The organism is Mesorhizobium sp. P3_A2 (assembly GCF_056403115.1).
On record NZ_JBFUGC010000003.1, the window covers coordinates 441,889 to 499,559 of the forward strand.

Here is a 57,671-nt window from a genome sequence, read left to right on the forward strand (position 1 = left end):
TCCGGCTGGCAGGTGCTATGGAACGTCGTCATCCCGCTGGCCAAGCCCGGCATGGCGATCGGCACCATCTTCGTCGTCACGCTGGTGATGGCCGATTTCTCCACCGTGCAGGTGATGTCGGGCGGCCAGAGCGCATCGGTCGCACTGATGATGAAGAACCAGATGTCGCTGCTGCAGTATCCCGCAGCCGCCGCCAATGCCGTGGTGTTGCTGGTGTTGGTGCTGTTGATGGTCGCCGGCATCCTGCGCATCGTCGACATCCGCAAGGAGCTTTGAGGTGAGCCACGAAAAACGCACCCTCGAATTCTATGTGCTTGCGGCGTTCTTCACTCTGTTCGTCCTGTTCCTCTATGGCCCGCTGTCGGCGATCCTGATCCTTTCTTTCCAGGGCGAGACCGGGGGGCTCACCTTCCCGCTCAATGGCGTGTCGCTGCACTGGTTCGCCAATCTGTTCGAGCGCCAGGCGGTCGGCGATTTCGGCGGCAGCTTCAAGCGCTCGCTCGTGCTCGGTCTGATGGTGATGATCGTCACCGTCGTCGTGTCGCTGCTGGCAGGGCTCGCCTTCCGGCAAAAATTTCGTGGCGCCACCGCGCTGTTCTACCTGGCGGTCGCCAGCCTCGTCGTGCCCTCGATCATCATTTCGTTGGGCATCGGCGTCGTCTTCCAGCAGGTCGGCTTCCGTCCGGCCTGGTACACATCGGCCTTCGGCGCGCACCTGACCTGGACCTTGCCCTTCGGCGTGCTCATCATGTTCGCCGTCTTCAACCGGTTTTCGCCGGCCTATGAGGAAGCCGCGCGCGACCTCGGCGCCTCGTCCTGGCAGACCTTTGCCCATGTCGTGCTGCCGATGATCGCGCCGAGCCTGATCGGCGTCGGCCTGTTCGGCTTCACGCTGTCCTATGACGAGTTCGCCCGCACGCTGATGACGTCGGGCACTTTCAACACGCTGCCGCTCGAGATCTACGGCATGACCACCAATGTCACGACGCCGGTGCTCTACGCGCTTGGCACGGTGACCACCGTGTTCTCCTTCCTGGTGATCCTGGCGACGCTGGGCGCTATCCTCTATGTCGGCCGCCGCCGGGCGAGAACGTGATCGTGCAGATACTGGTGGTGAACCCCAACACGACGGCGAGCATGACCGAGACGATCGCGGCAGCGGCGCGAGCCGTCGCCTGCGCCTGGACAGAGGTGGTGGCCGTCACCTCCTCCATGGGCCCGGTGTCGATCGAGGGCTACTACGACGAGGCGCTCGCCGTGCCTGGCCTGCTGATGGAAATCGCTGCCGGTGAGCGTGCCGGCGCGCAGGCCGCCATCATTGCCTGTTTCGACGATACGGGCCTGGACGCTGCGCGCGCCATGGCTGCCATCCCCGTTATCGGCATTTGCGAAGCCGCACTCAGCGTCGCGTCGTTCATCGCCCAGCGTTTCACCGTGGTAACGACCACCGAACGCTCGCGTGTCCCTGTCGAGGGACTGGTGCAGCGCTACGGCATGGCCGGGCGTGCCCGCGTGCGCGCCGCTGACATTCCCGTGCTTTCCCTTGAAGACGCTACATCCGGCGCCGTCGAGAAACTGCGCGGCGAGATTGCCCGTGCCATCGAGGAGGACCGGGCGGAGGCCATCGTGCTCGGCTGCGCCGGCATGGCCGACCTGGCCCACCAATTGCAGGACGAGTTCGACCTGCCGGTCATCGACGGCGTCGGCGCGGCGGTCAAGCAGGCGGAGGCGCTGATCGCATTGGGGCTGTCGACCTCGAAGCGCGGTGCCTATGCCAGCCCGCTGGCCAAGTCCTATCGCGGCGTGCTGAAATCCTTCTCGCCCGGAACTATCGCCGCGGAGTGAGCCATGAAGCCGACCATCCGCGCGCTGTCGCTGCAAGAACTGGCCGTTCTTATCGACTGGGCGGCCGCCGAAGGCTGGAACCCTGGCCTTGACGATGCTGCCGCGTTTCAGCCAACCGACCCTGAAGGCTTCATCGGCGCCTTTGTCGGCAACGAGTTGGTGGCCGCCATCTCGGCTGTCGCGTATGGCGGCAATTTCGGTTTCATCGGTCTCTACATCTGCCGACCGGACATGCGCGGCCAAGGCCACGGCAAAGCGGTCTGGAGCGCCGGCATGGCCAGGCTGGCCGGCCGAACAGTTGGCCTCGACGGCGTCGCAGCACAGTTGGCCAACTATCGGCGCAAGGGATTCAGGCCAGCTTACGAAACCATCCGCTTCAGCGGCCGTACCGCGATACCGTCCGTCCGAAGCGATGGGGTGCGCGCGATACGCACGCAACTCGTGCCCGACATCATCGCCTATGACGCCCGCTGTTTCCCCGCACCTCGGCGGGCCTTCCTGCACCGCTGGTCGCAACCACCGCATTTCGGGTTCGCCGCGATCAGTTCGCTCGGCACCATAGGCTACGCCGTGGCTCGTCCCTGCCGTTCGGGTTACAAGGTCGGCCCGCTGTTTGCCGACGACACCGAGACAGCGATGCAACTGTTGGGCAGTCTAGCTGGTGCATGCGAAGGCGGCGACCTGCATATCGACGTTCCAGCCGACAGTATCGATTTCACTGCGGCGCTTGCAGCGATTGGTTTCAGGCCGACCTTCACTACCACCCGCATGTACAAAGGCCCGCCTCCGAAGGTCGACTCGCGCCGAATATTTGGCGTGACGACCCTGGAGTTAGGGTAGATCCAGGCGCAGCCTGACAGGCTTGGCGAGGCGCAGCTGACGGCTTTGGTTTTTGGGAACCGACGCGCGATGGACGATCCGATCTGTGGAAGCGCCGCCTAAGTAGAAGTGTCTGATGTCTCAGGCGGCGCTACGTCGTCCCGGCACGGGGTTTCCCGGCGTCTCATGGCCTACCGGCGTCACCAGAGTGAGGTCGGGATAGCCGCTCTCGATCAGTTTGACGGCGGCCTGCGCCACCTCATCGTCCGCTTGCAGCATGGAGAGGAAGACCTCGGTGCTGTCGCCGACCAGTCGGCTGATGGAGTGCGCGTCGGCCGGTCCGCATTCGACAATGACCAGATCATAGGCGGTGGTCAGCGACTGCATGATGATCGGCAGCCGATCGGCGGCGCGCATGGCGCGGACCGGGTCGGCGGTGCCGACGGGGATGACATGGCAGTCGGAATAAAGGTCGGCGTGGATGACATCGCTGAACTGCGCTTCCGAAGCCAGCAGATTGGTGATGCCCGGGAAAAGTCCGCTGTCCAGCATCGGCCGCGAGGCCGCGCCCGATGCGGTCAGGTCGAGCAGCAGCACGCGCAGACCGGCGTCGGAGACTTCGCGCGCCACTAGCACCGCCGAGGCCGCGGCCTCGTCGCCTTCGGGCGAGACGAAGATAGCGCGCGCAGCACCGGTGGCGATCAGCTTTTCCGCCGCTTTCTCGACGTCGATCTCGCCGAGGCTGGAGCGTACCGGTTCGGGCTCCGCGTCTGCGTCTGCGGCCGCTGCTTCTTCCAGCGCTGCGCGGGCCGACTCGGGAACCGCCTTCGGCTCCAGTTCATGCTCCATGTCCGCCGGCCGGTCTTCCGCCTCCTCGGTCTTGGCTGCCACCGGTTCCGGCTCGACGACCGGCGCCGACGCGACTGGCATTGCGACCTGTTCGATGCGCTCGAATCGGGCGCCGGGGGCCGGACGCATGGCGCGACCCGAAAACAGCTCCTGCAGAAGCGTGATGATCGACATCAGCAGCAGCGAGCCGACGAAAGCGGCACCGACGATTGGGACGAGTTTGGGGAAATAGGGTTCCGAAGGCACCGAGGCCTTTGAGGCTATCCGAGCGTCAACCGGCAGATACTTGCGATCCTGGCGCGAAGCCGCCTCACGGTAGTTGGTCAGGTACAGTTCAAGTTGCTGACGTTTAGCGGCTGCATCGCGCTGCAGCGCGTCGAGTTCGACCTGCTCCTTCCCGGCGCGCGCCGATGCGGCCTTCAGCGTATTGAGATCTGATATGAGCTGGTTTTCGCGAGCCTGCGCGGTCTGCGCCTGCGTCAGAAGCCCCTTCATGATTTTTTGCGCTTCGTTGCGGATCTGGCCGTCGAGATCGGCGAGCTGCGATTTCAGCGCACGGATGCGCGGATGATTGTCGAGCAAGGTGGTGGAGAGGTCGGCGATGTTGGTCCTCAACTCGACCTGGCGCTCGCGCAGGCGCTGGATCAGATCGGACGATAGCACCTCCGGCACCGCATCCAGCGAGCCGCCGCCCTGCAATGCCTTGCGCACGCTGTCGGCGGTCGCTTGCGCCGAAGCGCGGTTGGCGCGCACGCGCATCAGTTCACTCGACAGTTCGGACAGCTGTTGCGTCGCCAGCACCGAATTGTTGCCGCCCATCAGAAGATCGGACTGGGCGCGGTAGTCAGCGACCTTGTCCTCGGCAACCCTGACCTGCTGTTGCAGGTCTGCGATCTCCGGTGCCAGAAAATCGGCAGCGGCGTTGTTCGACTCGCGTTTGGCCGCCCCTTGCCCAGCGATGTAGGCGGCGGCAATGGCATCTGGTATGTCGGCCGCGAGCTTGCGGTTTTCCGATGAGAACTCAATGGCAATGATGCGCGTCTTCTCGACACCATAGACGTTGAGCTTCTCGTGCATTTTCTTGAGGACACGCTCTTCCGCCGGAATTTCCATTGGGTCGCTTTTCAAGCCGAAGAGGACCAGAGCCCGACTCAACGGCGACATGTCGAGCGCATCGTCGAACTCGGGGAGTTTTTCCAGACCAAGCTTTTCAGCGACCTGCTTCAGGATCTCGTTGGAGGAAATAATCTGGACCTGAGTGGCGACGCCTTGTTCATCGAGAATTGGCTTGTCGGTGTCGTTGTTGCTGGGCGGCCGCGTATAAACGGATTCACGCGGAACGATCTCCACCTGTGTCTGGGCCTTGTAGTGCCGGGTTGCCAGCGAGGCAAAGGCGAACGCCAGCCCTGTCACCACCAGCGTGACCACAAGGATGCGCAGCCAGTTCCTCGCCAGGCTGGCGAAGAGCTGTCTCAGGTCGACATCGACATCTGCGGCCGCGGACTGAACGGACATGCATTCCTGCTCCGGAACATGAGTCTAGATGTTACCGTAAACAACTATGGTAACTCAGCCGTTAAGATAGCGGTAAGCACCGGTTAGGGTTTGCTGACAGCGGGCAAACAAAGGCCGCAAAACTACTCGACTTTTGTCGATTGTCTGCCAAATCGGCCGCATCCCTTTACCGGCCATTAACCCTAACAGGATGATAACAAACCCAGATCCTTAAGGTTTGCCGCCGCATCATGGCGGCCACAGCGACGAAGGTGTGTATCCGATCATGAAAAGCGCTGCTGGTCTGTTTCGCGCTCTGCTGGCCGTGTCGATGCTCGCCGGCTGCTCCAGCTACCGGCCGACGCCAGCGGCCTTCCACGAAGTGCTCGATCAGCCCTACCGGCTCGGCGCCGGCGACCGTGTCCGCGTCACCGTGTTCGAGCAGGACGGACTGACCAACACCTACAGCGTCGACCAGTCCGGCTACATGTCCTTCCCGCTCGTTGGCGCCGTGCCGGCACGTGGCCACACGGCCCAGCAGTTGGAAAAAGAGATCGCCGACAAACTCCGCCAAGGCTATCTGCGCGACCCCGATGTGTCGGTCGAGATCGACCGATACCGGCCGATCTTCGTCATGGGCGAAGTGGGTGCTGCCGGCCAGTATTCCTATGTGCCGGGGCTTACCGTGCAGAAGGCGATTGCGATTGCAGGCGGCTTCTCGCCGCGCGCCAACCAGGAAAGCGTCGACATCACCCGCGACATCAACGGCAAGGTGATGACCGGCAGGGTGGTCACCTCCGACCCCTTGCTGCCTGGCGATACCGTCTACGTTCGCGAACGCCTGTTCTGACATCAACGTGGCGGACCAGCTCAGGATCGTCCACTGCTTTCGCTCACCCGTCGGCGGGATCTTTCGGCATGTGCGCGATCTGACGGAGGCACAACTCGCCGCCGGGCACGTTGTCGGCATCGTCTGTGATTCGACCACAGGCGGCGAATACGAGGAGCGCCTGTTCGACCAGATGAAGGACAGCCTGGCGCTGGGTATCCACCGCACACCAATGCAGCGCCATGTCGGACCGGGCGACCTCGCCTCGGCCTGGCGTACCTATCGAATCATCAAGGAATTGCGGCCGGACGTGTTGCACGGGCACGGCGCCAAAGGTGGCGCCTATGCCCGTCTGTTCGGCTCATTGTTGCGGGTATCAAGGTCTCGCGTAGCCCGCCTTTATTCGCCGCATGGTGGCTCCCTCCACTATGACGAAACGACAACGACCGGAAAGCTGTTCTTCGCGCTGGAGCGCTTCATGGCGCGCTTCACCGACTGCCTGCTGTTCGTCTCCGATTATGAGCGGCGCACCTACCGGCGGAAGGTCGGCGAGCCGCCGATCCCGAACACACTGGTCTACAACGGCCTGCGCGCCGCCGAGTTCGAGCCGGTGGTGACCGCGCCTGACGCCGCTGACCTGCTCTACATCGGCATGATGCGTGACCTCAAAGGCCCGGACATCTTCATCGATGCGCTGGCGTTGGCCGGCACGCAGATCGAGCGTCGCTTGACCGCTGTCATGGTCGGCGACGGCGACGACCTGCCACGCTACCACACGCAGGTGAAACGGCTGGGGCTCGAAAAACAGGTTCGCTTCCTGCCGCCAATGCCGGCCAGGGACGCCTTTGCGCTGGCCGACCTCGTGGTCGTGCCGTCGCGCGCGGAAGCCATGCCCTATATCGTACTCGAGACGCTGGCCGCCGGCAGGCCGATGATCGCCACCGCGGTCGGCGGCATACCCGAAATCTTTGGCGAAGGCTCCCCTGCCCTGATCCGTCCCGATTCGCGCGACCTCGGCGACAAGATGGGCGAGGCGCTAGGCGATCTCGACGCCTATCGGCGCGCCATGCCCGACACCGCCAGCCTGAAAGAGCGATTCGGCTCCAATGTGATGGCCGCCGAAATCGAAAAGGCCTATTTCGCCGCGCTCAGCAAATAGGCTACCTCCCAAAACTACAGGTTGTCTCAAGGTTTTTTTAGCTCTCTTCTGCTATGGTCATGGCGGAAGCTTGTGGGAAACCCGATGAACGAGACCGACCCCACGCGCCGCTTTTCGGCCGATGCGGTGCGCAAATTCGACGGTCCTGCCGAGAGCCCCACGCCCGGCGGCATGAACAGTGTTGCCCGCCAGGTTGCCTCGCAATACCGGCGCGATACGATGTCGCCGGTCATGGTCAGCGGCGTGCTGCGCATCGTCGAATTCGCCTTGCTGTTCCTGTCGGGGCTCGTGCTCTACTTTCATTTTGTCGGCTTCTTCAATTACCTCGCCTGGCAATATCCGCTGACCATCGCCGCGGCCTCGTTCCTGGCCGTCGTGTTGCTCGACGTCAGCGATTGCTACCAGATCTCCGCCTTGATGCGGCCGATCTCCAACCTCGGCCGCGTGCTGGCGGTCTGGGCCGGCACCTTCGCGCTGATGGCGCTGACGGCCTTCATCATGAAGATGTCGGAGGATTATTCGCGCCTGCTGTTCGGCACCTGGTTCGTCATCGGCCTGCTTCTGCTGTTTGTCCTGCGCCTGGTGATGTCGAAGCTGATCCGGCGCTGGGCGCGCGACGGCCGCATGGAACGCCGCGCCGTCATCGTCGGCGGCGGTAAGGCGGCCGAGATGCTGATCCGCTCGGTCGAAAAGCAGCCCTACAACGACATCCGCATCTGCGGCATCTTCGACGATCGCGGCGACAAGCGCTCGCCACCGATCGTGGCAGGCTACCCCAAGCTCGGTACCATTTCGGAGCTGATGGAATTCGCCCGCATCGCGCGCATCGACATGCTCATCGTGTCACTGCCACTGACTGCCGAAACGCGGGTGCTGCAGCTGTTGAAAAAACTCTGGGTGCTGCCGGTCGACATCCGGCTCTCGGCGCATTCGAACGCGCTGCAGTTTCGCCCGCGTGCCTATTCCTACATCGGCTCGGTGCCGATGCTCGATATCTTCGACAGGCCGATCAACGACTGGGATTCGGTCGCCAAGCGCGCTTTCGATATCGTCTTTTCGCTGATCGGCATCATTCTGTTTTCACCGGTGATGCTGGTGACGGCCCTCGCCATCAAGCTCGACAGCAAGGGGCCGGTGCTGTTCAAGCAGAAGCGGCACGGCTTCAACAACGAGATCGTCGAGGTCTATAAATTCCGCTCCATGTACACCGACCGCTCGGACCCGAGCGCCAAGCAGACGGTGACCAAGAACGATCCGCGCGTCACCCGCGTCGGCCGCTTCATCCGCAAGAGCTCGATCGACGAACTGCCGCAGTTCTTCAACTCGCTGTCCGGCTCGCTGTCGCTGGTCGGTCCGCGTCCGCATGCGATCGCCGCGCAGTCGCACAACCTGCTCTACAACGAGGTGGTCGACGGCTATTTCGCCCGCCACAAGGTCAAGCCAGGCGTCACCGGCTGGGCACAGATCAATGGCTGGCGCGGCGAGATGGACACCAATGAGAAGATCCGCATGCGCACGGAGTACGACCTTTACTACATCGAAAACTGGTCGATGCTGTTTGACTTGCGCATCCTGTTCCTGACGCCGCTGCGGCTGCTCAATACGGAAAACGCCTATTGAGCGCGATTTCCCATGAGGTGCCGCAGGCGGCGGTCAACACGTTGCCGCCTTCGGCGGTCAACGCAAAGCTGATCGCGCTGATATCCTCAGGCGCGGTGTTTTTTGGCGTCTTCCTCTCGGGCTTCGTCATCGACGAACCGGCGCCTTACGATCTCTTCATGGTCGGGCTGATAGGGGTGTGGGCGCTGTTTGGCCTGCGCATATCGCGCGTTGCCGCGCCGCTGCTGGTGCTGCTGATCACGATGAACATCGGCGGCATGATCGCCATGACGCAGATGGCCGATCTCGCCAACACGCCGCTCTATCTCGCCGTCTCGCTGTTCCTCGCCTTCACCGCGGTGTTCTTCTCTTCGGTGACGGCAGTACAACCCGGCCTCTACCGGCTGATCTTCATCGCCTATGTCTTCTCCGCCGTGGCGACAGCGCTGCTTGGTATTGCCGGCTATTTTCACGTCTTCCCCGGCGCCGAGATCTTCACCAGATACGACCGCGCCCAGGGCGCCTTCCAGGACCCGAATGTGTTCGGACCGTTCCTGGTGCTGCCCGGCATCTACCTGCTCTACCTTATGCTGACCGGGTCGATCGCGCGCATGCCGCTTTTGGCGGTGCCGCTTTTGATCATCACCGCCGGCATCTTCTTTTCGTTTTCGCGCGGCGCCTGGGGCATGTTCGCCGTTTCGGCGATCCTGCTCACCGGCGCCCTGTTCCTGCAGAGCAACAGCGGCAAGTTCCGGCTGCGCGTCGTCATCATGACCATTGCCGCCGTCACACTGCTGGTGGTCGCCATGATCGTCATCCTGCAACTGCCGGGCGTCAGCGAGATGTTTTCCAGCCGCGCCCAGCTGGAACAGAGCTACGACACGGCGCGGCTTGGCCGTTTCGCCCGCTATACGATCGGCTTCCAGATGGCGCTCGAGCATCCACTCGGCATCGGACCGCTGGTGTTCGGCACCATTTTTGGCGAAGACACGCACGACATCTGGCTGAAGACGCTGATGGACTATGGCTGGCTCGGCTTCGTCTCGTTCCTGACGCTGACGCTGTGGACGATCGCGGCCGGTTTCCGTATCCTTTTGCGCGACCGGCCGTGGCAACCCTATCTGCTTTGCGCCTACGTCGCCTTCATCGGCAATATCGGGCTCGGCACCTTCATCGACATCGACCACTGGCGCCATGTCTACCTGCTGCTCGGCCTGATCTGGGGCGCGATTGCGCTGGAATACAGGCATCAGCGGGGATTGAGGGCAGAGACAATCCGAATCGGTGGGACAGCCGCCGAGTTCGGATGACTCCGCCCTGCTGACGGACTGCAGAGATTTTACCTATCTCGCGATGCCGGCGACCCGTTCGGGGTATTGCACGGCCAGCATCGAATTGTCGGCGTGGCTGGCAAAGATTGCACTGACCTTTTCCGCGTCGAACCTCGCCCTGCGTTTGCGCTTCTCGTCGTTCAGCAAAATGCCGCTGATGGCGTCGAACTTGCGTCCGAGGTTCTTCAATATGCCTCGCTTGATCGGCCAGCTGCGGCTGAAGCGCCCGGCCCAGGGCGTGCCTTTCGCCAGATCGCGGTAGATCGCCATGGCGTCGACCTCGACACCGACCGGGCGAGGCTCCCAAGGTTTGCCCCAGGCGAAGTGACGGGCGTAGGACCTGCTGAACGGGATCTGGCTGGAGTAGTTGGTCATCACGTTCCAGAACGGATGCATCGTCTGCCACCGGCCTTCGAAGGCCACGTTCAACGCGCCTTGATCCATTCCGTAGACATGTTCCGACGCCAGCTGACGCGTACGCTCCAGGAGCCCCTCTGCCCTGAGCAGCGGCATATTGAAGAGAAGAACGCCAGCATTGAATTTCGGCGCACCGGGCTGCATCGGCAGATGTCGCCTGTACTTCGTGTCGAAGTAGGTCTGCTCGTCGTGAGCGGCCAGCAACGGCGCGTTGAGAGGTGTGTTGCAGAGATCGGCTATCGATCGGTTGAAGAGCACGTCGGCGTCGGAATAGGCGATGCGGTCGTATGGCTCGAATTCAGGCAATTTGTCCGCGAACAGCCTGATGTAGGTCGCAAGGGTGGGATGCGTTCCACGATTGAAGTTCGTCGCCTCCATGAACTTCGTTACGTCGATGATGCTGATCCTCCCACCAAGCAAACGCTCGCCGGCAGACCGGTCTTCGCTGGGAATGATGCCGGTGTGCAAAATAAAGCCGTCGACTGGGCCGGATAGATCCAACACACGGCGCGCTGCCAAGCAGGTGTACGGAAAATACCTTTGATCGGCGGCGAAAAAGAAGCATGACGTTTGCGACACAGTCTAATTCTCCTGCCCTACGCCTTACGGATTGAAGTCGCGGATATCTCAAGCGAAACCGCCGAGTACTTCGGGAAATTGCACGGCCATCGCACAGGCTAGGGCATGCTCGGCATACATCTTATGGACCTTGCTGCCGTCATACCGTGCGCGCCGCCGATACCGATCCTTGTTCGGCAGCATCCCCATGATGCCGTCGAACCTGCGGGCGAAGCGCCTCATGACGCCCCGCTCGAAGGGAATGCGCTGCATAAAGGGCTGGAGCCAGGGCGTATCCCTTGCCAGACCGCGCCAGACGGCAAGCGCCTCGGGCTCCACGTCGACCTGGCTCCCCCACGGCTTGCCGCCGGCGAAATGCCGCGCATAGGCTTGGGCGAACCGAAATTCCTTCGTATCGTTGGACATCAAATTCCAGTTCGGATGCATCGTCTGCCACTTGCCCTCGAAGACGATGTTCAGCGCGTTCTGGTCGTTCATCTGCCCGGCAACGGCCACGTCCCTGGCGCGGTGCAAGAGGCCCTGTTCACGCACCAACGGCATGTTGAAGACGATGATACCGGCATTGAAGTATGGTGCTCCCGGCTGCATCGACAACTTCTGCCGGTAGCCCGGGCGGAAATACATATAGTCGTCATGGGCGGCCAACAACGGCGCATTCAAAGTCTGGCCCACCAGGTCACCGATATCCCGATTGAACAGAACATCGCAATCGACATGGGCGATGCGGTCATAGTCCGCGAACTGAGGCAATTGGTCGGCGAAAAGCCGCACAAAAGTGCCGACATTGCTTGGCCGGAAAGTATGGCCGGCCTGCGCAAACAACGCCGAGACGTCCATTACGCGAAGGCGATTCTTCAGCAGGCGATCAGCAACACGCATATCGGCATCGCGTGCACCGACATGCAGGATGAAGCCTGGCGTTGCGTCTCCCGAAACATCCAGAATTCGGCGAGCCGCCAAGCATGCATACGGGAAATAGTTGGCGTCAGCCGCTAGAAAAAAACAGGAATTCGCCACGCGCAATCCTTCCAATCGATATGGGCGAGCCATATCGCCTTGGAGTTTCGTCGACAAGGCCGGATGCCGGGCGACTTTTCCGGTCCAACGCGCCGTTTTAGCGCTTGCACCATAACCCTCGAAAATATATGGCTTTGCGCGGTCCGGAGTGTAGCGCAGCCCGGTAGCGCACTTGACTGGGGGTCAAGGTTGCTCAGGCCAATTTCTTTTTATCTTTCAATACTTTAGACGCCTGCTTCTCAGTTCCGGTGTGACTTCCGGTGTGATTTGCTGCTTCCATGGCAACGCGCATGTCCTCGATCATCGCATGGGCGTATTTCGCCGTGGTGGTGATGTCCTCGTGGCCCAGCATTCTCTGCACGATCTTCATGTTGCCAGTGCGCAGGGTTCTCGTCGCCGCTGTATGGCGCGTGTCGTGGAACCGGAAGTTCTCCACTCCTGATTTGTCTCTGTAGCGACGCCAAGCTGTCTTGAAGCCTTCCATCGTGATCGGGTAGCGGGTCTCTCTAACGAGGTTGAGACGTTTGTTTGTTCTCCGGGCAATGTAGGTGAAGACAGACGTCGAATGGTGGTCCTTCAGCACCCACAAGAGGGCATGGACCGCGTCTGTCATCGGCAGGACCCTAGTCTTATCGCCCTTGCCAGTGACCGTGATCATCCTGCCGAAAAAATCAATACGGGACCACGTAAGCTCCACGATCTCCATGCGACGGCAACCGGTTAGGAGAGCAAACCGCACAGCGGGAGCGTAGTCGCCGCGCATCGCATTCAGCAGGCGCTTCTCTTCGTCTAGGCTGGCTTCACGAACGCGTTCCTTCGGCTCTTTGAGCATATGCCTACTCCAGTCGATATCACCGACCGGGACCTTCCAGGTCTTCTTCGCTCGGGTCATGATACCGCGGAGAGGAACTGTAGCGGTGCGATTGACCGTGGCGTTGCTGACGCCGTCGCTGCGCCTCTGCGATACCATCGCAGCGACCAAGGAGTCCGAGATCCGATCCAACGTGACATGCTTGCCAAAATGATCGAGGAGCCACCCGAGAAAGCGGTAGTAGTTGCCGGAATTGGCCAGGTGTTGCCCCACCTCCAGCCAATAGCGGGAAGCAGCTATCTCGAGTGTCATTGGTCCTTCGGCAGTGAAGCTTGCAGCCGTCTTAAGCTTGCTCCGCGCTTCCTGCCGCTTGAGTTCTAGGACGCGTTCCGCCTGGCGCTTGTTGCTCGTGCCCGTGGGGCCGGAAAATCGACGACCGTGAAACTGGAAGTCATAGGTATATTCTGGTTTGCCGTGCTTTCGATATACCGGCATGCTCTTTGGCTCCGCTTTACAATGAACTCGGCGAGGTCGTCTTGTTTATACCGACGGGTGGGCCTCTTGCCCTCAAGACCAATGTTCACCCAGCACAAAGCGCCTTCGTTCGTCAGCTCGAGCAGGTGCTTCGGAGTGACGGCGAGGAATTCAGCAGCTTGGGCGGGAGTGAGCAACCTCAACATCTTTGAGGTTATAGCGATAAGTCGACCGGCTACTTTCACGAATTGTTACAGCGCGCTCAACCATGCAGTTCCGCTAATCATGCGCAATTCCAATTAGCCCCAGTGAAGGCGGCAAATGCCAATCTAGGCGATCGGTCAAGACGAGAAAGCGTATCAGACGGAAGGTATAGCCGACGGTCTTCTGGCATAGGTGTTGCTCGCTGGCGTCTCTGCCCTTCCCGCGTTGTCTGTCAGCGGGATAGCAGCGCGACCTGCCCAAAGCCTACTCTGCGAAGACGATGTCAGCAGCGCCACCGCGGTCTGCTTTGACAGCGGCATGACATCTTTTCAATTTGTCGGAAGCGCCGCTTCCGGAGTGAGCCCTTTGGATATAACCCAAGGCGCCTCTGGCTGTGTCGCCTTCGCCAACGAAAACAAACTCCTCTCGGCTTGTGCGGACTGTAATGCGTCCATACTTCTTGTTCAGCGGGGGACCCGGGTCACTACGCAGCGTGACGTCCCCCCGCAGCAACACCTTCATCTCGTTTGGCATTTGTTGTAACCTCATTGGCTACATAAGCTGATCCTAATTTTTCTAGTAGATCAAGGACAAGCCTCTACTTTTCCTCAAGGCCCAGCGATAGCAGTAATGCCATAGGGGGGAGAGGTGTGGGAAAGCCGAGCTACGCAGACGCGTTGGCGAAAAGCTACAGCGGCCGGTTGGTTGAAGGCAAAGCGATGGGACAGACTGTGACAATAACAGCTTTGGGTTTCAAGACACCTGCAATTCCACAGTCGGTGCGCAAAATATACCATGCACGTTACAGGAACATTTTCTCTTTCGGCTTGGGCAACAAGAACCTCTGGGGAACGGAGACGTTGCTCGGCGATTGGGACGGGGAACACCTCTTGATCGCCAAGGACTTTTACCCTGCGCAATACATTGAAGAGCGCTTGGACGCCGGTGATACGAACCCCTACAGCCACAACCCCAAGGCCCCGACGAACAAGAATTTGCTCAAGACGCTTCGTCATTTTGGCCAGCTCGAGGATGGTTTTTTTCAGAACACATCTTGCAACTTCCTGTATATTTCCGCCTGCTTTCTCCTCCGCAACGACGGTCTGAAGCGAGGTGATTTGCCGGACGCACAGCATGCGTTTGCGATCTCCGCGCCAGTCGTTCGATTCACAATGAAACATATGCCGAGGCTACGAAAAGTTGTAGCAATGGGAGGCGACGCCTCGCGCGCTCTCAGTGCATCCGGGCTCTTCGACGAGATCAAATCGAGGAGCCTGTCCTACTTTGAAGTCAGCCAACCCTTCTCGTGCGCTGTCGAACATCAATCGCTATGCTGAATGGTTACCTGTCTTCGAAACGAGGTCTGCAACCCCACGTTGATTACCATCGAATTGAGATCATTGAGATCGCAGACTCCGCTGGCGGCCGTGTCCCTGACTAATGCTATTTCGATGGGCGGGATTTCGCGACGAGAGCTAGTTGGCTAGCTGTGGCCGAGGCGGCTCAGAATGACGCTGGAAAACTTCTGAACTCATGCAGGGAAATGCTTGATGGCCGTGACAAGCCTGTGCTTGAGGAGTCCCGTGCCGACGCGTGTTTTGCTCGGGGCCGACAAATTCTTGGCCTTGAATGAGCACAGCAAACGCTATCTGGCCGGAATTGGCGGGTTACTCCATGTCCGGAACATCACCATTGGTGAACAACACCGTCGGCGGCCCATAGTCGCCGAGCGCCGGGTCGGCATCGCGGCTCCAAGCGATCACTCCGACATGGTTCGAGGCCAGCGCTTTGGCGGTGCGGATCGCGCGTTCCTCGGTCTGCTGATCTGTTGGGCCGTAGGCCGTGAACAGTTCGCCTTCGTCGCCACGGTCGAACGCCACAACTACGATCAGCTTGGGTTTCTTCTGGGTGGGCAGAATGTTGTCTGACATTGGCTATGCACTTCCGTCCGTGGCCCTCTCGTCGTCGAGAGCATAAGGCACCGGCACATACGCGTTCGCGATCAGCCAGTCTCCAAGGATGGTCTTGATAAGCTCGGGCTTCGAAATGCTCATTTCCGCAGCGATGCCATTAATCGACTCGTCGGCTGCGGGATCGAGCGTGACACCCGTGATATTGCGGAGCACGAGCGCGGCCCTCCGAAGCATGATCCGAAGATCGGCGCGAGAGATATCGGCGATCCGACCCGCAGCGCTCTCGAGCTCCGCTGCAACGCTTAAACGGGGCATTGTTGTTTCCTCCTCACAGAAAGCGCTCACCTTCAGCGCGGTGTTCGAAGCAGAACCAATGCGGCGCCTGCCGGGGCTTGGCGAAGCCCCAACCGGCATCCCTGACGCATCCGGCGTGCTCGCAGACGTGGTGCTGGATTCCCGGCGGTGTGACGTGTTCCGGCATGGGAAGTCTGATTTCGTCGCTCATAGGCAGGCTCCCGTCAATGTCGTGGCGCAAGATGTCTTTCAGGTCTCCGGCCGGCGTCTTGGGATCGAGCCAGGCGTCGTAGAAAGCGGAATCCAGAATGAGCGGCTGGCGGTCGTGGATCTGATTAACCGGCGCCGCTGATGCCTCGGTGATGATCGTGCAACTCGTGATTTCAAGGTTCGAATTGTAGGCCCATAGGCCAGCGAATGAGAACGGCGCATGGCCGGACTGGAAGATGTGCCATGGATCTTTCTTTCCGTCTGCCGGCGATATCGTCCACTCGTAGTAGCCGTCGGCTGGGATCAGACAGCGCTTCGATTTGAACGCGTCTCGAAAGGCCGGTGTCGTGTCGACACCTTCTATCCGAGCATTGAACATCGCCGCCTTGGGCATTTCCTTCGCCCCCTCAAAGACGGTCTGAGCCGCTTCGATACCGCGCGCGATCTCTAAGGGCGTGGCACCCTCGATGTCCAAGCGAAGCTCCATGACTTCCTCCTGTGGCTATCCTGCCAACAGTGAACAAAAAGAGAACACAAGAGTCAAGATCATCTTGACTGGCGAGGAATATGTTCCTTATTTCCATCCTCGATCTAGGCAAAAAAGGGACCATGGCGAGGCGTCACCGCGCTGGCCGGCGAAGCTATGGGAAAAACGGCAGAGGACAATTTTCGGATCGAAGTTTGGGATCGGGACGAGACCCAGCTCGTCGAGACGCTATGCCGGTCACCGGATTTCTTTATCAGCCAAACCGCCTGGCACGTCGCGATCCGAAGACGCCCGGGAATGCTGCTAATCCACTACAACGCACGGCATGTGATGGAGAAGATGCTGACACCTGGCGACGTCAAGATTGACCCGCAGACGATCGTAGACGGCAGCGTGCACGCCGGCCTCGACGTCGCGCTCGGCGACCTCCGCGAATGGCACACCCTGCGGGCCTGGTGCAAGAACTGCTCTCACTATGCGGAAGTGAAGCCCGCCGGCCTTATCCGGCGATACGGCAAAGGCGCGCTTTTCAGTTCGGTCGAGGGGGCACTTTTCTGCACCAGCTGCGACCGTGGTGGACCGGTTAGGCTTGAGATTCACAAGTTGCCGAGAAACTGAAGGCCAAGAGGAAAATTTCGATGGCGACGCTCACTGATGTAACACCAGACAAGCGCGCTATTATGGATCTTCGGCTTGCATTCTGCTGCCGTGAGCGCGGCCTTCGCGCGTCTTCCGTGAGATAGTCCTCGCGCGGTCGAAACGACTCGCTTTTTCTCCCTTTCTCGGCTTCACTGAAGAGGGATTGGGGGAAAACAGATGGCAACAGTAATACAGCGTCCTCTGTGCACGGTATTTTCTGTATTCATCTTCTGTGCTGCATTGTTGATTTCGGGGTGCACGACCCCTTACGTCCCCCCGAAGATTCAAGAACCTGGCCTAACCAACGCATCCAGCTTTGGCGGCATTATGAGCTTTGCCAAGCAAGAAGACCTACGGGTCGTCTGGGTGCACGGGATGTGCACTCACGAAGAAGACTGGGCAGATAACCGTCATGCCCTACTCCAACAGGCAATCCCAATTGGGTCGTCTAGGCGAAACACTGTGTATGGCCCAGGGCGCGCCGCGCGCGTCACGTTCAATCACAGTGTGAACGGACATGCACTGGAACTTCGTTTTCTCGTCTGGTCGCCCCTCGCCGCCGGTGCAAAAATCGCGATTGGGCTTGATCACAATGATGAACTTAAGCGTGCCAGCCTGAATAGGGATCTCAAAAAAGGGCTGATCGACGACTGTTTCTCCGACGCTGTGATTTACACGGGCACGGCTGGCAACCCAACCAGATCCTGGATGCGCTCTGAAGTTTGTGACGCTCTGGGCGGCAATATTTCAGCCAAAGGCCGCTGCGCTATCGACGACAGCAAGCCCCGGCGGAAGACTGTGCTGGTTGCGGAAAGCCTGGGCAGCGAAATACTCTCCGATGCTATCGTCTCGATATGGCAAACCGCGCCGGCATCGGAACAGTCGCTAATTGCCCAACGCCTTGGCGATGTCCAAATGGTTTTCCTGCTGGCAAACCAGATACCTCTCCTGAATGCCGCAACCTACTCTCCAGGCACAGCCAGGATTGTAGCTAACAAATCGGCGGATCGAGCCAGTGGATCGCTCCTCGACGTGTTCGCCAGCGCGCGAGCTCGCAAGAACAAGGCGTTTGTCGCCGAACCGGCCGGCCCCATCCGCTTTGTCGCTTTCACAGATCCGAATGACCTATTGAGCTACCGGCTGTTCCCCAAGGCATATCTGCCGGAGGATATGAAGATTACCAACGTCATCGTCTCAAACGATCAGACTTATCTCGGGCTGCTGGAGCGCCCGGACACTGCCCACTGCGGCTATGGCTGGAACCCGGCGGTGATAGCGACGGTCGCGGAAGGCTACGACGGCAAACGCCTTGGATCGATCCCGGTCAATGTCCCACACTCTTGCGGGCTCGGGGGATAGCGCTGCTCTATTGCCTGGGATTTGGGCCAGGCTTCAGGCGTGGCTCGTGATTTCTGCGAGGGTGGCGCAAGCGAAGGGCGGAATTGGTGCCGCTACGACGCATCCGTGAACGAGAACCCAACCCGGTAGGTCTTGAGCGCAACCGCCGGGGTCATCGACGCCGCTGAAAGTGCTTTTTCCTGGAATGCCGGTGCAACAAGGATTCCCCGAACCTTTCCCTTGTCGACATTCCGCATCGTGGCAGCCTCGGCCATGTAGGCTAGGAGCTGGGCTACCGCGTCCTTTCCGGCCTTGGTTGCCTTCAACTCGATCACGACCAGATTTCCGTCCCGGTCCTGCGCCGTGATATCCCGAAACTTTTCCTCTGATCCATGGTCCGCCACAACGAGCCCGTCTTCTAACTGAGCGAGGTTCGCGCGCAGCGCTACCTGAAGATCGCGTTCCAACGAGAAGGTCAGCATGACGGCATCGGTAACTTCGTCGACCACCTCCCGTGGCAGCATATCAACCACCTCATTGGCTTCTTTTAGATCAGCCTCGCCCGCAGCCTTGTGCCGGAGCCAAATGCGCATCTGCGCGCCCTTGCCCTTGCGGATGACTGTGTGGCCGACTTCTTCTAGTCTCTTGAACACATTGTATTGACCTTGGTCGGTATGACTCCTGATCTCGCCCATCGTTGTGCCCTGGGGCCTTGCGGCCAAACCCACAGCCAATGCCGCTTTGTCACCCAAGCGGATTCCGTAGTCAGTAGTCGCGGTCACGGCTGTCCCCCTCTGCCACCAAAATCTGGTAATTCAGCGTTTGCTGTGCGTGTTCGCCAGAAAATATACAGGCTTCGCTGCAAGAGCCAACTCTTGATCGAGATGCGACCATGGGAATGACACCTTACGACTTCTTTGATGGCTTTGTCGTCGACGACTACGACGACTGGAAAGAAACGCCCCACTCAATCCGCAAGGCATTTCACGCAGCTGTTTCCTCCTTCCACATGGCCGATCACTACTACCGCTATCATGCCCGTAGGAATCAGGTTTTCGCCCAGCGCTATAAGACCCTGACGGACTTCCAAAAGGCAGTCACGACGCGCACGCCGTCGTTCAGGGATATCCAGGACATGGCGACGGCCTTTAAGCATCTCTATACCCGTGCCACGTGTTCGATCGCGTCCGGCGGATCGATCGAGAGTGTTACCTATCGCGGCGACACAATCGAAGGAGATTGGCAGCAAGCCGAGGGCGGCTGGACCGGCGGCGTTATCATCCGACGGCGCGACAAGTCCATCGTGCGGTTCGATCAGGCCATCGAGGCCGTCATCGAGATGTGGCGCACTTTCATTTATGCCGAAGCACCGGCGCTCGATCTGACAGCGGACGGCCCGCCTGCAAACAGTCCCGGCTTGTCCGGTGAAACTTCCTGAACCTGGCGAGCACAGTCGGCGAGAATATACTCGAGGCGATGCTGGAAACAATCATCGAGATGAGCGATCCTGTCTTCAGCTAGCAGGCACGGCGCATTCACAATCCCGGCATGCACGGCTGCGGTCATCAGCTGCCAACTACACCACTACCACTCCGCGGGACGCGACCATTTGGGGGATGGAATGTCACGAATTGAGTTAAAGCGCCAAGCATTCACATTTTTGCAGGATCTTCATCGACTAATCCAAGCGTCGCTACCTCATGCTGCATCGATGAGGATCAAGATCGGTGAACTGATTGAAACTGCCAAAAACGATCCAACAAAGAGGCATCTTGGAGGAAAAGAGTGGGCATTTCTCAATCACTTTGTTACGCCTGTGGTCTACGACCTAGCGAAACAAACCAAGGGGATGACTGGAAATACCACCCGAACCGCGTTTCTCTCTGAATTTTGGAATAACGCTGATATTCAGCCCTATTGTGAAAAGTCGGCAAGTAGAACCGCTCGCACCCCCTTCATAAAGAAGTTGATGGGTAAAGGTTCAGACCTCTTCAATGCTTGGAAGGCAGGCAAACTAGAGCGGGCTTGCCCGGATTTCGCCCTAAGCTCCCCTTTTCCATACCCCATAGTGTTCGAAGGCAAATACTTTGACGGCGGGTCAATCACGCAAGCCGAAACGGTTTTGGTTGATTGTATCAGGGAGGCATTTTTCTATCGTTCCTTTCCCTACTCGGATCCCGGTCCCATCAAGGGCGAATGGAGCTACGACTATTCCTGTTTGCTTGTATGCGACGCCTCCGAGAACGGTTCTCTATTAGGTGCCTGGAATCAACTTCCGCTTGATGTCAGAGAAGCGTTTTGGGACGGTGCAAATGTCTTTGTGATGATAGTCCGGGGCGGTAGCGATGTTGGTAGCTCGCCGTGACTTCAGGGCCTAGTCCGCGATGGGCTCCGCTCTTTCTGTCCGCGATATTTGTTTAACAGCCGAATTCCCACCCTTCGCTTCCGTCAGCTACGCCACCACCGGGGACACGACCACGCCATGTCCTATTCCAAGGCAAAAGAACTTCTCAGACTGGCTGATTTCGCCTGCTCACGGTTCCGCGGCGTCACGCTCGTGGATATTTGTGAGCATTTCGAGGTAAGCCATCGAACTGCGCAGCGCATGACCTCAGCGCTCGCCGAGGCATTTCCACACGCTGTAGAGATCGCCGAAGATCAAACTCGGGAACGGCGCTGGATGGTTCGCGAGATCCCACTTGCTAGATTGCGGCTCTCCGGGGATGAGGAGCTCGAGGGGCTCGAATTCGCGATTTCCCGACTTCGGGAAAGCGGTGATTCAAGGCAAGCCCGCGCTTTGGCGAGCCTTCGTGACCGCCTTCTGGCGGCACTGCCTGTCAAAGAAGCACGGCGCGCGGAAGCTGACGCCGAAGCGATGCTTGAGGTTCACGGAGTTGCAGCAAGGCCAGGGCCATTCGTTGCCGTGGCACAAGCCGTGACCGACGCAGTGACCGCAGCGCTTCGGGGACCGTATAGGCTTCGCTTCAGCTACAATGACAGTCTACGTCTTGTCGAACCTTACGGCGTTCTTCTCGGTGCGCGGCGCTACCTCGTCGGGAGGCAACCCGATAAAGGACTGAAGCTTCGGCATTTCCGCTTTGACCGAATCAGCGCAGTCGAAGTGACGGACGAATGGTTTGCGCGAGACCTCGATTTTGATCTTGCAGCGCATGCGGCGCGAGCGTTCGGGTCATTCCAAGACGACAGCCAGTTCGGTGAGGTCGTGTGGCGCTTCGCTCCAGAAGCGGCCGATCGCGCTGCGGAATGGCGCTTTCATCCCAATCAACGAGTGCGCGTAACTGAAGATGGCGCACTTGAAGTGCGGTTCAAGGCCTCTGGGTGGCTCGAGATGGCCTGGCACCTTTACCAGTGGGGGGATGCTGTCCAGGTCATCAAACCCGAAGAGCTTGCAGATATCGTTCACGCGGCCCGGAGGGCTGATTTTGATGCACTTCCCTAATTGATGTTCATACTTTGTTCGATAATTCAACCCTTCAACGTTCGCGACCACTCCTCTCCATGACAGCTTCTGACACCCTCGCATGATAGCTCATGTGAATTCGGATCGCACTTTTGGGTCCGCCTCCTGGCTCTGGTGATCTTCACATGTTTCGTTTTATTCATTCGTCCGATCTGCACCTCGGCCGCAGGTTCAGCAACCTTCCCGAAAACGCGCGCGGTCGCCTGGTAGAGGCGAGGCACGCGTCGATCGGACGTCTGGCCGCTTCCGCATTAGATCACGGCGCAAGCCACGTGCTCCTTGCTGGAGACGTTTTTGACACGGAAACGCCTTCTGACGCCGTTTGGCGTCACGCCTTGGCTGCGATGAGCTCCGCGAAAGGCCTTCATTGGTGGATTCTTCCCGGAAATCACGACAGCCTGGCGGCTGAAGCGCTCTGGGGTCGCGTCCGCGCCCATGCTCCAGCGAACGTTCATCTTCTTGATGCGCCGGAGCCAGTCGAGATCGCGCCGCGTGTGGTTCTTCTGCCCGCTCCGGTGCCTCGCCGCTTTCCCGGCCGCGATCTGACAGAGTGGATGCCCCTTTGCGCTACTCCTGCCGACCACTTCCGGATTGGGCTTGCACATGGCGGGGTCCTTACATTCGGGTCCGAGGGCGGCGGTGCCGACATCATACCGCCCGATCGCGCCAAGTCTGCTCGGCTCGACTATCTTGCGCTTGGTGATTGGCACGGACTGAAGCAGTTCGGCGATCGCACTTTCTACTGTGGCACCCCCGAGCGCGATCGATTCAAGCACAGCGGCCCCGGCACTTGCCTCGCTGTCACTCTCCTGGCTCCGGGCGCGGTGCCCGAGGTCAACACCATTCAGGCCGGTCAGTTCGACTGGCGGGAAGCACCACTGCCACTCATACCTGCACAAGACGCTGTAGCTGCGCTAAAGATGCTGTTGCCGGTCGAAGGCAAGGAGAGGCGCGACATGCTTCTCAAAATTCGAGCCACCGGTAGGCTGGGCCTGCCAGCGCGCATGGCTCTGACGCGTGCAGCAGAGCTTGCAGAGCCCGAGTTCTGGCATTTCGAATTCGACGATGCAGATCTCGCCACCGAATGCAGCCTGGAAGATCTCGATGGAATTGCGTTGAGCGGCGCACTTCGGTTGGCAGCTGAAGGCCTCCATCAGAGGTCTGAAGACGCTTCAACGCCCCCCACGGATCGGGCGATCGCCGCGGCGGCACTTAGACGCCTTTACAATTATGTGCAGGGAGAGACGCAATGAAGCTTCTCGCGATACGCCTCGATAACGTCCGACGGTTCACCGACCCCGTTGAGATCACTGGTATCGGCACCGGGCTGAACGTCCTCTCGGCCCCGAATGAGAGCGGCAAGTCGACCATCGTTGATGCGCTCCACGCGCTCTTTTTTAAAGGCTACAGGTCCTGGGACAAAGAGGTCGCGAGTCTTGCGCCGCATTCCGGCGGTGATCCTCAAGTGGCAGTCGAAATTGAAATCAACGAAACCCGCTTCAAAGTCGAAAAGCGCTGGAGCAAGACGCGCAAGGGCGAGGCCAAGGTCTCCCGTAGCGGGCACCTGATCAAGCAGGCGGACGATGCCGAGACATGGCTCGCTGAGGTGCTCAAAGCACCAAAGGAAGGGGGGCCGGCCGGTCTCCTCTGGGTGCGACAGGGTTTGACCAGTCTCGACGAAGGCGAATCCGCCCACTCAGCACGGCGCGACTTGCTTTCTTCCGTCACCGGCGAGGTCGAAGCAATGACCGGCGGGCGTCGTATGGACGCGACGCGGGATCGTTGTCGGAGGGAACTTGACCGCTACTTGACCAGCAGCGGAAAAGCGAAAGTTGGCGGCCCACTAAAGTCCACGGAAGACGAGGTCTCGGCTCTCGATCTCCGACGCGATGGGCTTGCAGCCAAGGCGGCGTCTCTATGGGCGGAACTTGATCGCCGGCGCAATCTAAGGCGCGAACTCGCCAGTCTTGAAGACGGCGAGCAGGATTCGGAAAGGATGACGCGGCTTGCAGAGGCACAGGCCGCCCATGACGAGGCATCCCGTCATGCAGAAGCGCTTGAGCGAGCAATCGAAGCAGAAAGATCCAAACGCCTTGAGATGGAACGAGCCCAGGAGAGGCTTGCGATAATCGAGGCCGCGCTTGCCGAAGAAAAGAGTGCCGGAGCCGCCCTTGAGTTGGCCAAGGCTGATGCCGCAATCAAGGACGAGAGGCACCGTGAAGCAGAGGGTGTATTCATCGAGGCGAGAAGGAGTTTCGACAAGGCGTCCTCATCGGCAGAAACTGCCTCTGAAATCCTTCGAAGGGCACTACGTGCTCAGACATGCGCCGCGACGGCAGAGCGGCGTGCGGAGCTTGCGGTTCGACTGACCCAAGCCGAAGGCTTGCGGACCGAGCTCGAGAAAGCCGTAGCGGACGCCAAGGTTGGCCTCACAGAAAAGGTGCTGCGTCAGTTGGAGGATCGGGCTGGAGAGGTCCGGGTTCTACGAAAGGCACGCGAGATCGAGGCCGTCGCTCTCACGATGACGTATGCCGTTGGACGAAAAGATGGTGTCGCGCTCAACGGTAAGCCGATGCCTGATGGAAATCGTGTGGCAATACCCGATGGCGCCACGCTGGAGATTGACGGCATTGGATACCTAGCGGTCCACCCCGGTGCACAGTCTGCCGCCGATACACTTGCGGTAGCCGAGAAAGCTCTTGCCGACGCACTTAAAGCGTCTGGCTACGAGACCATCGAGACTGCTCGTGCAGCCGCGCATCTCCGGCTTGAGGCGGAAGCTCGATGCCGGAGTGCCGAACACCAGTTAAACGGAGCGGCGCCGCATGGAATCGAAGCCCTGCGGGAAAGTATCGCCCGCCTGCCTGAATCAGTGGAAGCGGAACCCGAACTTCCGAGCGCACGAGAGGCTCAAGAGGCCGAGGTAGCAGCAAAACATGCTCTTGCAGACGCAACCAGCACACTTGAGAAAGCCCGTTCTGCGTTCGAAACAGCGCAGACCGCCGCGGCCCGTGCTTCAGCAGCCGCAGAAAGCGCAGCGGAGAGGGTCTCCAGGGCACTCTCCGCGCTCAGCAGCTTCCAAGATGCCGAGGCCGAAAAGATACGCCTTATGAACGGGCTTGTTGGGCATCGGGCCGCGTTGGCAGAGGCGATTGGACAGCGCCAAGCAATCTTGGCCGTGGCGCCTGATCTTGAAGCGGCGAAGGCTGTATTACAACGTGCACGATCGGTCATCACACGCGTCGAACAGGACCGCCAGCGCATTTGCGTTGATCTCGGAAAGTTGGATACGGCAATCGAAATGCATGCTGCGGAGGCCGTCGAGGAAGAGCTGGCCGACATCGAGATTCGACTGAAAGCAGCGAGGCGGAGACTTGAAGAGATCATGTTCGAGGTCTCAGTCCTACAAACAGTGGACGACGCACTTGAATCCGCCCGAACTGCTGCACGTGACCGCTACGTTGAGCCCGTCCTGAGGGAGATTACCCCACTCATCCGACTGCTCTGGCCCGAGGCTGAGCTTCGCTTCGATGCAGAGAAGGTCCTGCCAACGGCTCTGGTTCGAGCCGGGACGGAGGAAGACTTTGACATCCTGTCGGGCGGCACCAAGGAACAGATCGCACTTCTCGTGCGGCTAGCCTTTGCTCGAATGCTGGCGAAGGCAGGTAACCCCGCGCCAGTGATTCTCGACGATGCGATCGTTTACACCGACGACGACCGCATCGAGCGTATCTTCGACGCCTTGACGCGACAGGCACAAGATCTGCAGATCATTGTATTTTCATGCCGACAGAGAGCCTTCCGAGATCTTGGAGGTCGGAGCCTCGCAATTATCGGCCAGGAACCTGTTTTGGATGCCGCGTGATGAGACGCGACGGCAATGGGCTTCGCCTATCGGCCTCGGACTTGATGCGATTCATGGCCTGCTCGCATGCAGCACGCCTGGACCTCGCCCATCTTGCAGGCGAGGGGCCGAAGCCGGCGGATGACAGTGAAGACGCGGCCCTACTTCAAAGATATGGCGACGCGCACGAAGCGGCCCATCTGGCGCGGCTCGAGACCAGCGGAAAGCGTATCTCCAAGATTGAAAAGGATGGGATCGCCTTCGATGTGGCTGTCAAAGCGACGCTAGAGGCCCTTCGAAGTGGCCCGGATATTGTTTTCCAGGGAGCGCTCGAAGGAGACATGTGGGGCGGATACTCCGATTTCCTCGAACGGGTTGATTTGCCCTCGAAACTCGGGGGATTTTCTTACGAGGTTACAGATACCAAGCTGAAGCGCAAACCTGCTCCGGCGCATGTCTTGCAACTCGTCCTTTATTCCGACCTGTTAGCAACTGCCCAGGGACGTAGTCCAGAGCGGGCACACGTGGAGCTCGGCGACGGCAAGCGTTTCAGTTTCCGTCTCGCGGAATATGCGGCGTATGCTCGCGCAGCACGAGAGAGGCTTGAGTCCTTCGTTGTCGAACCAACGAAAACTCGACCTGTGCCTTGTGCAACTTGTAATCTCTGCCGCTGGCGTGAACATTGCGCTGGAGAATGGGAGCAAGAGGACAGCCTTTTCCGCGTTGCCGGCATTACGAAAGTCCAGGTGGAAAAGCTTGAAGCAACCGGCATCACTACGATGGCCACTCTCGCACAACAACGCGGCCGTGTGCCGAGGATGGCCGAGTCGACACTCGAAAAGCTCAGGACTCAGGCATCGCTGCAGCAAGAGCGGAAGAGTGGCGAACCGTCCTATGCGCTGCGCCCTCCCCTTCCCGGCAAGGGCTTCGACCTGCTGCCCCGGCCCCATCCTGGCGATCTCTACTACGACATCGAAGGTGACCCGTTCTATGCTGAAACCAGCACCGAAGGCCTTGAATACCTACACGGGGTCTGGGATGGGAAGGCCTTCAAAGCTTTCTGGGCTCATGACTTTGCGGAGGAGAAGGAGGCGATAGTCGCCCTTTTTGCACTCTTCGAGCAGAGCATAGTGCAGAACCCGCAAGCTCATATCTACCACTACGCATCATACGAAATCAGCGCGCTTCGCAAGCTCACCACTCGGCACGGCGTCGGCGAAGCGCAGCTCGATCGGTGGCTGAGGGAGCGCCGTTTCATCGACCTCTATGCCGTTGTTCGGGGAGGCGTGTATGCATCCGAGCCATCCTATTCAATTAAGGATATGGAGGCCTTCTATGATCTTTCCCGCACAGGCGAGGTGAAGACCGCGGGCGGGTCTGTTGTCGCTTATGAGAAGTGGCGTGAAAGCCATGTCGCCGCCATCTTGGACGAGATCGAAAACTACAATCGCATCGACTGCGTCTCGACGGAGCGGCTGCGCGATTGGCTACTCGAAATCCGGCCAGAAGGGCGATGGCTGGAACTCGGCGAAGGCTGCACCGCAAAGTCCGTAGAGGCCGAAGCCGAAGTAGACGATCTCGCCGACTTGCTGCTTCAATCCAGCCTACCCGACGACCGTCAGCGGCTCCTGTATGACCTAGGCGTCTTCCACTGGCGCGAGCGAAAGCCTGCTGCGTGGGCTGTTTTCGACGCTGCTGCGAAGGACTTCGACGAGCTCTGCGATGATATGGAATGCCTTGGCGGCCTCGTCGCCCATGGGCCGCAGCGATCGGTGAAGAGATCGAATGAGCGAGATTACCGATATCCGCCGCAGGAGACGAAGCTAAGGGCAGGCAAATCCTCGCAGTTTGCTATCGATGGCGGTTTCGGACAGGTCGACATCACGTCGCTCGACCGCCGTGCTCGGCGGGTAACGCTGAAAATGGGGCCGAGCTCCGGCGATAAGCTCCCAGACCGGCTGGATCTCATTCCCTCCTTCGCTATAGATGCCAAACCCATTCCCTCCGCTGTGCGCAAAGTTATCAAGGACCAGTGTGGATCTCGCGCGAACAAGGCAGCAGAGGATCTCATCTCACGCAATCCTCCGCGCTTCAAAGGTGCGTCACCGCTTCCCCTGGATGAGGCGGCAGATCCCCTCCGAGGAACTATAGCAGCCATTCGGGCGATGGATGCAACAGTCCTACCAGTCCAGGGCCCGCCCGGAACAGGTAAAACGTATGTCGCCGCGCGCGCCATCCTCGCACTCGTCAGGGACGGCCATCGCGTCGCCGTTTCATCCAGTAGTCATGAAGCCATCCGCAACGTCCTGATGGCCTGCCTAGATGCGCTTCGCGATGACGCCGACGTCGGACTGACCCTTGCGGAGGTCCAGCTCGCACACAAGATTGGATCCGACACCGGCGAGGCACCGATCGGCTACGAGGCCATCGCGAGTGTGCGGAATAACGACGATTCCGCACTTGAAACAGCACAGGTAGTTGGCGGCACAGCGTGGTTGTTTTCGCGAGACCAACTTGAGGGCGCGTTCGAATACCTCTTCATCGATGAGGCTGGGCAGGTTTCCCTCGCAAATGCGGTGGGGATGTCGAATGTGGCCAAGAATCTTGTCCTCATAGGCGACCCCCGCCAACTCCCGCAGGTAATTCAGGGAGCGCACCCTGATCCGGCAAATCTCTCTTGCCTTGATTGGGTTCTCGGCGAAGGGCAGAACGTTGCGCAGGACAGGGGGATTTTTCTTCCTGTCACTCGTCGCATGCATCCCGAAGTCTGCAGCTTCATTTCATCACAGTTCTACGAAGGTCGGCTGCATCCACACGAAACGACGTCGCGGCAAGCAATCCACTCACCGGGACTACCCATAGCCGGCGCATGGCGGATTGCGGTAGCCCACCAAGGGCGCGCACAGGAATGTCCTGAAGAGGTCATTGCAATCCGTGAGAAGATTGACCTTCTGCTTGCCGGAAAATGGACCAACATTGACGGTTTGGTGCGCCCGTTACGGAAGGACGATATCATCGTTGTCGCTCCTTACAACGCCCAGGTGAACGCACTAGCCGAAGCTTTGCCTGACATAAGGGTAGGAACCGTCGATAGATTTCAAGGGCAGGAAGCGCCAGTTGCCATTGTCTCAATGACTGCCTCTTCAGCGGAAGAAACTTCACGGGGCATCGAGTTCCTTTTTTCCCGCGAGCGGCTCAATGTCGCTGTGAGCCGTGGCAAGGCCCTGAGCCTCGTATTTTTCTCGCCTCGACTGCTGCAGGCGGGGTGCTCGACGGTCGAGCAAATTCGTCTCGTGAATACGCTCTGCGCACTTCCCGACATGCCTACGGGATAGGATGAACGGACGGAATGAATCGATGAAGGACAACGCGGCAGCTCGGCATAGGTTTGAGGCGCTCAAGGAAAAGCAGCGTCAACTTCGGGCGGGTTTCCCCGAGAATTTCGGCCTTCGCGTCCATCGGTCGATCAGTTGGATCGGACGGGCTGAAGCAGAAGCCAACGATCCCGCTGCAGCGTTCCTCTTCCTCTGGATCGCATTTAACGCGGCCTATGCGGACGAGCGCGACGTGCGAGGTGAACGCGAAGCATTTGCATGGTTCTTCGGAATGCTCCGCGACCTCGACAAGAACAGCCGCATCTATGACGCGGTCTGGACACGCTTCCCCGGTCCCATACGGCTCTTTCTGGAGAATCGCTTCGTCTTTGGCCCATTTTGGTCCCACCAAAATGGGATCGATGGTTACGATGACTGGGAGCAACGATTCAATGCCGCCAGGCGTGCCTTCCACGGCGCGCTGATGACTCGCGATACCGCCAACATCCTGTCGATGCTATTCGACCGCCTCTATGTGCTCCGCAACCAACTTGTTCACGGGGGCGCAACTTGGAACTCGAGCACTAACCGCAACCAACTTCGTGACGGGGCCGATATCATCGGGTTTCTCATCCCGATCATGATCGACATTATGATGGACAACTCAACCGAGGATTGGGGACGACCATTCTACCCAGTTGTTGAGAGCTAGACCGTTGTTACGACGACAAGGGGCACCGGCCTCTTCAGGCAAGCGGTGTCGGCTCTGGTGCGTCGAGCGACTTGACGAACTCTCTGACGATTTCGACAGCCTTATGGACGACGACGCTCATCGACTTGGCGAGTTGGAGGATGGTTGAGTTTGGCCGAACTGAATACTGTTACACACCAACCACATTACCCTACGTCACTGAATTGACCGCAAACAAGTTGTCGGCGATTACCATCAAGTGATACTGTGGAGGTGGGGTCGATGTCGAAAGCGCTAGACGACCAACGACTTCGAAGGGGTTTCATTGCTTGACCACACCATTAGGCGGCTACTCGCGCTTTACCCGCGAGGCGCCACCGACGATCAGCTTGTCTGGCGGTTGAGGGCGTCCGGGCTGCGCATTGGCGCGTCCGAGTTGCTTGCCGGACTGCTCTCTCTCGCCGAGCGCAGAGAAATCGTGCGGGTGCGGAACGGACGATGGATGGTAGTCTCACAAGCCGCTATCGCTACACCAACGACGGGGACCAACCCCAGCGCAGGCAATGCTGGCGCAACAATTCTTTACTCGGTTCCTGCCACCTGCAGAAATGTGGACCCCCGTCCTCCCGCGGAAATTCCCGAGTCGCCTACAGTCGCGCCCTTGCCGGATTGGGCGACGCTCCTTGGCTACTACTCTGCGACACAACGTCAGGATCCCCGTGGACAGATAGTGGAATTCCCTGACCGCCATGCTGTGAGCTGGCAACTTCTTCGCAGTTCGGGCCATTGGTGGGAAGACGCCGAACTCCGCGTAGGAATGGAGTGTTTGCCGGCAAGCTTCCGGGAAGCACTTGCTCGCCGGACAGTTGGGACGGCTGCCGTTGGATGGCCTGTCTCCATCTTTTCGATCGCCGAGGGCCCGGCCTGTATACCTGGTCTGCTCTTGCCAGCTGACTGGCGAATCGAAGGGTCAGATCTGGTGCTGAATTTGGAGGCCTCACAGCCGTCCGTAAACCCAGCGTGGTTGAGAGAGGTACGGCGCAACTCCAGCTGGAATGAAAGCGCGCTACTCGACACGCTTTTCCCCGAGGGAGAGGAAAGCGACCTCGGCGCCGTGAGTAGCCGGATGCGGCACGCTCTAGCGACCTTAGGCGGCGTAGAGCTCCGTCCAGCCGATCTCGCGCCGGAGCTGACCGTCCATGGCACGGGTCTGCGAAATGCGGCGGCCCTGTTCCTGATAGAGGATGGGACTTTCACTAAGGGAGCAGCCGACGATCTGGAGGCTCTTCGCGCATGGACGACTGAAAAACGTTCCGGCACAGCGCTGGCGGAGTTGTTCGCGCGCGATGCGAAGAGCCCCAACACCTCTGAAGTGGCCATCCTATCGCCGACAAACTTGACTGAGAGTCAATTGGAGGCAGCGGAAGCGGCGCTGCAAGGGCCTTTGACGGTAATCCAAGGGCCGCCCGGCACCGGCAAGAGCCAAGTCATACTTTCCCTCATTGTCTCGATTGTGATGGCCGGTCGGAGCGTGCTGTTCGCGGCGAAAAATCACCAAGCCTTGGACGAGATTGAGCGACGTTTGAAGGAGATCGTCCCCGCCGCTCCCCTATTGGTTCGAGGTCGCGATGCAGACGGCGATCGGAATACAAATTTTCTTAATGCGCTTTTCGATATCGCCGGTGGCGAAGCGAGGAATTCGGCTGACCTCGACGGTATCGAGGCCGCACGGATCGGCCTGCTCAATTCCGCGCAATCGGGCGCGGCTGATCGTCGGCGCATGCGCGAGCGCACGGCCCTTCACATAGCACTATCTGAGCTGACCGATCGGCATGAGCAAATCTGCCGCCACCTTCCGGACGGGTCGGCAAGACGACCTCGCGTTTCATGGGTGAAACGCGCGTTGCTTTCCCTGCGTCGGTTACTGGGGCGACCAGTCGATCTTACCCTTCCGTTGCCCGATCTTGTTCCGCTCTCTGAACTAAATGCGCGAATAGCCGAGGTGCGGCGCAGACTTCAAAAATCTGGCTCGCGACCGATTGACGACAGCAAAAGAGACTTCGACCCGGTCGTAGGTGCAGTTGAGATCCGCTCGTTCTTGCCAAGACTGGCGGCCGTGAAGACGCAGGCAGGAGAGGCGGAGTGGTTGCGGATATCCGAGCGCGCCAAAGAAATCCAATTCGGCAACATCAAGAGTGCGCGAAGGATGATGCCGGAAGACGCTCGCGCAGTGCTTGAGCATCGTCCGGTCTGGGCCATCAGCACGCTCTCAGTCCCCTCTCGAGTGCCGCTCATTCCTGGCCTCTTTGATTACGTGATCTTCGATGAATCGAGCCAGTGTGACATTGCTTCAGCCCTGCCTCTCTTGGCGCGGGCGCGCAAGGCTGTAGTCGTCGGCGACCCTATGCAGCTGCGTTTCGTCCCATCATTGGGAATCGCCACCGAGCACGCCCTTATGGATGCGGAACGCATCCCGCAACAGGGACGGGCGTCGATCGCGCAAAGCATAAACTCGCTGTTCGATTTCTGTGCGCGCCAGCCGAACGCACGGCGCCTGTTCCTGCGTGACCAGTTTCGCTCGGCACCGCAGATTGTCGATTATCTGAACTCCGATTTCTATAGCGGCAAGCTCGTGAGCAGGCGAGAGGATGATGCCTTCCACCCCCCGTCTGGCTACAAGCCCGGCTTGGTCTGGGAGGATGTTGCGGGCACAGCCAGCAGGCATGAGGGTGGAACCATTAACAAGGCCGAGGCGGAGCATATCGCCACAGTTCTGCGCCGAATTGCCGATGACGTGGAGTTCAAGGGCACGGTCGGAGTGATTTCCCCATTCAACGCGCAGGTGGCGGAAATCGAAGTCAATGTCCTAGGCCTCCTGACGAAGACGCAACGGGAGCGCCTGTCGCTTAGGATTGCGACAGTGGATAAGTTTCAAGGCGGCGAGGCCGACGTAATTCTTTTCTCGCTGGTGCTTGCCCCCGGCTGCCCTTCCTCGGCCCGAACCTTTTTGCAAAAAGAACGCCGGAGGCTGAACGTGGCAATTAGCCGGGCTCGCGCGCTCTGCATTGTAGTGGGGGATCTATCTCACGCTCGGTCCTGTAATATTAAGCACATAGAATATCTCGCACAACGCGCAATCACTCCTTGGTCGCCCCCGCGCCCGCCCTTCGACAGCGACTGGGAGCGCAGACTCGACACCGCGATGCGAGCGCGAGCTCTTCAGCCCATCGCGCAATACCCGGTTGGCACACGATACCTCGACTTCGCGCTCGACCCTCAAGGGGTCAAACTCGATGTCGAGGTGGATGGCAGGCGCTGGCACTTGGATGCGGACGGAAACCGGAAGGTGAGCGACCGGCTGCGGGATGCCGAACTTCGTGCCCGCGGCTGGAAAGTGCTCCGCTTCTGGGTTCACGAATTAGCTAATGATATGGAGGCATGCCTTGACCGGATTGAATATGAACTCAGGCGCGCCTGACTCAACCCGAGACCAAGCCGCGCCAGTCGGCGGACGGATATGGATCGCTCTCGTGGCGATGCTCGGGCTGGCCGTAATCGGATTGAACCTGATCGTCTTCACAATGGTTCAGGGTGCCCAGCGCGTCGCAGAGAGTCGCGAGACCGAATTGCAGCGCCGGACGCTGATTGTATCGGCGATGGAGGAGCGAAAAGGTGAGTTGGAGCAAACTATTCGTAGCCTCGATGACAAAAGAGTAGAAGCTCTGCGCGCAAAAGAGGATGCCGAACGGAGTGCCTCGGACGCAGACAAGATAAAAGGTGATCGCGACCATGCCATGGTTGAATTGGACAAGGCGCGCTCCGAACTTGCCGAGGCCGAAAGAGGCCAAGCCGCGGCAAAGGCTGCCGAGAATGAAGCCAAAAGCATTCTTACCCAGCTAAATGCGCAGATCGAGAAATCTACCAACGATCTGGCGCAGACCTCTCAAGAGCTCAAGAAATTGGAAGCAAATCTAGCAGAGGTGAAGGACGAGATTTCAGCAGAGGATCAGTCGCGTTCGGATGCCGAGGCAAGAGCCCAGAAAGCGCTTTCCGAAGGGGCTACGGTTGAACGTGATGTCGAAAAATCGAGAGATGAACTCGAGAAGGCTGAGAGCGACCTCGCCGCCGTAAAAAAGGACCTAGCTGAGAAACAGGCTGCCTTGAGCGGAGCGCAGCAGATGTTAGCCAATGCTTCGGCCGCTGCAGACGAAAAAGGGCAGCGAACCTCCGAGGCCGAAGAGAAGGCAAAGGCTGCCGAACAGAGACGCGTCGCCGCAGAGACGCGATTGGCGGAAGCTAGCTCGAATGAGGCTACGCTGAATGACCGCTTGGCGAAGCTGAAGGCGGATACTGCGGCTGCGCAAGCTCAATTGGATGCGCAGCTTGCCTCTCTCGAAAAGATCCGAGGCGACGTTACTCAGCAAACCGCTACCTTCACTCGACTTCAGGTGGACGTAGCTCGACTGCAGTCGCAAAGTGCCGCTGCTACGCAAGATGCTGCGACCGCGGATCAGGCAGCTGCGGCGCGGACGGCGGCAGAGAAAGAATTGGCGAAGACGCAAGGCAATCTGGTGGGGGCGAGTGGCCAGCTTGCCAACGCACAGGCCGAATTGGCTCGCACGAGGGCACAGATCGCAGACACCGCAATGGACGTAGAGGCGGCGAAAAAAGCCGAGATCGCGCGGGTTGAAGCCGAGAAGATGGCGTTGGAAGCAAAAGATACCCTCGCAAGTCTGAACGTCGAAATTGAAACTGCAAAAGTCCGTTTGGCGGAGGTCAAAGCCGGCATCCCTGCAGCACCTGCGACCGACCCCGGTCCGCCCGCCACGGACAATTCTGTGCCGCCGCCCGTAGCGAAGGAATGAGAAACCACGATGTTAGCTTTTGATCCCACCACCCTCGTTCTGCCTTCGCTGTTGGCACTAACAGCTCTCGCCGTCTTAATGAGCGGTATCGCAACCATGTTTCAGATTCGGCGCGCCCGGCTTCCTGATGCGACTCGCTACGAGCATGTGCGCGAGCTGCGGGCACAAGAGGAAGGGCTATTAGCCCAACGACGAGCAGAACTGAGCATTGTCGAACAGAAAATTCAGGAGAGAGATCGTTTGATCGCTGAGGTCTCGGCTCTGGAAGAGAGGCGAGATGCCACCAATGCAGAACTCTCCAATCTCGAATCCGCGCGAGTGGAGATCGACGAGGTTAAGCGCGACGCTTCGGCTGCGGCGGCCGAACTAGCTGAAGTTTCGCAGAAGCTCGGAGCCGCGACTGACGAACTTGATCGAGTGACCGCCGATCTGGACCCTGCCCGGATTGTCGAGCGCAAGCGTGAGGTGGAGCGTCTGACAGAGGAACTTCACCAGCTGGAAGCCAAACTGCCTGAACTTCGAGCCGAGCGCGATATCGCGTTGCGGGCGCTCGAAGAGGCGCGGAGCCTAGAGGCTACCAGGGCCGCCATCCACGTGGAAGTGGAACGGCTGAATGGTGAGGCCGAACGCCTTTCAGTTCAGGTCGAGGAACTGACTGTTATCAAGGACCAGGTGGATCGGCTGCGGGATGAACTGGCCCGTGCATCTGACGAGTTCGGCCGTGTCGAAACGCGCCGCAACCACTTGCAACGGGAACTGGAGGACCTGGCAGAGCGAAGCGACGCTGTGGAGCTGAAAAAGGGTGAAGTTCAGGCGATCGCCGTCGACCTCGCCCAGAAACGTGAACGTCGCGACGAACTGGCGGAAGAGGTCGACAAGCTCGCGGCACGGCGAGAACGACTGCTTTCGGAAAGTGGTGGCGCTGACATAGCCGCAGTGGACGAACAAGCCATTCTCGCCGACCTCACCAAGTTGCCAACATTGCTTGAGATACCATCAACGTTGCGGGATGCCGGGCGCACAGAAGGCGCCGCTCTGCATGACGTCGCGGCCTATTTACAAAAGCATGGGCTGTCATACAGCGGCCGCACAGTTAGGGCCTTTCACACCGCTCTAAAGATCAATGACAATGCTCAGCTCACTGTGCTGGCGGGCGTGTCCGGCACAGGAAAAAGCCTGCTGCCGCGGCGCTATGCGGAGGCAATGGGAATGCATTTCCTGCAAATCGCGGTCGAGCCGCGTTGGGACAGCCCCCAGGATCTGCTTGGCTTTTACAACTATATTGAAAAGAAGTATCGCGCGACCGATCTCGCCCGTCTTCTGGTTCATATGGACCCATTCAGGACCGTCGAGATCGATACCAGTAGCTACGATCGCCGCGATCATATGGCACTCGTGCTCCTGGACGAAATGAACCTCGCTCGCGTCGAGTATTACTTTTCGGAGTTCCTCAGCCGCCTTGAAGTGCGGCCCCGCTTTCAAGAATCGCAGGATGACAAAAAGCGCAAGGACGCTCTCATCCCGGTCGACATTCGCGGCTTGAAGAAGACACTGTCGCTTTATTCCGCGCATAACGTCCTCTTCGCCGGCACCATGAACGATGATGAAAGCACGCAGTCGCTCTCGGACAAGGTGCTCGATCGGGGCAATGTCATGCAGTTCGCGGCGCCAAAAGACTTTCCAACGATGAACGAAGTTGGCAATGTGGCGCGACCCGACGGTGCGATGTCCTTCAAGAGCTGGAGAACATGGGTCAAGGGTTCGGACAGGCTCGACGACGCGCGCCGAAACCTTGCCGGTCAGATCGTTAATGGGCTTGCCGATATCATGGAGGGTTGCGGACGGCCCTTCGGCCACCGATTGCGGGATGCCATCCTCGCCTATTGTGCCAACTATCCGGTGGAAGGGAATGGCGGTATCGATATCCGCGTGCCCCTAGCCGACCAGATCGAATTCCGGATTCTACCCAAGCTACGTGGCCTCGATATTGAAGGCCACCGGGACCCATTCGACCGGCTGGTGAAGCTGCTGCGCGACGATCTCGGCGACAGCATGTTTGCTGACCGGATAAGCGATCTCGTTGAGAGGCAGCAGATCGGAACCGGTTTATTCGTATGGCGGGGTCTCACGCGGCAGAGTTGATCCAAGTGACCGAGAAGCGTGAAATCGAGCTGTGGCTGCGACCTTGGGCCCTGGTGGACCTGAAGCGGCGCCACCGGCGACTCCTTGCATCCGGTTCGACCGCCATCGTGGACCAAAACCGCGCTGGCCTGTGGTTATACGTGCCTGCAGGAGCGACTGCTGGCGCGGCTAGTCTCACGAAACTCGGCGAGCCTGTTTCGGGGTTCTCCACGGACGATGGTCGAACGCTACTCGTCCTGCCACTTCCGCTGAGACATTCGACCGGCTCGACCGTCCCGACCACGACCGGCACCACAAAGCTCTCTTGGCACTCTGCACCGGAAAGACCCTCAAGAACCCACGATCCGCAAACGGCCGAGGAGGAAGCCGCCCGTCGCCTGATGCTGCGTGCGGAAGCGGTATGGGATCGACTGCGCGATGTCGAGACCGCGTTGGCCGACCCTGCCAACCTATGGGAAGAACTCCGAAAGCGTTGGACGCAAGAAGACAATGACGTCCCGCCCCGAATGGATTTGATCGTCCATCACGCGGCCGCCCTCTCCCGGACCCTCGACGAGTTGGACCGCAAGCCGCGGCGCATCCTTCGACGCACGAACCAGCAGGTTCCTATCTCGCGTGTCCAGGAGTTGGACAGACGCGCAATGACCTGGCTGGTGCGGCAGCCCGGCGAGACGCTCGCCGAGCGCGCTGGCGACCGGCAACGCCTCTTGGCTGTTACTCGTGAGGAAAACTTCGACACGCTTGAGAACCGGGTGCTTCGCGCATATGCCGAGCTTGCCCGATATGTGGCGCGAAACTATCTCGATCGAAACCGCACAAAGGCACTTTCCAATCGGGCACGGAAGGTCAAGGATTTCGAGCGGCGATGTAAGCGTCTCGCTCGCGATCTTGCCGATCGCGGCGTGCGGCTTGCTGAAGCCGGGGTGACCCCCAACTTCGTCCTTCAGCAGAACCCGCGCTATCATGCGATCTGGGAGGGGTGGCAAGAGCTCCTCAAACACGATCGGATCTTCGACGAACTTTGGCAGTGGCAGGCCCGATCGTGGGAAGAATTCTGCACGCTGGCGGTGATGGTTGCCTTAGTCAGCGTGCCGGGCGCGCGTCTGATCGCGTCGGCCCCACTTAGTTTCCTCGATGAGCAGAGGCGCGGAACGTGGACCGATCACGACAACCCGTTGGGTGTTTTCCATTTGCCTAGCAGCGGCATTGTCGTCGAGGTCCGTTACCGGATGGCCAATCCCGATGTGCGATTGAGAGACTTTGGCGCTCCGATCTGGGTTCGTATCGGCCGTGTCGGCGATGCACAGGCCTTCCTAACCAATTTTGCTATTTGGCCAGTCTGGGACATCGAAGGGGGTTTGGTGGAGGGCGAAATTGCTGAAGTCTCCGACTTGCTCCCCTTCGGCCGCAAGGCCCAACTCGCCGCGGGAATCGTGCTGCGCCCTGCTGCCGCGGGCAAGGAGGCCGAGATTATGGAGCGCAACGGTGTCCTGACCGCAACTATGGGAACCGATGGCAGCGCCCTTAGCGACGGCGTAGCAGCCGTGAGAAATTTCCTCACGTCTGTAATCCAGGCAAAGGCCGGCTGATGCGTCGACTCTCCGGCATGGATATTAATGGCTGGCACGATTTCGCGGCCCGTAATTGGGAGCCAGATGACCCCCTCGTGCTGCCGCCGAATCCAATTCTTGTGGATGGCGGTATCCACGGTGTAGTCGTCCGCCAAGAGTCGGGCGTCTGGATCGGTGGCCCCCAGGCCAAGTTATCGCCACATGGACGCGGCCTAGGTTGGGGAAAGCTTGGCGATCCGGTTCGGCGCGTGCAAGTAACGGAAATCTGCGACGATCTCGCTAAGACTCCTGGGGAAGCGCGCGATCTCTACACTTTCAAGGCCATCGTCGACTCGCTAGCGCGAGAAGCGCACTCCGTCACGATCACTGTGCCAGATCATGACGCATTCGCGGAGGCGTCCCAAGCTCGGTTACTCAACCTGCTCGGCCACGGCCGACGCGCTCACCGGCTGCTCTGGCGACCTGTAGCGCTTTTCCTAGATGCCCTCGAGGTCGGTTCGATATCTCGAGATCTCGAGGGCGGGCTCGTCCGATTGTTGATCCACTCGAGTTCGGGCATCGAGATGCAGTCGTTGCGTCTTCGCGGGGACCGAGATCATCCGGGCCATCTCGCGCCGGAACGAGATGGCTACGGCCGGATCGTCGTTCCGGAATTAGCCCTAGGGGCGATGCTAAGACGCGCTCAGAAAGAGGTGACAATCGCAAATCCGTCGATTGAGATCGGCAGTGGGGAAAAGAGCCAACTGGCATCGAAGCTACTCTTCGGTCAGGCCAGCGCAGGTGAGACGGAGATTCTCAGGAACGACAATGGCACTTGGATGGAGATCGTGGCGCCTCGCCTTGATCCGTGCGGTGTGGTGCAGCCGTATCGTTGCGATGGCGTGGCGGAGAGCAAGGAAGTCGTAGCGACGTTTCTTGCTACCCCGCTGGCCGAGCCATACGCGACCATGCTGGCCGACTCTCTGAGCGATCAAATTCCCGACCTGCACCGGTTGGAATGGTCTTCAATCGCACGCGGATCTCTGAGGGCGGCTCAACTTATCGAACGAGGTCTTCCGCACTATTTTGATCGGCTCACACCGATAGGCCTAGCGATCCTGAAAGGCGAACTACCTCACTTTGAGGACTTGGTCGGCACCCAGGCGACGCTGCCCGCCAACCGAGAATATGTGTCCCCAATCTACGATGGTTTGATTTGGGGACGCGGGAAGAAAGAGATCGATTTCTACGTGGTCAAGGGAGAGAGGGAGGTTCGCCACTGGCGGGCGCAGCAAGACGTGCCGCCGACCAAGGATGTGAATGTCGAGCTTCGACTCAGGCAAACGCCTGGGCAAAGCTGGGCAAGGCTTTCTCTGACGTCACCGGAATGGGAGCCGCTACAGCGCAGCCCAATCCTACTCGACTGGGAGAAAATCAGCGTGGTCGAGGAGAGTCCCGAGGAGATATTAACAAAGCTAAGATCTCCACCGCCAATCATCCCCGACCGAATTGTCGAGCTCGCGAACATGGAGTTCTGGACCGGCAACGCGCGCTATAGAGGGATACTGGATTGCCTTCAAGACGGGCCTTCGGGCGGTGCTGATCAGATGGCAAAGCTCCTTTCGAGATCGATGCGCGATCCTGAAACTAGAGCGAGAACACGCCCCGTCGGCACAAACGGCGAATTGCCATTGGAGCTGTCGGGCGTAGCCTCCGAGGCATTTATGCAGAGCCTCAATGATATGGGCCAATTTGTCCAACTCACCCTCCGTGAGCCTCGGAGGCGGCTGCGAAACAATGATTATCTGAGATGCCTCACTTGGGTGTTTACTCTTTGCCCTGAGAACGTGCAGAACGCCATCGTTGACGCTCTGGAAGCCGACCTTCGCGGAAGCGGTCATCCCCTACTTGCCCCTGCGAATGCCAGAACGGTCCTCACTCAAGGCGCAGGGCGGGCGCTCACCGGCCCGGAACGCATTGGTCGCGCGCTTGTCGTCCTGGCCGCTCGACCCTCCAACTCTCACACACTGAACGCGCTTGCCATGATCCTGTCGCGGCGTCGTGAGGCACCAGCTTCGCTGACCGGCGAACTCGTCCGGCGGATCGCCGATCGTCTGGTAGGCGAGTTGCGCGAGCGATTGAATAGAAGAAACTTCCTCATACGTTTTAGAAACGCCCTCTCAGCAGCTGCTGGTCTCTTTCGATATCGTGAGGTCGAGCCATACGCACTGCTTTCGGCCCGAGATCCAACCGCCCAACGTCTGCGCGACGTGCTCTCACAAATCGGCGAGGCGCTGGGGCGCGAGCGACTTCTCCTTCGCAATCAACAGGACCTTCGAGAGACCGTCGTCGATCTCATCAAGCTACTGGATGGGGAAGGAGACCCGAATATCCTGCACAAGATCGACAGTCTAGACGACGATGACGACGGCAACGCCGATGGCCCGGACGATTAGTTGCTAGGCGGGGTCGCCTCGAGATCACGGAGAGCCATTAGTCTAGCTGCCTAGAATGAAGGCTAGGCGTTCACGTGGCCGTGCCGTTCACCACCTCCGAAGGTCATCGAGGAATTCGGAACCAGGCTTGACGCATGACACGACCAGCCGCTCCCTGGCGCGCGTCGCCGCGACATAGAACAGTTGCCGTTCAGTCGCGATTATCTCATCGAGTTCGAATTCATCGGCCACATCCACTACGCGGGATTCCAGAGGCAGGACACCTTCGTCGCACGCCATGAGGACCACTGCGCGAAACTCCAGGCCTTTGGCGAGATGCATGATGCCGAGCAACGCCTGATCAACGCCGGCTCTGCCATCGACCAAGGTTCGGGTTTTGAGGGACGCCGCCTCCGCGGCCGCACGTGCGCGGGGCAATTGTTGTTGCGAGCGCACGAAAATCCCAATTTCGCTAGGTGCAAATCCTTCGCCGATAAGCTCCCGCAGCACTGCCGCGACCAAAACCTTTTCTGCCTCTATGCTTTCGGCGCTGACGATTTGCGGTTCCGGCCCCTCGAAAACCGAGACGGTCCCGGATCGTTGATCCTCCAGACCGTCTACGTCGCGAACGCTGGAGGGAAGGAGCCGGTCAGCTGCCTGGCGGATCTGATGCGAGGTCCGGTAGTTGACCTTGAGTATGGAAGAGCGGCCGCGAACATCGATACCCAGACCCTTCCAGGAGAATGGCTGTTGGAAGATGCGCTGCCCGAGATCGCCTGCGAAGAACAGGGCATCTGGCTGCGCCGGAGAGATCGCGGCAAGAAATCGCAACTCGGCGATGCCAAGATCCTGCGCCTCGTCAACCACAATATGCGTGAAGGGCTTTTCGGCCCTTGTCGCATAAGTGAGCGTTACCGCTTCGAACAAGCCGGACAGGCTCAAGAGTCCGCGCCTCGCGAGCGATTCACGCACCCGCGCAAATATTTCCCAAAGCTTTTCGCGCTGGCGTGCGCCAAGCCTGTTCTTGCGCCCCATGCGCGGGACGACGGCATATGCCTCCTCGCTGTCGATCCGCCAGGCGTCGATGACATGTTCCCACTCCGAGATAAGGAACTGCGGCGAAAACTCGCTCTCCTGCTGGTCGGCTGAAGTCTTGAGAACCGTCGTTCGCATGGTCACCTGATCGGCTACATGCGGCTCTCGTCCGGTGCTTAGTGCATAAAGTTCGCGAGCTGTCTGTTCAAAGGAAGAGATCGTCACTCGTTCCAGGAAACCCAGTCGATCGGCCGAGAGCACCGCGAGTTTCTGAGCAAGAGCGCGTGCAAGCGGGTCGGAAAAAGTGGTTAGGAGCACGCGTGCGTCGGCACGGGTCTTAAGAATGCGCACCACTCTATGCAGTGCGACCACGGTTTTTCCGGTCCCCGCTGAGCCGGCCACTCGAGCTGGCCCATTGTAGTCCCGCTCGACCACGCCGCGCTGCAGGGGATGCAGAAACACAGCCCATTTTTCAAAAGGTGCGTCGAGTGCGGCCTGCAACTCCTCCGCGCCTTCGAGGATCCGGAAGCGGCGCTGTGTGTCAGGATGTGCGAGCGGATCGGTCGCCGGCGCGGCGGCAATCTTGAGCACCCCAGTAGCCGCATATTCGAATAGCGCTTCGACGGACTCTTGTGGCAGATAGCCGACAAGGGCGAAGAACTCGTCTTCGGTGGCGGACGCTACGTCGTCCAGCCAGTCTATGGGGACACCGACGGACAGCAGATCGTCGCGTGACAGGTTGGCAAAGAGTAACGGCGATTGAACTGGTGACGGTGCTTCGAGGGGCAGTATTGCCTGAGCGGGGCCGGTTGGCAGAGCCGCTATCTCCTCGATCAATTCGCGCACCTCCACGATCTGGATCGCACCGGTTTTGGGATGCGCCTCGATCCGGCGTCGCTCTGCCCATTTGTAGGCGTCGTCATGGTGATCGACATAAGCAAGCATCAGGCTCCCGCCCGTCTTGTGGACGATGATGCGCAGATCCCGATTTACCCGCACGGACCAGAAATTCGGGTCTTTTGACTTATCGATGCGATGGAATTGCAGGCCCGGCTGGTCAGGATTTGCCTGTAGGTCGAACGCTGTCAGCTTCGCCTGCTTCTGCTCGTCATTGCTGAGCTTGGCGAGGGAGGAGGTGAAGCTGTCGGCGAGGATCGTGGGCATAACTTAATGCTCGAAGCCGTATGTGTGTCGATGGGCGGCCAGATATTGTCGCATTCTCTCGCCAGGCTGCCGGACCAATGTCCTCTTCTTTCCTATGAGGTCATGCTGGTTGTCGAGAACCGACTGGCTGATCAACATTTCTCCTCTGCCGTTAAACGAAACCAACCCCGCATCGAACAACGCATCAAGCGTCGCTACCAATGGCAGCCCGTTCTCTGGATCAAGACGCTGAGCATTGCTTGCCTTACGCCATGGCAGAATGTGCGAGGCACGAACAATGGCTGGAAGATCGCAGGATGTGACCGCGCACCTGTTTCCCCACCTGGCCATGACTGAAGTCCGGAACTGCCCCTGCCCGATCCGAGCATCGATCAGCTGCTTTCGTTCCGTAGGGCTCAAATCGCGCGCTTGCAGAATAGCCTCAACGTCCGAGACGACGGGCGAGTGAAAGGCATATCGCGCCAAGAGGTTTGGTTTCGGCGTAACGGCAACAATATAGCCGTTCTGATATTCAAAATCGGCCACGTTCTGACCGTCTGGACCCACGAATTTGAGGCATCCGCCATCCATCGAGCGTCTCCGCCCGGCACTATCGATAAACCGATACGGGACGGGCTTTCGTATCTCTTCGAAAATTCGCACGAGATGCTGCTTGAAATAATCCGTGCGCGGGCCGTCGCCTTCGCCATCACTTTTCAGCGTGTCGCGCCTGAACAGCCCGTGGCTTGACGTCGAGAAAGGTTGGGAACCCCTGGTGCCATCCGGCTTTTTATAGTCGGGAATCTCCACGTCCAATCTCGTGAACGTCACCTCGAAAAGACCAGCCATCCATTACACCTCAATAAGTCAAGGTAGCCGAGGGCCATCCTAAATGGAATCGGCCGAAGCGGTCGATTACCTTCACGGCTATTCTGCCCGTGATCGGCGCCGAGAAGGCCGCGACGTGTCGTAACAGAGCGTTTCCCAGGCCTCTTCGTCGATCTCGGCTTTCATTGCTGTCTTCAGTCATTGGCGCGTAGCCGATGGCCGAGCGAAGGCTATCGGCGAGTATGGTAGGCATCTTCAACCTTTGACCTCAACCTGCACGAAAAACATAGTCGCGATGCCATTTTAGATATGTGGCAGTTCCCCTATGCGGCGGTTTCTGCAAACCGTCCGATAGATGCAGGATGTGTCGCTCGTCATCCGAAACTAGGCCCGATATCAGTAAATCGCCCGCCTCGCTAAACGAGATCAAACCTCGGTCGAATAATGCGTCGAGATGCGCAACGAGGGGCAGTCCGTTTCGCGGATCGAGCCTTTCCTTGTTGCTAGAGTCACGCCACGGCTTTAGATGCGAAGCGCGAATGACTTCACCTACACCACAGCCAGTGATGGCGCACTTCCCATCCCAGAAGGCGAGCGTTTCATTTCGGAATCTCCCTTGCCCAAGCCTCGCGTCGATCAACGCAGCTCTCGTCGTTGCAGCGACCGGTCCGGTTTTGTCTAAATCTGCGAGGTCTTCTTGAAGATCGGACTCATCTGTGCACTGCCGTTTTAGCTGCTGAGCCGGCAAATTTCTGGGCAACAGATCAAGGATTCGAAGTGCGGTTTGGCGCGAGATCTTCTGGTAAGATCCGAACATTCTGACCAATGAACTCTTTCCGGAAATTGACTTGGAATCCAGTTGGAGTGGTTCCGCCAGTGCAACGTAGGATTCGCTTGGGCATTTCCAGTTGGGCACCCAGTGGATGTCGCTCTTCCAATGCCGCGTGAACCGGTCTTCATCATCCCGGAACAACTTTCTCACACGCGGGACCGACCAGGCATCCAGACGAAATCGGTCGTCAATTCCGAGCCTCTTCATTATTGAAAGGCGCTGCTTCTTTTGCGTCTCGTCGATAAGAGAGGTGGCATTTCCTGCGACTGCAACAAGAAATTGGTGCCCCGAATGCGCGGCAATCATGAAAACAAAAACGCGGCCATCATGTGCCTCGAGAGGCTGATTCCCAAAGCCCTCCGTGTGGAAGGCTTTCCATCGTTTGCCATCCTCGGTGAACTCTAATTGTTTTGAGTTATTCCACTCCTCGTGCCCATATCCATTTTCTTTGGGATAGCCCGAATGAACTCTTTCTCCACTGGGTTGGAGATAGCCGTTAGAATTCCACACTACCGGTTTCAGCAAATAAAGCGCCATGATTCTCCCCCTAAACCCCAAAACGCCTTTAAAACGTCGTCCCCGCTCACCTTGACTGCGATCCAAGGCAATTCAACAACGAACGGGCAGACTATTCTTCTTCCTCCGAAAAGTCTTCTTCCTCCGGTTTTTGGTTCTGACGATTCAACGGCACTTGTTGGAAGTGCGTAACATCTTTGCCAAAGATGCCACCCTTCAAGTTCTTGATCGGTTCGCCCGCCATGATGAGGATTGCCTCGAGATGATTAAGCACGTTGACGCGATCGGTCCGGATTTCGTCGGGAACGTCGATTAGCCCCCGAATATCAACCACTTTATCCCAATCGACATCGCAGATTCCGAACCATGAAAATCGTGTCCATCGTTCAGAAAGAACGCTATGCGCGTGCTTGCGAAGTCGGGGATAGAGGCGTCGGTCCCCACTCCCGGCCTGACCCACATAGATCAGCCGGAAGGTGTCATCGTAGAGAGCGTAGATGCCTCGCTGTTGGGAGAAATCCACGCGGCCGCCGTTTTTCTTCCGCACGCCGAGCCCCATAAGCCGTCCGTGCCGACGCTGCTTCCAATCTACTTCGTGCTTGCGCCAGAAGAGACCGTAATTCCGGATCAGCCGCCCGCCCTCGTCCATAGCACCCTCACACCCCAAAAACCTTCAGCACCTCGTCGCCGAAGTGGTTGATAACCTTCACGGCGATACGTCCCGTTGAAGGGCGTGGGAAAGGACGCGAAGTGTCAGAATAGAGCGTCGCCCAGGCGTCCTCGTCGATGTCTGCTTTCAGCGCCGTCTTCAGCGACTTATAGGGGTCGTTCGCGCCGAGGAAGTAGGCGTGGCGGACGAAGAAGCTCTCGTCGTTGTAGTCGGTATCAATGAACCAGGCGGCAATCCCCTTGACGTCGTCGGAGCGGATCTCGCCGGTTGACGGGTCGAAGATGTCGACTCCGTTGACCTTCACTTGCAGCTCGCCATCGACAGTCTCGATCAGATCGACATCCGGCTCGCCGAAGACGACAAAGAGGTTGCCCTTGCCGGTATTCTTCAAATCGTCGGCCATATGCAGATCGGGATTCATACGCGCCTTCAGGATTGGAAGCGGGCCAAGCCGGTTGAGGTCGCTTGCCTGGGCTTCGAAGTTGAAGGCACAGGCAATCAGCGCATCGAAGCGGGCGTCAGAGGCTTCGCGCGCGGCGGCGGTGATCTGGCTGCGTGTTAATGTCCCGAATTCTGGACCGATCAAGATCCCCGCACGTTTCTCGCGGTCGTCGCCATCGGTGTATGTGCCTTCCGCCGCCAGCCAGTTGCCTGGCCAGGGCTCAACGGAGTTGAAGCGAATGGTGTCCCGCTTCTCCTGCTGATGGACTCCAGCAGAACGCAGATGCTCGAGCACCATCTGTCCGAAGTCGATCTCCGGCACATTGGCTGGCGCTGGCTGTATGCCGCCCTCGCCTGCCTTAATCTCTCCTGAAAGCGTATCATCGCGCGCGGTGACGACGCGGTGCGGGGACAGGCTTTCCACAGTGAAGGGGCCGGCGACGCGCACCTTCGACTTGTCATCATAAGGGCGATCGTAGAGTCTTTCGACATCAGCTGCCTTTGCGATCGAGGCATCGATCTCCTCTTGTCGCTCGATGCGGCCTTCCCACCAGCCCTTGTGCAGTTCGCGCACCCGGACGCTGGTAAGTCCGACTTTGGCAGCGCCTTCCTTGCTGTCTAGCCATAGGTCGAGCTTACGCGGGATTTGCCATTCCTCGAATTCCGTCTGCAGCCTCTCGTTCATTTCCTGCCGAAGCGGCTCCAGCTCCGCCTGCCACTTGTCCCAGATCACGTCAATCTCCGCATTATTGGCGATTGACTTGAGTGTGATGTGTGGCGCGCGCTCGTAGACGAACCCCTGCCGAATGTCGCCGGAGGTCGGTGCCTGCGTCTGGATTTTGCCGGACACCTTCTGCTCTTGCGAGCGGCCTGCCGCACTGTCTGCAAGAAGATAGTAGGGATAACGAGCCGTCATCAGCCGGGTGCGGGCCAGTGCCAGCGCTACGCGGCTTGTATCGATTGTGATCCAGCGCCGTCCCCATTGCTCGGCGACTGTTGCCGTTGTGCCGGAGCCACAGGTCGGATCAAGCACGAGGTCACCCGGATCGGTGGCCATCAGAATGCACCGCTCAACTATTTTGGCGATGGTCTGAACGACGTAGACCTTGTCATCACCAAATCCGGATGCGCCTGTATCTGTCCAAATATTGTTGATTGGGAAGACCCTAAAGTCGTCGATGAACCGAACATAGGTCAGCGTATTGCCCACCAGGACAAGGCGTTGAGCCTTAGCCAGCCGCGGCATACCGACTTCACCCGTTTTCCAGTATCCTCTCGAAGGACGGATCGATCTGCCGTCTATCTGGACCGGAAAGCTTCCTGGCGGTCGTTGGCTCGTCATATTATCGAGCCTAAAAACTCGGCATCCATCTGCAACTTCGGATGAAGCTACTTCAATTTTGTTCAGACTCCTTCGGCTACCGTCAGCTTCTTGGACGCGGGTATACTGCCCGCTTCCTTGGCCTCCAATCTGCTTTAAATTATAAACCGGTCGGAACTTTAATTTCGGCGCGCTCTTGGCAAACCATAAGATGTAGTCCGCTACGCCGGGGAGGTAGTCAGAAGTGGCACTTGCAGTTTTCACTACGGCGATCTGTGCAACTTCATTCTCCTCGCCAAACACCTCATCCATGACTGCTCTTACACGATGCACATTCTCGTCGCCGATCTGGACAAAGATCGAGCCACTTTCCGAAAGCAGCTCGCGCGCGACCATGAGGCGGTCGCGCAGATAGGTGAGGTAGGAATGGATCCCGTCCTTCCAGGTGTCGCGGAAGGCTTTTACTTGTTCCGGCTCGCGGGAGATGTCCTCCCTCTTGCCGTCCTTTACATCGCGCGATTGGGTCGAAACCTGCCAGTTTGAATTGAATTTGATCCCGTAGGGGGGGTCAAAATAGATGCACTGCACCTTGCCGCGCATCGCCTCGCGCTCTGTAAGGCTGGCCATCACCTGAAGGCTGTCGCCGAGTATGAAACGGTTTGTCCAGTGTTGGGCGTGCTGGTAGAACTCAGCCCGTGCCTCCGGATCCGTGATGCCGTTGAAATCGGCAAAGAGGTCCGGTGCGTCGGTCTCGGCCTCACGGCGCACATTCGACCGGCGCTTGAGATCGTCGATGATTGCCTTGGGGTGCACCTTCTCCTGCACGTAAATAGGTGGCGCATTGACCACAAGGTCGGACCAGTCCTGCCGGTCCTTACCGCGCCAAACGAGCTGTGCGTCACCAAGCTCGAGCTCGCCCGTCTCGGCAAGCTGTCGCATCTGATCCTTCGTGATACGAATGCGCGCGCCGTTCCAGACTATCTGCGGGTCCAGGTCGGGATCGCGGGCTCGCTCCTCCCCACTCGCGATCGGCCTAGGCCGTGCGATCGTCATCTCGCGTTCGGCCCCGCCTAGGATTTCCGCCTGCTGCTCGAACAGTGACGCCATCTCGGCTGTCGGCACATTGATGCGCCGCGCGGCGTCATGGGTGAGAGCATCGATCTCGCGTGGGGCTTTGGCCATCGGGCAATCCAAACTAGCTGTCAGAGAAACTTCTTTATGAGAAAATGATAGACGGCCACGATTTCGTCGTCGCGCTCCCGTTCCATCCCTTTGACAGTGAAATTCGACACCTTTCCAACTGTCGTGCCACTTCCCTTGGACGACCCAGTCCTCACGATGCCGTCCTTGACGTTCCCGATCGCGGAACCGGAACCCGGTGACGATCCGTTTCGTATCACGCCGTCCTTCACATTGCCGAGTGCGGTCCCAGACCCAGGTGACGACCCGTTGCGTATGACACCACCTTTGAGGTTGCCTAGGGCTCTGCCGGAACCGATCGATGAGCCATCCCGGACAACGCCGTCCTTATAGTTTGTCATTTTCTCACCCTTTAGACGCTTTTCGCCGCGCGCCTATCGCCTATATCGGCTCCCGCATTCACGCCGAGGCCATTTCGTCTCGCGATGGGACCACAGCAGCAGCCAGGAAGGCGTAACGATCGCGAAGGTATTTTGCCCAGCCGTCGTCGTCCGGTGCATCGGCGATCAGAGGCGAAAACAGCGACTCGGTCGAGCGACTGATGAAGTCCTCGTGATCGTTGAGCAACGAGAGGTAAACCTTGAAGGCGTTGTCGCCGAGCGGGCGAAGTGCAGCCGAAGTGACACGGGGTAGCCGACGGTTTCCAGCGGGTGCGATGTGAAGCACACGGACCCGGCGAGCGTCGTCCTCCCGTGCGGCCTCCATCCGAGACGCCAGCATTTGCTGTCGGAAAAGCTGATAGAACGGCTCCCAGAACAGGTCGGTGAGCTTGATGCCAGCATCGCCTCGGACTGGGCCGAATGGCGCGAATGCAATCCCTTGATAGCGGCGAAGACGCTCCGCTTCGCGCTTCGGTTCGGGCGGAGCGCCATAAGATTCGGTGTATTTCCACTCCACGAGCAAGGTTTGGATCCGGCCAGCCTGACGGAAGTGCAGAACGGCATCGGCGCTGGTTACATTGGCGCCCCGCTTCGGCGAACCGGTTCGCGGCCATTCGTTAAGGTAATCCTTGCGGCCGATCCATTCGAAGCCGACAAACCAGGGTCTGCCTTCCGGACCATCCTCGACCTTCAGCATTTCCGGAAGGTCACCCCCAATGACGGACTGAACCAATTTGGCCAGAGTGTCCGGACGCGTTGCCAGGGGCATCAGGAAATTCAGGCAGCAGGCCTGCGAGGAGAGGCCGTGGGCGGCATGCTGGTGCCAGGCGATCGCGTTGTCGGAGAAATAGCGGGCGGCAAGATCGCGGATTTCGGGATTGAGGTTCGAAAGCTTGCAATCAGGCGGGAGTCGGTAGTCACAGCCGTCAAATCCGCACTCATCGGGCAAAGTCGCGCGGAAGAACGTCGACTGGCTCGCGCGCTCCTGTTCAACGAATGTCGGCTCGCGTAAGGCGATCATGTCGCAGCCCCGCCCAGTATCTCTCGCAGGGATTTCTCATACAGCTGTGATGTTTCCCACAAGAAATCGGCAGCAGCATCCCAATTGCCTTGGTCGTTCATGTCGAGGTCAAGTCGCTTCGAGAAGAACCTGTCGCTCTCGCCAGGGCTTGTCAAAGGCGTGCCAAGCGCTGGGATCAACTCTTCCTGCCAGCGCGTTAGACGCTCGCGCAACTTTGAAGTCTTGCCTTTCCCTAAAGTCCGAATGAACACGCGGACGAAGTCGATGCCAGTTGTGATGCTGACACAGCAGTCCAGGTCAGGAAGTTCGTGCCAACGGGCGCCCACAGGCTGAGCCTTCCCATGCAACATTTCACCCTTGTGGCGGCCGAACATATGAAGCCAGAAGCGCTTGATCACGTCGGTCTTGAGATCGTTGTAGACCATCGTCTGCTCACTCCGCCGCCATCGTCATCTCGGCCTCGGCGTCATCATTATCGCGGTCTTCTTCCGTGCCTTCCTCCAAGACGTCGCCGCGATAGGATTGCTTGCCCATCGCCTTCTCTATAAGTGCCAGAAGTCGTCTTTGTCGGTCGGCCATGAACGTTTCGAAGGCATCGGCGCGCAGCAAGGCAGGATCGATCAAATGCGAAATAAGATACTGGTCTAGGTTTGCACCCGTGATGGCAGGCGTCGTGGGATTGCCACGTTCGAGATGGGCAAGGTAGGTAGAAGGCGCGTCGCCCCCGATGATGCGGTTTGTTCGGTAGGAAAGCGGCGTCTTGTTGATGATAGAATCAAAGATATCTTTGGCGATGTTCTTTGCTTTGCACCAAGCCTGCGGAAAGATGTGGTGGATGTCTACATCCTCGCCAAAAAACACCGTGTGATCGAAGGCTTGACCCGTCCGAAAATCCTCGGCGCCTTCCCTCATGAGAAGCGCGTTGACGCCCTTGTAGGCGGCAGAGAGACGTGTGCGCATTGACTTCAACCGGTCCGCGCGGAAGATCGTCTCGCTTACTGTAGAGGGCTCGGAGCCCCCTCTTAGCCAGGCGGGAACCTCCATAAAATCGCGCGCGATTCGTGTATCCACGGCTGAGCCGTAGAGCTCGCCAAACACGCCGTTCCAATACCAACGGATGAGCTTGGCACGGATGGCCTCGTGTTCCCAGGCGTCCCCGATGTCCGCCAGGATGGCTGCCAGAGGAATGATTTGCGATTGGTAGGGGAGATCGTAGATACGGTAGATGTGCAGCATGTGCAGGAACTTGGCAGCCCTGATAAATCCGCTTTCAACCTGAGCCTCGAATTTCTTGTAGGCATCTAGCGGAAGGCCAAGCAGTGCCTGTCGGTTGCCCGTGACGGGCGGCAACTCATTGCCTTGTCTCCCGGCTTCCTCCGCCGTGACGCGCCGCGCTCGCGTGTGAAAGAGTGAAACCGCCTGCAAGAAATCGGTGTTGGCAACATTGGCCAGAATGCCGGTCTCTTCACCGGGTGCCCTCAGAGTTTCCGAAAATCGCCTGCGGCGACCCTTCGTAGTCTCATCGCCATACCAATCCTTGCGTAGCTCGTGACCTCGAGCGGCATACATGGCCGTGACGAGCTCGAAGGCGTCCAGTGGCTTTCCGCCTGTGTTCACTTTCTCAAAGACGACGCAGACGGCCTCCTTTGACGTTTCCTTGGCCAACGCGATGACTGGCACCTGGTAGCGCGTGAAATTCTGAAGAACGTCGTTCTTGAACTTCCGGAAGAGCTGACGCTTCTCCTTGTGCTGATCTCCCGACCAATGATTGTCGAACCCGTCTTGCCAATTATCCCAGTCGAAGACGCTAGTGACGGGATATTTCAGCTCGGCGAATTCCCGCTCTGGCGAAGACAGATCCAACTTGATGGTCCTGGCAAAATCCTCGCGTAGCACCCGGTCCTCGGGAACGCCGATGATCGCGTCTTCGCGATCCATGGCGTCGTCAAGGGCCTTCTCAATATCAATGTAGAACCAGCGCTTGACCCGCTTCTTCTTGGTCGTCACCGTCTCGACAACCGAGTTTCGGATCGTGACCTGATAGAGGGATGTCAGCCGCTGCTGCCCATCCAGGAGCAGTGATGACGGTCGGGCATCCTTTGCCGTGGCAGGCGCCCCTTCGATCGGGCGCGGCTTGAATTCGACTTCGCCGCCAGTGTCCAGCGTCATCAGCGCGCCAACGGGATAGGCCCTCGAAATAGATGCAATCAGGCTTTTGATGCGATCCTCGTCCCAGACCCAGCTGCGCTGAAAGTCTGGCAACTGGAGCGAGCCTTTCTGGCAGCTCTGAAGAATCTCGCGAAGATCGTATGGATTGGTCTTGAAACTAGTTCCGGTCATTGCCCGCCCTTTATTGCCTACACGTTCTCAGTCTGCATTTATTGGGCCGGTTCGGCCACCTTCGCAAAATTCTGAACCAGCTTCTCCCACTCGATCTCGAGCGCAAAAGCATCGCGGAACTCCGCAAATGCCCACCGGCCAAAGTTCCTGAGGTTGTTTACGCCCGGAACCCAAAAAGCGCGCATCGTCTCGGCTTTGATCTGAGCGTTCAAATCCTTGAAACCCTTGATCTCAATGACGAGTTGGAGCGGATCGTCCGGTCCGTTCCCGTCATCCAGGAGCACGATGAAGTCCGGCAAATATTTGCGGTTGGTCGAACCGTCGCGGTAGGGCACTTCGAAACCGAGGGCCTGGTTCTTCACGTAAGCCAAGGTCGAGGGGTGGCCCTCGACGACACGGGCGAACTCACCTTCCCAGTCGGAGTCGCAAACCACGTAGTTGACATGGGACTTATCGGCCGCGGTCGTCCAAAGATTTGTCTTCGTAGTGATGAACGAAACGTGGCTCGTATTGCCATACGGATTATAGGGGTCGAGCATGGCCTTTACGACGGGCTCGCCGCCGGCGCCGGCTTCGTGCACAATGGCCTTGTAGATCAATCCGGCAGCGATATCCGCGAGTTCAGCGTAGGTGAGCATGCCGGCTTTGGTCCCGCCTTTCATCACTAGACAGTCCCTGATCCACCGGCGCGTGATAGGCTGTATCTGATTGTAGAGATGGTAAGGCGGCGGCTGGTCAGGGTCACGGAAATAGCGTTCGACAAGCTTCTTCGTGAGGTGCACCGCGACGGTGTTCGGCCTCATATCGTCAAGCGCATCGGGAGAGATGTCATGGCCTTCTCCGACAAGGCCCTCAAGCCGGGCCGTGCAGGGGCCGACGAGCTCGGGCGTGAGCTCAAGCTTCGAATCCGCGGTGAATGTTGCGCTGATGCGATCATCCGGCAGATCGATTCGGTAACCGGCGACGCGAGGGAAGCGGATCGAGAGGCGCTCTCGCTCCCGAACCGCGAAGACGCGCGTAACCGGCTTTGGCGGCTTTCTCACCACGTCCTGCGGCTCGGTGGCGAAATCGAAGGGGATGCCGAGAATGTCGGCATATTCGGTGTCGAACAGCCCGGTCTCCGGATTGATCTCATAGCTCTGTCGCCGCAAACCACGACCAATCACCTGCTCGCACAGAAGCTGGGTGCCGAAGGCGCGCACGCCGAGGATATGGGTGACGGTGTTGGCGTCCCAGCCCTCGGTCAGCATCGAGACGGAGACCACGCACCGTATGCGTTCGCCGAGCCGGCCCTTCCGCCCAACGGTGTTCATCACCTCACGCAGCAAATCCGCGTCGGAGATGTTTGACGCCTCTGCAGCTCCTTCTCGAGCAGCTTTTTCCTGCCGGAACAACTCGATTTCGGCAGCCGCAATCTTGCGGAAATTCTCGTCGAGCGCCTCGCCGGAATCGACCTGCTGACTGTCGATCAGCAGCGTATTCATGCGCGGGAGCTGATTGCCATATTGGTCGAAATTGCTGAAGAGCTTCAGATGGCCGCGATGGATGTTCTGGCGCTGGCTCTCGACATCCCGATCCCATCCAGAAATCCATTCGTAGACGAGATTGGAACTCGCCGTGTTGTTGCAAACGACGATGAAGACTGGCGGCACGCCAATGGCCGCCCGCTCCCAGGTCTCATATTCTTTCTCGTAGTGGCTGTAGAGAGCGTAGAGCGCCGTCTGCAGCTTGGCAGGCAGTTGCAGCGGATCGAGTTCTCCCGCCTTTCCCTTGCCCTTCTTCGGCATGTCCTTGCCGATGTAATCCCACAGGTTGCGGAAAACGGGTGTCTCGGCATTCACGGCGTTGTCGGAAACGGGAACGCGAGGCAACTTGACGATACCGCATTCGATGGCGTCAACGAGCGAGAAGTCCGACACGACCCAGGGGAACAGTGTCCCCTCCTCATAGCCGGAGCCACGCAGGAAGAAAGGCGTCGCCGAAAGGTCATAGACGGCGCGAACCCCGACCTTTCGCTTCAGAGTTTCGATCCCGGATATCCAGAGCCGAGCCGCCTGGTTATTCTTTTCTGCCTCTTCCTTCTCCTCACCCTTGAGTGCCAGTTCCTCTTCAGTCGGAGGGCGTTCGCGGTAGCAGTGGTGCGCTTCGTCGTTGATCACGACTACGTTCTTCAACGAAAGCAACTCGCCGCATGCGCGCTGCAGCATCTCGCCTTCAGTCTCCTTCGTGACGAGTTCCTCGTTGCGCCAGCCTGACAACACCGCTCGCCCAGTCTTGTTGGTGTCCAGCTTCTCGCGCCGTTGGAAGGCGTGATAGTTGGTGATGACGATCTTGGCCTTGCCGAGATCAATCATCAGCTCAGGCGGAACGAGCTCCCGGGTCTGGTAATAGTTCTCGCCGTCGGCTGGATTGAGGACGCGCAGGCGGTCCTTGATGGTGATCCCTGGAGCAATAAGCAGAAACCCCTTCGAGAACAGCGACGAGTTCGGCTGCCGGGAAGCGTTGATTGCTTGCCAGGCAATCAACATCGCCATAACTGTTGTCTTGCCGGCGCCGGTGGCGAGCTTCAACGAGAGCCGAAATATCTCGGGGTTCGCGCCTGCATTCGCTTCTTCGAGGTGGCGGAAGATGTGCGCATATTGGCGTCGGCCGCGCGCGACTTCTGTGAGCCAGATCGCCGCCTCGACGGCCTCGACCTGGCAGAAGAACGGTCTCGCGCCCTCAAAATCATGATGGCGCCAATGCTGCAAGAGGCGTTGGGTCGTAGGCGTCACGCCCCAGTCGTTCGGGTTCGGCAGCGAACGCCAGATTTCCAGGTGTCCTCGGATTTCGTTGATGATCGGGGTGGGGTTGTAGGCCTGGCCATCGGCTGCTCGATCGAAACCGAAATCCTGCTGTTCTCGATCGCCCTTCTTGACTTTCCGAGCCCTTGGAACCGGCGTGACGTATTTCGACCTCCGCCGTCCCTCGATAGGAGGGTGCTCGAGCGGCTGCCCGTCCTCGCTCAACGCATGATGACGCGTCGGCGCCAGATACGGCGAATTGAGAATCGGATTCTGGTAGAACGGTTTCGTCATGGCCCCCCGCCAAACGATTGTTCGCGGCGGCGACATTGAACCGGAAATGGTCTGCGGATCAACCCAGTAGAGGGCTGAAACTATGTTTCACACAATTCTCAAGCGCTGTTCACCTCTCAAGAAAAAGACCGAACCCATTTCTTATCGATTTCATCACACGGCTATCGCTTCCGCAGTCGACCTCATGGACACCCATTCGATATCGGCGTCGACTAAAGCTTGATAGAGACTGCGTCCATCGAAGGGGCCTCTCGAGGCATCATTGGATTTAAGTTCTGATAAACCCAGCGCAACAGATGAACGCCGCATTGCTGCACACGCATGGCTATTGCCTTCAAATAAAAGGGCGGGTGTTGTCCCGCCCTTTTGTGAAGAACTAGAATATTCCTGCATAAAATTTGCGACGCGGCGTAACTCTTTGCCAAAGCGGTAGCCGCTAAACCCGGTGTGAGCATAAAAAGCGTGCTACAGCGCCTATACCCATTTTCCCGCGTTCCCACTCTAGTCCTGATGGATGAAACGCTTGCAAGCCGCAGTCGGCGATGGCACTTGATTCACACTTCAACCTCGGGAGGGGAACCCATGAGCCGTCTACTCGTATCCATACTTGGTTTGATCAATGGCGTCATAGCGCTCGTTATGGTCCTGGCCGGCATAGCGCTGGGCCAGGTCTACATGCCCAACCAAGCAAACGCCGTGATCTTCGGCGCCGTGGCGGGTCTAGCTGTCGCTGCGATCTTCTGTGGCGGTCTGGCCGCCCTGCTGCTGATCGAGAGCCATCTGCGTATCATGGCTGATGATGTGCGCGAACGGCTTCGCATCGAGGCGTGGAGGGCAAAGCAGGCCAAGATCGCTGCGAAGGCAGAAGCTAAGGCCGCGAAGGCAGAAGCCAAAGCAGCTGCCGCTGCCAGCTGACCCCTCAGGATAGGCGGATCCGTCCTCATCGGCCTGGCAGCGCGCTTCGAGCGCTGCCAGGCCGTTCGAGGTCGTCATCGGGAGCCATCATCGGTTTTGTCCGCCGGACGGTCACAGGCAATGATGTCGGCAGGCTCCGCGCCGGTGAGCGCGTCGGGAAGCTCGCTTGCCAGATGCCCAATACCGCTGACGGCTGCAGGGGGCGCCGGAGGCCTCTTTTCAGCCCGATACTCTGCCATCTCATCTGGCCAGATGCCCGCGTAGGCGAGCGCCCGGGCAATTTCCCCATGCCTCGTCAATTCAGTGTCGTTCGGGTCGGGAGCCTCCGGGTAGGCCAAGTCTTCAATCAACCGGTGCCATACTTCGGTATCAATATAGTGATCAGTCATCTCATTCTCCGAGTTTAGGATTCTGGCATGAAGGTTCTAGAACCGATGCGGCTCTATAAAAAAAGCCCGGCGCGTCTAGGACGGCCGGGCTCGACACAGGGAGGGAGACACCGCCCGGATAAGCACCGGACGATGATGATGTGTGTTATAGCAATCCGATCGGCGGCTATCACAGCGTGCGACAGCCTGCCGCACCCCCTCCCCGATAGTTAGAGGGTCAAGGACGTCGAGAGGCACGTCGGTGATCTTCACCAGGTCGACACCCGACACCAGCCTTCGCTCGCCCGCGCTCCGCGTGGTCTTTTGGGTGTCCGTCTTTGTCGTCGTGACCGCCTTGTCGAACAAGACACAGACACATGCGGAATAGAGCTAATCCCCCCTGTCAGAAAGCTGAATAAAGCGAAGAGCCGAAACCCTTCGCCGCTCTCTGACAAGAGGGAACTCTTAGAAACCATGCGTCTAAAGAGAGTTGGAGCTACTAGGCGTTTATCAGACGCCGGATGGCGGTTAGCTGGACCATCCGTAAAGCCGTATCCCGGCTCCTCTCGGAGCCCTAACGGTCGGCACCTCGCGGTGCCTCACTTCCAGCGAGCACCAAACTCAACAGGCCGGAAGCATCAGGTCGTCCCTTCCCCATCCTGTGGGGCTTTCGACGGAGCCTGAATCTTTTAGGCGAAACTTTTGAAGCCTGGCAGGCGGCTTCCCGGCGCGACCAATGCCATTCAAGCACGATCTCCGGTGTGTGGGCTCGGACACAGGGCGACGGTCTTGTATCCCGTCGATTACAAATGACCTTACTTCGTGGCGGGTGTTACGCCCCGAGCCATATGACCCGCCCGGTTGATGGCCGGACGGGATGGTAGGCTCTCTTGTATCCGGCTGTCATTGTAGCAAAATCCTGCCAGCTTGTCACAAAAAAGTTCCCTCTTTGTT

General features: G+C 58.9%; 43 protein-coding genes and 1 pseudogene (1 of these 44 running past the window's edge). 24 read left to right on the forward strand and 20 right to left on the reverse strand.

What is annotated here, in order from left to right; all coding sequences use genetic code 11:
• The 4 genes in view from AC1DXM_RS09725 to AC1DXM_RS09740 are tightly spaced (at most 3 nt apart) and all read left to right on the forward strand, a layout consistent with a single transcriptional unit that may run on beyond the window.
• A protein-coding gene (locus AC1DXM_RS09725; protein ID WP_477232834.1) for an ABC transporter permease crosses the window boundary here: on the forward strand, positions 1–276 show its 3' end. 636 nt of this gene lie to the left of the window's left edge; 276 of the gene's 912 nt are visible here — the last part of the coding sequence; its start codon lies beyond the left edge, outside the window; its stop codon occupies positions 274–276.
• Position 277: 1 nt separating this feature from the next.
• On the forward strand, positions 278–1,096 hold the full coding sequence (locus tag AC1DXM_RS09730; RefSeq protein WP_477232835.1) for an ABC transporter permease: 819 nt from the start codon (positions 278–280) through the stop codon (positions 1,094–1,096).
• A gap of 2 nt (positions 1,097–1,098) precedes the next feature.
• On the forward strand, positions 1,099–1,845 hold the full coding sequence (locus AC1DXM_RS09735) for an aspartate/glutamate racemase family protein (RefSeq protein ID WP_477232956.1): 747 nt from the start codon (positions 1,099–1,101) through the stop codon (positions 1,843–1,845).
• A 3-nt stretch (positions 1,846–1,848) separates the two neighbouring features.
• Positions 1,849–2,685 (forward strand): GNAT family N-acetyltransferase, encoded by an 837-nt coding sequence (locus tag AC1DXM_RS09740; protein WP_477232836.1) that lies wholly within the window; start codon positions 1,849–1,851, stop codon positions 2,683–2,685.
• 120 nt (positions 2,686–2,805) lie between these two features.
• On the opposite strand, the gene AC1DXM_RS09745 is transcribed toward AC1DXM_RS09740, so the two are convergent.
• Positions 2,806–5,028: a GumC family protein gene (locus AC1DXM_RS09745; protein WP_477232837.1), complete on the reverse strand. Its 2,223-nt coding sequence runs from the start codon at positions 5,026–5,028 to the stop codon at positions 2,806–2,808.
• Between the two features lie 265 nt (positions 5,029–5,293).
• Between AC1DXM_RS09745 and AC1DXM_RS09750 the strand changes: the two genes are divergently transcribed.
• From AC1DXM_RS09750 to AC1DXM_RS09765, 4 genes are all read left to right on the forward strand, one after another.
• Positions 5,294–5,857, forward strand: coding sequence for a polysaccharide biosynthesis/export family protein (locus AC1DXM_RS09750; protein WP_112561792.1), 564 nt, complete (start codon positions 5,294–5,296; stop codon positions 5,855–5,857).
• Positions 5,858–5,864: 7 nt separating this feature from the next.
• Positions 5,865–6,995 (forward strand): glycosyltransferase, encoded by a 1,131-nt coding sequence (locus AC1DXM_RS09755; protein ID WP_477232838.1) that lies wholly within the window; start codon positions 5,865–5,867, stop codon positions 6,993–6,995.
• Positions 6,996–7,079: 84 nt separating this feature from the next.
• Positions 7,080–8,615 carry an undecaprenyl-phosphate glucose phosphotransferase gene (locus tag AC1DXM_RS09760; protein WP_477232839.1) on the forward strand — a complete coding sequence of 512 codons (1,536 nt, stop codon included), beginning with the start codon at positions 7,080–7,082 and terminating at the stop codon, positions 8,613–8,615.
• Positions 8,612–9,904, forward strand: a complete 1,293-nt coding sequence (locus tag AC1DXM_RS09765) for an O-antigen ligase family protein (RefSeq protein ID WP_477232840.1) — start codon at positions 8,612–8,614, stop codon at positions 9,902–9,904. The genes AC1DXM_RS09760 and AC1DXM_RS09765 overlap by 4 nt, the downstream gene beginning before the upstream one ends.
• Positions 9,905–9,937: 33 nt before the next feature.
• Here AC1DXM_RS09765 and AC1DXM_RS09770 read toward each other — a convergent pair whose 3' ends face one another.
• From AC1DXM_RS09770 to AC1DXM_RS09785, 4 genes are all read right to left on the reverse strand, one after another.
• Positions 9,938–10,921, reverse strand: a complete 984-nt coding sequence (locus AC1DXM_RS09770) for a glycosyltransferase family 8 protein (RefSeq protein WP_477232841.1) — start codon at positions 10,919–10,921, stop codon at positions 9,938–9,940.
• 48 nt (positions 10,922–10,969) lie between these two features.
• Positions 10,970–11,995, reverse strand: a complete 1,026-nt coding sequence (locus tag AC1DXM_RS09775; RefSeq protein WP_477232842.1) for a glycosyltransferase family 8 protein — start codon at positions 11,993–11,995, stop codon at positions 10,970–10,972.
• 136 nt (positions 11,996–12,131) lie between these two features.
• The gene (locus AC1DXM_RS09780; RefSeq protein WP_477232843.1) at positions 12,132–13,244 is read right to left on the reverse strand and encodes a tyrosine-type recombinase/integrase; all 1,113 of its coding nucleotides are present in this window, start codon (positions 13,242–13,244) and stop codon (positions 12,132–12,134) included.
• Complete coding sequence (locus tag AC1DXM_RS09785) at positions 13,127–13,429, reverse strand: helix-turn-helix domain-containing protein (RefSeq protein ID WP_477232957.1); 303 nt, start codon at positions 13,427–13,429, stop codon at positions 13,127–13,129. Before AC1DXM_RS09785 ends, AC1DXM_RS09780 begins: the two co-directional genes overlap by 118 nt.
• A 648-nt stretch (positions 13,430–14,077) precedes the next feature.
• Here AC1DXM_RS09785 and AC1DXM_RS09790 point away from each other — a divergent pair.
• Positions 14,078–14,764, forward strand: a complete 687-nt coding sequence (locus tag AC1DXM_RS09790; RefSeq protein ID WP_477232844.1) for a hypothetical protein — start codon at positions 14,078–14,080, stop codon at positions 14,762–14,764.
• Between the two features lie 330 nt (positions 14,765–15,094).
• Here AC1DXM_RS09790 and AC1DXM_RS09795 read toward each other — a convergent pair whose 3' ends face one another.
• Genes AC1DXM_RS09795 through AC1DXM_RS09805 form a run of 3 tightly spaced genes read right to left on the reverse strand, consistent with a single transcriptional unit; the run spans position 15,095 to position 16,319 of the window.
• The gene (locus AC1DXM_RS09795) at positions 15,095–15,358 is read right to left on the reverse strand and encodes a hypothetical protein (RefSeq protein ID WP_477232845.1); all 264 of its coding nucleotides are present in this window, start codon (positions 15,356–15,358) and stop codon (positions 15,095–15,097) included.
• 3 nt (positions 15,359–15,361) lie between these two features.
• Positions 15,362–15,655: a hypothetical protein gene (locus AC1DXM_RS09800; RefSeq protein WP_477232846.1), complete on the reverse strand. Its 294-nt coding sequence runs from the start codon at positions 15,653–15,655 to the stop codon at positions 15,362–15,364.
• A gap of 13 nt (positions 15,656–15,668) precedes the next feature.
• The gene (locus tag AC1DXM_RS09805; protein WP_477232847.1) at positions 15,669–16,319 is read right to left on the reverse strand and encodes an SOS response-associated peptidase family protein; all 651 of its coding nucleotides are present in this window, start codon (positions 16,317–16,319) and stop codon (positions 15,669–15,671) included.
• A 168-nt stretch (positions 16,320–16,487) separates the two neighbouring features.
• Here AC1DXM_RS09805 and AC1DXM_RS09810 point away from each other — a divergent pair, with 168 nt between their 5' ends.
• Positions 16,488–16,949 carry a hypothetical protein gene (locus tag AC1DXM_RS09810; RefSeq protein ID WP_477232848.1) on the forward strand — a complete coding sequence of 154 codons (462 nt, stop codon included), beginning with the start codon at positions 16,488–16,490 and terminating at the stop codon, positions 16,947–16,949.
• Between the two features lie 348 nt (positions 16,950–17,297).
• A complete protein-coding gene (locus AC1DXM_RS09815; RefSeq protein ID WP_477232849.1) occupies positions 17,298–18,329 on the forward strand; it encodes a hypothetical protein in 1,032 nt (343 codons plus the stop codon).
• Between the two features lie 92 nt (positions 18,330–18,421).
• Here AC1DXM_RS09815 and AC1DXM_RS09820 read toward each other — a convergent pair whose 3' ends face one another.
• Entirely contained in the window at positions 18,422–19,090 is a 669-nt protein-coding gene (locus AC1DXM_RS09820; RefSeq protein WP_477232850.1) for an endonuclease NucS domain-containing protein, read from the reverse strand.
• A gap of 116 nt (positions 19,091–19,206) precedes the next feature.
• Here AC1DXM_RS09820 and AC1DXM_RS09825 point away from each other — a divergent pair, with 116 nt between their 5' ends.
• The 12 genes from AC1DXM_RS09825 to AC1DXM_RS09880 all read left to right on the forward strand — a co-directional run bounded on the left by AC1DXM_RS09825 (position 19,207) and on the right by AC1DXM_RS09880 (position 40,651).
• Positions 19,207–19,746, forward strand: coding sequence for a hypothetical protein (locus tag AC1DXM_RS09825; RefSeq protein ID WP_477232851.1), 540 nt, complete (start codon positions 19,207–19,209; stop codon positions 19,744–19,746).
• A 273-nt stretch (positions 19,747–20,019) separates the two neighbouring features.
• The gene (locus AC1DXM_RS09830; protein ID WP_477232852.1) at positions 20,020–20,673 is read left to right on the forward strand and encodes a hypothetical protein; all 654 of its coding nucleotides are present in this window, start codon (positions 20,020–20,022) and stop codon (positions 20,671–20,673) included.
• A 117-nt stretch (positions 20,674–20,790) separates the two neighbouring features.
• Positions 20,791–21,768 (forward strand): helix-turn-helix transcriptional regulator, encoded by a 978-nt coding sequence (locus AC1DXM_RS09835; RefSeq protein WP_352535687.1) that lies wholly within the window; start codon positions 20,791–20,793, stop codon positions 21,766–21,768.
• Between the two features lie 146 nt (positions 21,769–21,914).
• Positions 21,915–23,042, forward strand: coding sequence for a metallophosphoesterase family protein (locus AC1DXM_RS09840; RefSeq protein WP_477232853.1), 1,128 nt, complete (start codon positions 21,915–21,917; stop codon positions 23,040–23,042).
• Positions 23,039–25,654 (forward strand): AAA family ATPase, encoded by a 2,616-nt coding sequence (locus AC1DXM_RS09845; protein WP_477232854.1) that lies wholly within the window; start codon positions 23,039–23,041, stop codon positions 25,652–25,654. The genes AC1DXM_RS09840 and AC1DXM_RS09845 overlap by 4 nt, the downstream gene beginning before the upstream one ends.
• Entirely contained in the window at positions 25,654–28,968 is a 3,315-nt protein-coding gene (locus AC1DXM_RS09850) for a TM0106 family RecB-like putative nuclease (RefSeq protein ID WP_477232855.1), read from the forward strand. Before AC1DXM_RS09845 ends, AC1DXM_RS09850 begins: the two co-directional genes overlap by 1 nt.
• Before the next feature lie 22 nt (positions 28,969–28,990).
• Positions 28,991–29,659 (forward strand): hypothetical protein, encoded by a 669-nt coding sequence (locus tag AC1DXM_RS09855; RefSeq protein WP_477232856.1) that lies wholly within the window; start codon positions 28,991–28,993, stop codon positions 29,657–29,659.
• Between the two features lie 958 nt (positions 29,660–30,617).
• Positions 30,618–33,116, forward strand: coding sequence for an AAA domain-containing protein (locus AC1DXM_RS09860; RefSeq protein ID WP_477232857.1), 2,499 nt, complete (start codon positions 30,618–30,620; stop codon positions 33,114–33,116).
• A complete protein-coding gene (locus AC1DXM_RS09865) occupies positions 33,082–34,503 on the forward strand; it encodes a coiled-coil domain-containing protein (RefSeq protein WP_477232858.1) in 1,422 nt (473 codons plus the stop codon). The genes AC1DXM_RS09860 and AC1DXM_RS09865 overlap by 35 nt, the downstream gene beginning before the upstream one ends.
• 9 nt (positions 34,504–34,512) lie before the next feature.
• Positions 34,513–36,645, forward strand: coding sequence for an McrB family protein (locus tag AC1DXM_RS09870; protein WP_477232859.1), 2,133 nt, complete (start codon positions 34,513–34,515; stop codon positions 36,643–36,645).
• Between the two features lie 5 nt (positions 36,646–36,650).
• Entirely contained in the window at positions 36,651–38,234 is a 1,584-nt protein-coding gene (locus AC1DXM_RS09875; RefSeq protein ID WP_477232860.1) for a DUF2357 domain-containing protein, read from the forward strand.
• Positions 38,234–40,651: a hypothetical protein gene (locus AC1DXM_RS09880; protein WP_477232861.1), complete on the forward strand. Its 2,418-nt coding sequence runs from the start codon at positions 38,234–38,236 to the stop codon at positions 40,649–40,651. Before AC1DXM_RS09875 ends, AC1DXM_RS09880 begins: the two co-directional genes overlap by 1 nt.
• Positions 40,652–40,738: 87 nt before the next feature.
• On the opposite strand, the gene AC1DXM_RS09885 is transcribed toward AC1DXM_RS09880, so the two are convergent.
• The 10 genes and pseudogenes from AC1DXM_RS09885 to AC1DXM_RS09930 all read right to left on the reverse strand — a co-directional run bounded on the left by AC1DXM_RS09885 (position 40,739) and on the right by AC1DXM_RS09930 (position 55,434).
• Complete coding sequence (locus tag AC1DXM_RS09885; RefSeq protein WP_477232862.1) at positions 40,739–42,829, reverse strand: 3'-5' exonuclease; 2,091 nt, start codon at positions 42,827–42,829, stop codon at positions 40,739–40,741.
• A 3-nt stretch (positions 42,830–42,832) separates the two neighbouring features.
• Positions 42,833–43,657 (reverse strand): HNH endonuclease, encoded by an 825-nt coding sequence (locus AC1DXM_RS09890; RefSeq protein WP_477232863.1) that lies wholly within the window; start codon positions 43,655–43,657, stop codon positions 42,833–42,835.
• Between the two features lie 247 nt (positions 43,658–43,904).
• Positions 43,905–45,005, reverse strand: a complete 1,101-nt coding sequence (locus tag AC1DXM_RS09895; RefSeq protein WP_477232864.1) for an HNH endonuclease — start codon at positions 45,003–45,005, stop codon at positions 43,905–43,907.
• A gap of 91 nt (positions 45,006–45,096) precedes the next feature.
• Positions 45,097–45,633, reverse strand: coding sequence for a GIY-YIG nuclease family protein (locus tag AC1DXM_RS09900; RefSeq protein WP_477232865.1), 537 nt, complete (start codon positions 45,631–45,633; stop codon positions 45,097–45,099).
• Positions 45,634–45,640: 7 nt separating this feature from the next.
• Positions 45,641–48,598: a site-specific DNA-methyltransferase gene (locus tag AC1DXM_RS09905; protein WP_477232866.1), complete on the reverse strand. Its 2,958-nt coding sequence runs from the start codon at positions 48,596–48,598 to the stop codon at positions 45,641–45,643.
• Between the two features lie 20 nt (positions 48,599–48,618).
• Positions 48,619–48,975: pseudogene (locus AC1DXM_RS09910) on the reverse strand (hypothetical protein); the annotation flags it as partial.
• A 40-nt stretch (positions 48,976–49,015) separates the two neighbouring features.
• Entirely contained in the window at positions 49,016–50,017 is a 1,002-nt protein-coding gene (locus tag AC1DXM_RS09915; RefSeq protein WP_477232867.1) for a PGN_0703 family putative restriction endonuclease, read from the reverse strand.
• Positions 50,014–50,442, reverse strand: a complete 429-nt coding sequence (locus AC1DXM_RS09920) for a hypothetical protein (protein WP_477232868.1) — start codon at positions 50,440–50,442, stop codon at positions 50,014–50,016. The genes AC1DXM_RS09915 and AC1DXM_RS09920 overlap by 4 nt, the downstream gene beginning before the upstream one ends.
• Before the next feature lie 7 nt (positions 50,443–50,449).
• Entirely contained in the window at positions 50,450–52,357 is a 1,908-nt protein-coding gene (locus AC1DXM_RS09925; RefSeq protein ID WP_477232869.1) for a GmrSD restriction endonuclease domain-containing protein, read from the reverse strand.
• Between the two features lie 38 nt (positions 52,358–52,395).
• Entirely contained in the window at positions 52,396–55,434 is a 3,039-nt protein-coding gene (locus AC1DXM_RS09930) for a BPTD_3080 family restriction endonuclease (RefSeq protein ID WP_477232870.1), read from the reverse strand.
• A gap of 582 nt (positions 55,435–56,016) precedes the next feature.
• Here AC1DXM_RS09930 and AC1DXM_RS09935 point away from each other — a divergent pair.
• Positions 56,017–56,349 (forward strand): hypothetical protein, encoded by a 333-nt coding sequence (locus AC1DXM_RS09935; protein ID WP_477232871.1) that lies wholly within the window; start codon positions 56,017–56,019, stop codon positions 56,347–56,349.
• Between the two features lie 74 nt (positions 56,350–56,423).
• Here the strand turns inward: AC1DXM_RS09935 and AC1DXM_RS09940 are convergent, their stop codons facing one another.
• Positions 56,424–56,738 carry a hypothetical protein gene (locus tag AC1DXM_RS09940; RefSeq protein ID WP_477232872.1) on the reverse strand — a complete coding sequence of 105 codons (315 nt, stop codon included), beginning with the start codon at positions 56,736–56,738 and terminating at the stop codon, positions 56,424–56,426.
• Positions 56,739–57,671 lie beyond the last annotated feature (933 nt).

Excerpts from the sequence above, each read along its gene's own strand:
- AC1DXM_RS09930 (WP_477232870.1), bottom strand. The coding sequence starts at position 55,434 with ATGACGAAACCGTTCTACCAGAATCCGATTCTCAATTCGCCGTATCTG.
- AC1DXM_RS09750 (WP_112561792.1), top strand. The coding sequence starts at position 5,294 with ATGAAAAGCGCTGCTGGTCTGTTTCGCGCTCTGCTGGCCGTGTCGATG.
- AC1DXM_RS09760 (WP_477232839.1), top strand. The coding sequence starts at position 7,080 with ATGAACGAGACCGACCCCACGCGCCGCTTTTCGGCCGATGCGGTGCGC.
- AC1DXM_RS09745 (WP_477232837.1), bottom strand. The coding sequence starts at position 5,028 with ATGTCCGTTCAGTCCGCGGCCGCAGATGTCGATGTCGACCTGAGACAG.
- AC1DXM_RS09880 (WP_477232861.1), top strand. The coding sequence starts at position 38,234 with ATGCGTCGACTCTCCGGCATGGATATTAATGGCTGGCACGATTTCGCG.
- AC1DXM_RS09935 (WP_477232871.1), top strand. The coding sequence starts at position 56,017 with ATGAGCCGTCTACTCGTATCCATACTTGGTTTGATCAATGGCGTCATA.
- AC1DXM_RS09920 (WP_477232868.1), bottom strand. The coding sequence starts at position 50,442 with ATGGTCTACAACGATCTCAAGACCGACGTGATCAAGCGCTTCTGGCTT.
- AC1DXM_RS09815 (WP_477232849.1), top strand. The coding sequence starts at position 17,298 with ATGAGCTTTGCCAAGCAAGAAGACCTACGGGTCGTCTGGGTGCACGGG.
- AC1DXM_RS09810 (WP_477232848.1), top strand. The coding sequence starts at position 16,488 with ATGGGAAAAACGGCAGAGGACAATTTTCGGATCGAAGTTTGGGATCGG.
- AC1DXM_RS09885 (WP_477232862.1), bottom strand. The coding sequence starts at position 42,829 with ATGCCCACGATCCTCGCCGACAGCTTCACCTCCTCCCTCGCCAAGCTC.
- AC1DXM_RS09895 (WP_477232864.1), bottom strand. The coding sequence starts at position 45,005 with ATGGCGCTTTATTTGCTGAAACCGGTAGTGTGGAATTCTAACGGCTAT.
- AC1DXM_RS09825 (WP_477232851.1), top strand. The coding sequence starts at position 19,207 with ATGACACCTTACGACTTCTTTGATGGCTTTGTCGTCGACGACTACGAC.
- AC1DXM_RS09780 (WP_477232843.1), bottom strand. The coding sequence starts at position 13,244 with ATGCCGGTATATCGAAAGCACGGCAAACCAGAATATACCTATGACTTC.
- AC1DXM_RS09795 (WP_477232845.1), bottom strand. The coding sequence starts at position 15,358 with ATGTCAGACAACATTCTGCCCACCCAGAAGAAACCCAAGCTGATCGTA.
- AC1DXM_RS09905 (WP_477232866.1), bottom strand. The coding sequence starts at position 48,598 with ATGGCCAAAGCCCCACGCGAGATCGATGCTCTCACCCATGACGCCGCG.
- AC1DXM_RS09940 (WP_477232872.1), bottom strand. The coding sequence starts at position 56,738 with ATGACTGATCACTATATTGATACCGAAGTATGGCACCGGTTGATTGAA.
- AC1DXM_RS09890 (WP_477232863.1), bottom strand. The coding sequence starts at position 43,657 with ATGGCTGGTCTTTTCGAGGTGACGTTCACGAGATTGGACGTGGAGATT.
- AC1DXM_RS09840 (WP_477232853.1), top strand. The coding sequence starts at position 21,915 with ATGTTTCGTTTTATTCATTCGTCCGATCTGCACCTCGGCCGCAGGTTC.
- AC1DXM_RS09830 (WP_477232852.1), top strand. The coding sequence starts at position 20,020 with ATGAGGATCAAGATCGGTGAACTGATTGAAACTGCCAAAAACGATCCA.
- AC1DXM_RS09915 (WP_477232867.1), bottom strand. The coding sequence starts at position 50,017 with ATGATCGCCTTACGCGAGCCGACATTCGTTGAACAGGAGCGCGCGAGC.
- AC1DXM_RS09850 (WP_477232855.1), top strand. The coding sequence starts at position 25,654 with ATGAGACGCGACGGCAATGGGCTTCGCCTATCGGCCTCGGACTTGATG.
- AC1DXM_RS09835 (WP_352535687.1), top strand. The coding sequence starts at position 20,791 with ATGTCCTATTCCAAGGCAAAAGAACTTCTCAGACTGGCTGATTTCGCC.
- AC1DXM_RS09900 (WP_477232865.1), bottom strand. The coding sequence starts at position 45,633 with ATGGACGAGGGCGGGCGGCTGATCCGGAATTACGGTCTCTTCTGGCGC.
- AC1DXM_RS09855 (WP_477232856.1), top strand. The coding sequence starts at position 28,991 with ATGAAGGACAACGCGGCAGCTCGGCATAGGTTTGAGGCGCTCAAGGAA.
- AC1DXM_RS09870 (WP_477232859.1), top strand. The coding sequence starts at position 34,513 with ATGTTAGCTTTTGATCCCACCACCCTCGTTCTGCCTTCGCTGTTGGCA.
- AC1DXM_RS09845 (WP_477232854.1), top strand. The coding sequence starts at position 23,039 with ATGAAGCTTCTCGCGATACGCCTCGATAACGTCCGACGGTTCACCGAC.
- AC1DXM_RS09785 (WP_477232957.1), bottom strand. The coding sequence starts at position 13,429 with ATGTTGAGGTTGCTCACTCCCGCCCAAGCTGCTGAATTCCTCGCCGTC.
- AC1DXM_RS09800 (WP_477232846.1), bottom strand. The coding sequence starts at position 15,655 with ATGCCCCGTTTAAGCGTTGCAGCGGAGCTCGAGAGCGCTGCGGGTCGG.
- AC1DXM_RS09740 (WP_477232836.1), top strand. The coding sequence starts at position 1,849 with ATGAAGCCGACCATCCGCGCGCTGTCGCTGCAAGAACTGGCCGTTCTT.
- AC1DXM_RS09925 (WP_477232869.1), bottom strand. The coding sequence starts at position 52,357 with ATGACCGGAACTAGTTTCAAGACCAATCCATACGATCTTCGCGAGATT.